At 56.1% G+C, this 56,560-nt stretch carries 54 protein-coding genes, 1 pseudogene and 1 riboswitch (2 of these 56 only partly in view); of the genes and pseudogenes, 26 read left to right on the top strand and 29 right to left on the bottom strand.

Features of this window, described 5'->3' with window-relative positions; translation table 11 throughout:
* Window positions 1-48: the final stretch of a 6-phosphogluconolactonase gene (gene pgl, locus LZP96_RS03310; protein WP_064325385.1), read on the top strand. The gene continues 948 nt to the left of window position 1, outside the view; 48 of the gene's 996 nt are visible here — the last part of the coding sequence; the start codon falls outside the window, past its left edge; it ends in the stop codon at window positions 46-48.
* A gap of 56 nt (window positions 49-104) precedes the next feature.
* Here the strand turns inward: pgl and LZP96_RS03305 are convergent, their stop codons facing one another.
* The gene (locus LZP96_RS03305; protein WP_374230076.1) at window positions 105-1,382 is read right to left on the bottom strand and encodes a putative acyl-CoA thioester hydrolase; all 1,278 of its coding nucleotides are present in this window, start codon (window positions 1,380-1,382) and stop codon (window positions 105-107) included.
* 228 nt (window positions 1,383-1,610) lie between these two features.
* On the opposite strand from LZP96_RS03305, the gene hutI reads away from it, so the two are divergent.
* The 5 genes from hutI to hutH all read left to right on the top strand — a co-directional run bounded on the left by hutI (window position 1,611) and on the right by hutH (window position 7,852).
* Window positions 1,611-2,831, top strand: a complete 1,221-nt coding sequence (gene hutI, locus LZP96_RS03300; RefSeq protein ID WP_064325387.1) for an imidazolonepropionase — start codon at window positions 1,611-1,613, stop codon at window positions 2,829-2,831.
* A complete protein-coding gene (gene hutG / locus LZP96_RS03295; protein ID WP_064325388.1) occupies window positions 2,828-3,766 on the top strand; it encodes a formimidoylglutamase in 939 nt (312 codons plus the stop codon). Before hutI ends, hutG begins: the two co-directional genes overlap by 4 nt.
* Window positions 3,767-3,784: 18 nt before the next feature.
* A complete protein-coding gene (locus tag LZP96_RS03290; RefSeq protein WP_064325389.1) occupies window positions 3,785-4,519 on the top strand; it encodes a histidine utilization repressor in 735 nt (244 codons plus the stop codon).
* Between the two features lie 127 nt (window positions 4,520-4,646).
* Window positions 4,647-6,335 (top strand): urocanate hydratase, encoded by a 1,689-nt coding sequence (gene hutU, locus LZP96_RS03285; RefSeq protein ID WP_064325390.1) that lies wholly within the window; start codon window positions 4,647-4,649, stop codon window positions 6,333-6,335.
* Window positions 6,332-7,852, top strand: a complete 1,521-nt coding sequence (gene hutH, locus LZP96_RS03280; RefSeq protein ID WP_064325391.1) for a histidine ammonia-lyase — start codon at window positions 6,332-6,334, stop codon at window positions 7,850-7,852. Before hutU ends, hutH begins: the two co-directional genes overlap by 4 nt.
* 90 nt (window positions 7,853-7,942) lie before the next feature.
* Here the strand turns inward: hutH and LZP96_RS03275 are convergent, their stop codons facing one another.
* Window positions 7,943-8,419, bottom strand: a complete 477-nt coding sequence (locus LZP96_RS03275) for a kinase inhibitor (protein ID WP_064325392.1) — start codon at window positions 8,417-8,419, stop codon at window positions 7,943-7,945.
* 70 nt (window positions 8,420-8,489) lie between these two features.
* Window positions 8,490-9,779, bottom strand: coding sequence for an adenosylmethionine--8-amino-7-oxononanoate transaminase (gene bioA, locus LZP96_RS03270; RefSeq protein ID WP_445297872.1), 1,290 nt, complete (start codon window positions 9,777-9,779; stop codon window positions 8,490-8,492).
* An 86-nt stretch (window positions 9,780-9,865) separates the two neighbouring features.
* Between bioA and bioB the strand changes: the two genes are divergently transcribed.
* The 4 genes from bioB to bioD are packed head-to-tail and all read left to right on the top strand — an operon-like array spanning window position 9,866 to window position 13,493.
* On the top strand, window positions 9,866-10,906 hold the full coding sequence (gene bioB, locus LZP96_RS03265) for a biotin synthase BioB (RefSeq protein WP_064325394.1): 1,041 nt from the start codon (window positions 9,866-9,868) through the stop codon (window positions 10,904-10,906).
* Window positions 10,903-12,060 carry an 8-amino-7-oxononanoate synthase gene (gene bioF / locus LZP96_RS03260; RefSeq protein WP_064325395.1) on the top strand — a complete coding sequence of 386 codons (1,158 nt, stop codon included), beginning with the start codon at window positions 10,903-10,905 and terminating at the stop codon, window positions 12,058-12,060. Before bioB ends, bioF begins: the two co-directional genes overlap by 4 nt.
* Window positions 12,044-12,799 (top strand): malonyl-ACP O-methyltransferase BioC, encoded by a 756-nt coding sequence (bioC, locus tag LZP96_RS03255; RefSeq protein WP_064325396.1) that lies wholly within the window; start codon window positions 12,044-12,046, stop codon window positions 12,797-12,799. Before bioF ends, bioC begins: the two co-directional genes overlap by 17 nt.
* Window positions 12,792-13,493 (top strand): dethiobiotin synthase, encoded by a 702-nt coding sequence (gene bioD / locus LZP96_RS03250; protein ID WP_064325397.1) that lies wholly within the window; start codon window positions 12,792-12,794, stop codon window positions 13,491-13,493. The genes bioC and bioD overlap by 8 nt, the downstream gene beginning before the upstream one ends.
* Here the strand turns inward: bioD and LZP96_RS03245 are convergent.
* The gene (locus tag LZP96_RS03245) at window positions 13,456-14,169 is read right to left on the bottom strand and encodes an ABC transporter ATP-binding protein (RefSeq protein WP_064325398.1); all 714 of its coding nucleotides are present in this window, start codon (window positions 14,167-14,169) and stop codon (window positions 13,456-13,458) included. The genes bioD and LZP96_RS03245 overlap by 38 nt on opposite strands.
* Before the next feature lie 726 nt (window positions 14,170-14,895).
* Between LZP96_RS03245 and uvrB the strand changes: the two genes are divergently transcribed.
* The gene (uvrB, locus tag LZP96_RS03240) at window positions 14,896-16,911 is read left to right on the top strand and encodes an excinuclease ABC subunit UvrB (protein WP_064325399.1); all 2,016 of its coding nucleotides are present in this window, start codon (window positions 14,896-14,898) and stop codon (window positions 16,909-16,911) included.
* Window positions 16,912-17,285: 374 nt separating this feature from the next.
* Here uvrB and yvcK read toward each other — a convergent pair whose 3' ends face one another.
* The gene (yvcK, locus tag LZP96_RS03235) at window positions 17,286-18,194 is read right to left on the bottom strand and encodes a uridine diphosphate-N-acetylglucosamine-binding protein YvcK (protein ID WP_064325400.1); all 909 of its coding nucleotides are present in this window, start codon (window positions 18,192-18,194) and stop codon (window positions 17,286-17,288) included.
* A gap of 226 nt (window positions 18,195-18,420) precedes the next feature.
* A riboswitch (molybdenum cofactor riboswitch) is annotated at window positions 18,421-18,556 on the top strand.
* Between yvcK and moaA the strand changes: the two genes are divergently transcribed.
* From moaA to LZP96_RS03205, 6 genes are all read left to right on the top strand, one after another.
* Complete coding sequence (gene moaA / locus LZP96_RS03230; RefSeq protein WP_064325401.1) at window positions 18,544-19,533, top strand: GTP 3',8-cyclase MoaA; 990 nt, start codon at window positions 18,544-18,546, stop codon at window positions 19,531-19,533. Its footprint overlaps the riboswitch before it by 13 nt.
* A gap of 24 nt (window positions 19,534-19,557) precedes the next feature.
* Window positions 19,558-20,070 (top strand): molybdenum cofactor biosynthesis protein B, encoded by a 513-nt coding sequence (moaB, locus tag LZP96_RS03225; protein WP_064325402.1) that lies wholly within the window; start codon window positions 19,558-19,560, stop codon window positions 20,068-20,070.
* A gap of 3 nt (window positions 20,071-20,073) precedes the next feature.
* Entirely contained in the window at window positions 20,074-20,559 is a 486-nt protein-coding gene (moaC, locus tag LZP96_RS03220) for a cyclic pyranopterin monophosphate synthase MoaC (protein ID WP_064325403.1), read from the top strand.
* Window positions 20,552-20,797, top strand: a complete 246-nt coding sequence (gene moaD, locus LZP96_RS03215) for a molybdopterin synthase sulfur carrier subunit (RefSeq protein WP_064325404.1) — start codon at window positions 20,552-20,554, stop codon at window positions 20,795-20,797. The genes moaC and moaD overlap by 8 nt, the downstream gene beginning before the upstream one ends.
* A 2-nt stretch (window positions 20,798-20,799) precedes the next feature.
* Window positions 20,800-21,252, top strand: coding sequence for a molybdopterin synthase catalytic subunit MoaE (gene moaE, locus LZP96_RS03210; protein ID WP_064325405.1), 453 nt, complete (start codon window positions 20,800-20,802; stop codon window positions 21,250-21,252).
* A 59-nt stretch (window positions 21,253-21,311) separates the two neighbouring features.
* Window positions 21,312-22,016 (top strand): Bax inhibitor-1/YccA family protein, encoded by a 705-nt coding sequence (locus LZP96_RS03205; RefSeq protein WP_064325406.1) that lies wholly within the window; start codon window positions 21,312-21,314, stop codon window positions 22,014-22,016.
* Between the two features lie 267 nt (window positions 22,017-22,283).
* Here LZP96_RS03205 and LZP96_RS03200 read toward each other — a convergent pair whose 3' ends face one another.
* Genes LZP96_RS03200 through LZP96_RS03190 form a run of 3 tightly spaced genes read right to left on the bottom strand, consistent with a single transcriptional unit; the run spans window position 22,284 to window position 25,245 of the window.
* On the bottom strand, window positions 22,284-23,246 hold the full coding sequence (locus LZP96_RS03200) for a lysylphosphatidylglycerol synthase domain-containing protein (protein ID WP_064325407.1): 963 nt from the start codon (window positions 23,244-23,246) through the stop codon (window positions 22,284-22,286).
* Window positions 23,246-24,487, bottom strand: a complete 1,242-nt coding sequence (gene clsB / locus LZP96_RS03195; protein ID WP_064325408.1) for a cardiolipin synthase ClsB — start codon at window positions 24,485-24,487, stop codon at window positions 23,246-23,248. The genes LZP96_RS03200 and clsB overlap by 1 nt, the downstream gene beginning before the upstream one ends.
* Entirely contained in the window at window positions 24,484-25,245 is a 762-nt protein-coding gene (locus LZP96_RS03190; protein WP_258925689.1) for an endonuclease/exonuclease/phosphatase family protein, read from the bottom strand. The genes clsB and LZP96_RS03190 overlap by 4 nt, the downstream gene beginning before the upstream one ends.
* A gap of 133 nt (window positions 25,246-25,378) precedes the next feature.
* On the opposite strand from LZP96_RS03190, the gene LZP96_RS03185 reads away from it, so the two are divergent.
* Complete coding sequence (locus tag LZP96_RS03185; protein WP_064325410.1) at window positions 25,379-25,789, top strand: YbhQ family protein; 411 nt, start codon at window positions 25,379-25,381, stop codon at window positions 25,787-25,789.
* Here the strand turns inward: LZP96_RS03185 and LZP96_RS03180 are convergent.
* From LZP96_RS03180 to cecR, 5 genes and pseudogenes are all read right to left on the bottom strand, one after another.
* Window positions 25,751-26,857 carry an ABC transporter permease gene (locus LZP96_RS03180; protein ID WP_258925688.1) on the bottom strand — a complete coding sequence of 369 codons (1,107 nt, stop codon included), beginning with the start codon at window positions 26,855-26,857 and terminating at the stop codon, window positions 25,751-25,753. The genes LZP96_RS03185 and LZP96_RS03180 overlap by 39 nt on opposite strands.
* Before the next feature lie 9 nt (window positions 26,858-26,866).
* Window positions 26,867-28,000, bottom strand: coding sequence for an ABC transporter permease (locus LZP96_RS03175; protein WP_064325412.1), 1,134 nt, complete (start codon window positions 27,998-28,000; stop codon window positions 26,867-26,869).
* Window positions 27,990-29,729: an ATP-binding cassette domain-containing protein gene (locus LZP96_RS03170; protein ID WP_258925687.1), complete on the bottom strand. Its 1,740-nt coding sequence runs from the start codon at window positions 29,727-29,729 to the stop codon at window positions 27,990-27,992. Before LZP96_RS03170 ends, LZP96_RS03175 begins: the two co-directional genes overlap by 11 nt.
* Entirely contained in the window at window positions 29,722-30,717 is a 996-nt protein-coding gene (hlyD, locus tag LZP96_RS03165) for a secretion protein HlyD (protein WP_064325414.1), read from the bottom strand. The genes LZP96_RS03170 and hlyD overlap by 8 nt, the downstream gene beginning before the upstream one ends.
* A pseudogene (gene cecR, locus LZP96_RS03160) lies at window positions 30,714-31,387 on the bottom strand (transcriptional regulator CecR). The gene hlyD and the pseudogene cecR overlap by 4 nt, the downstream one beginning before the upstream one ends.
* A gap of 248 nt (window positions 31,388-31,635) precedes the next feature.
* Between cecR and rhlE the strand changes: the two are divergent.
* A complete protein-coding gene (gene rhlE, locus LZP96_RS03155; RefSeq protein WP_064325416.1) occupies window positions 31,636-33,030 on the top strand; it encodes an ATP-dependent RNA helicase RhlE in 1,395 nt (464 codons plus the stop codon).
* A gap of 105 nt (window positions 33,031-33,135) precedes the next feature.
* Complete coding sequence (dinG, locus tag LZP96_RS03150) at window positions 33,136-35,313, top strand: ATP-dependent DNA helicase DinG (protein WP_064325417.1); 2,178 nt, start codon at window positions 33,136-33,138, stop codon at window positions 35,311-35,313.
* Here dinG and LZP96_RS03145 read toward each other — a convergent pair.
* The 5 genes from LZP96_RS03145 to LZP96_RS03125 form a co-directional block, all read right to left on the bottom strand.
* Window positions 35,300-35,803, bottom strand: a complete 504-nt coding sequence (locus tag LZP96_RS03145) for a fimbrial protein (protein WP_064328089.1) — start codon at window positions 35,801-35,803, stop codon at window positions 35,300-35,302. The genes dinG and LZP96_RS03145 overlap by 14 nt on opposite strands.
* 5 nt (window positions 35,804-35,808) lie before the next feature.
* Window positions 35,809-36,798 carry a fimbrial protein gene (locus LZP96_RS03140; RefSeq protein WP_064325418.1) on the bottom strand — a complete coding sequence of 330 codons (990 nt, stop codon included), beginning with the start codon at window positions 36,796-36,798 and terminating at the stop codon, window positions 35,809-35,811.
* A 22-nt stretch (window positions 36,799-36,820) separates the two neighbouring features.
* On the bottom strand, window positions 36,821-39,361 hold the full coding sequence (locus tag LZP96_RS03135) for a fimbria/pilus outer membrane usher protein (protein WP_082904918.1): 2,541 nt from the start codon (window positions 39,359-39,361) through the stop codon (window positions 36,821-36,823).
* Between the two features lie 4 nt (window positions 39,362-39,365).
* On the bottom strand, window positions 39,366-40,040 hold the full coding sequence (locus LZP96_RS03130; RefSeq protein WP_064325419.1) for a fimbrial biogenesis chaperone: 675 nt from the start codon (window positions 40,038-40,040) through the stop codon (window positions 39,366-39,368).
* Between the two features lie 67 nt (window positions 40,041-40,107).
* The gene (locus LZP96_RS03125) at window positions 40,108-40,644 is read right to left on the bottom strand and encodes a fimbrial protein (protein ID WP_064325420.1); all 537 of its coding nucleotides are present in this window, start codon (window positions 40,642-40,644) and stop codon (window positions 40,108-40,110) included.
* A gap of 252 nt (window positions 40,645-40,896) precedes the next feature.
* On the opposite strand from LZP96_RS03125, the gene ybiB reads away from it, so the two are divergent.
* Entirely contained in the window at window positions 40,897-41,859 is a 963-nt protein-coding gene (gene ybiB, locus LZP96_RS03120) for a DNA-binding protein YbiB (RefSeq protein ID WP_064325421.1), read from the top strand.
* Window positions 41,860-41,976: 117 nt separating this feature from the next.
* On the opposite strand, the gene ybiJ is transcribed toward ybiB, so the two are convergent.
* The 3 genes from ybiJ to mcbA all read right to left on the bottom strand — a co-directional run bounded on the left by ybiJ (window position 41,977) and on the right by mcbA (window position 43,162).
* A complete protein-coding gene (ybiJ, locus tag LZP96_RS03115; protein ID WP_064325422.1) occupies window positions 41,977-42,237 on the bottom strand; it encodes a DUF1471 family protein YbiJ in 261 nt (86 codons plus the stop codon).
* A 285-nt stretch (window positions 42,238-42,522) separates the two neighbouring features.
* On the bottom strand, window positions 42,523-42,789 hold the full coding sequence (locus LZP96_RS03110; RefSeq protein ID WP_064325423.1) for a DksA/TraR family C4-type zinc finger protein: 267 nt from the start codon (window positions 42,787-42,789) through the stop codon (window positions 42,523-42,525).
* A gap of 109 nt (window positions 42,790-42,898) precedes the next feature.
* Window positions 42,899-43,162 (bottom strand): DUF1471 family periplasmic protein McbA, encoded by a 264-nt coding sequence (mcbA, locus tag LZP96_RS03105; RefSeq protein ID WP_064325424.1) that lies wholly within the window; start codon window positions 43,160-43,162, stop codon window positions 42,899-42,901.
* Window positions 43,163-43,404: 242 nt separating this feature from the next.
* Here mcbA and rlmF point away from each other — a divergent pair, with 242 nt between their 5' ends.
* The gene (rlmF, locus tag LZP96_RS03100) at window positions 43,405-44,316 is read left to right on the top strand and encodes a 23S rRNA (adenine(1618)-N(6))-methyltransferase RlmF (RefSeq protein ID WP_064325426.1); all 912 of its coding nucleotides are present in this window, start codon (window positions 43,405-43,407) and stop codon (window positions 44,314-44,316) included.
* Window positions 44,317-44,361: 45 nt separating this feature from the next.
* Here rlmF and ybiO read toward each other — a convergent pair whose 3' ends face one another.
* The 6 genes from ybiO to rhtA form a co-directional block, all read right to left on the bottom strand.
* Window positions 44,362-46,581 (bottom strand): mechanosensitive channel protein, encoded by a 2,220-nt coding sequence (gene ybiO / locus LZP96_RS03095; protein WP_064325427.1) that lies wholly within the window; start codon window positions 46,579-46,581, stop codon window positions 44,362-44,364.
* A 138-nt stretch (window positions 46,582-46,719) separates the two neighbouring features.
* Window positions 46,720-47,442, bottom strand: coding sequence for a glutamine ABC transporter ATP-binding protein GlnQ (glnQ, locus tag LZP96_RS03090; protein WP_064325428.1), 723 nt, complete (start codon window positions 47,440-47,442; stop codon window positions 46,720-46,722).
* A complete protein-coding gene (gene glnP / locus LZP96_RS03085; RefSeq protein ID WP_064325429.1) occupies window positions 47,439-48,098 on the bottom strand; it encodes a glutamine ABC transporter permease GlnP in 660 nt (219 codons plus the stop codon). The genes glnQ and glnP overlap by 4 nt, the downstream gene beginning before the upstream one ends.
* Window positions 48,099-48,214: 116 nt before the next feature.
* The gene (glnH, locus tag LZP96_RS03080) at window positions 48,215-48,958 is read right to left on the bottom strand and encodes a glutamine ABC transporter substrate-binding protein GlnH (RefSeq protein WP_064325430.1); all 744 of its coding nucleotides are present in this window, start codon (window positions 48,956-48,958) and stop codon (window positions 48,215-48,217) included.
* Window positions 48,959-49,320: 362 nt separating this feature from the next.
* Complete coding sequence (gene dps / locus LZP96_RS03075; RefSeq protein WP_064325431.1) at window positions 49,321-49,824, bottom strand: DNA starvation/stationary phase protection protein Dps; 504 nt, start codon at window positions 49,822-49,824, stop codon at window positions 49,321-49,323.
* A gap of 301 nt (window positions 49,825-50,125) precedes the next feature.
* Window positions 50,126-51,013: a threonine/homoserine exporter RhtA gene (gene rhtA / locus LZP96_RS03070; RefSeq protein ID WP_064325432.1), complete on the bottom strand. Its 888-nt coding sequence runs from the start codon at window positions 51,011-51,013 to the stop codon at window positions 50,126-50,128.
* Between the two features lie 353 nt (window positions 51,014-51,366).
* Between rhtA and ompX the strand changes: the two genes are divergently transcribed.
* Window positions 51,367-51,885, top strand: a complete 519-nt coding sequence (ompX, locus tag LZP96_RS03065; protein ID WP_064325433.1) for an outer membrane protein OmpX — start codon at window positions 51,367-51,369, stop codon at window positions 51,883-51,885.
* 66 nt (window positions 51,886-51,951) lie between these two features.
* Here the strand turns inward: ompX and LZP96_RS03060 are convergent, their stop codons facing one another.
* Together LZP96_RS03060 and mntS are read right to left on the bottom strand one after the other, a co-directional pair.
* The gene (locus LZP96_RS03060; protein WP_064325434.1) at window positions 51,952-53,535 is read right to left on the bottom strand and encodes a phosphoethanolamine transferase; all 1,584 of its coding nucleotides are present in this window, start codon (window positions 53,533-53,535) and stop codon (window positions 51,952-51,954) included.
* A 279-nt stretch (window positions 53,536-53,814) separates the two neighbouring features.
* The gene (gene mntS / locus LZP96_RS03055) at window positions 53,815-53,943 is read right to left on the bottom strand and encodes a manganase accumulation protein MntS (protein WP_064325435.1); all 129 of its coding nucleotides are present in this window, start codon (window positions 53,941-53,943) and stop codon (window positions 53,815-53,817) included.
* Window positions 53,944-54,126: 183 nt separating this feature from the next.
* On the opposite strand from mntS, the gene mntR reads away from it, so the two are divergent.
* From mntR to LZP96_RS03040, 3 genes are all read left to right on the top strand, one after another.
* Window positions 54,127-54,600, top strand: a complete 474-nt coding sequence (gene mntR / locus LZP96_RS03050) for a manganese-binding transcriptional regulator MntR (protein ID WP_064325436.1) — start codon at window positions 54,127-54,129, stop codon at window positions 54,598-54,600.
* Entirely contained in the window at window positions 54,597-55,706 is a 1,110-nt protein-coding gene (locus LZP96_RS03045) for an SLC13 family permease (RefSeq protein ID WP_064325437.1), read from the top strand. Before mntR ends, LZP96_RS03045 begins: the two co-directional genes overlap by 4 nt.
* A gap of 100 nt (window positions 55,707-55,806) precedes the next feature.
* Window positions 55,807-56,560, top strand: partial view of an HlyD family secretion protein gene (locus LZP96_RS03040; RefSeq protein ID WP_064325438.1) — the 5' portion only. It continues 344 nt past the right edge of the window; only the first 754 of its 1,098 coding nucleotides appear in the window; its start codon is at window positions 55,807-55,809; its stop codon lies off the right edge, out of view.

The following is a 56,560-nucleotide window of genomic DNA, read 5'->3' as shown; positions in this document are numbered from 1 at the left end:
TATGCGGTAGGACAAGGCCCAATGTGGGTGGTCGTCAACGCACACTAATGAGCCGCAATAAAAAACCTCGCAGATGCGAGGTTTTTTTATGTCCGAAAACGGAATTACTGTTTTGGCTCAGCAACCACTTTGCTACCCAGACCTCGGTTGTTGTATTCCCACATGCGGTTGAAGTTAGCGTCGTTCAGGTTACGCTGCACGTTACCTTTGTCATCCAGGGTGCCGGTATTGCCAGCGTAAGGACGTTTAGAGATAGCGGCATCGGCCCAGGGTTTCGCCATATTGAAACCTTCGTTGATCACGCTATCGCGGATCACTACCTGGCCGTTAGTGGCAGAGTCGGCATCCAGCGAGCGGCCCAGCTGTGCAACATTGTCACCGGAAGCGGTAAAGCGGCTGTTGACCGCCAGGAAACCATAGAACAGGTTGGACAGGGTCGCCGGCGCGAAGACATAACCTTCCTGCTGGGTGCGGGAATTCACCACGCGGAAATCGGTGTTATCAAATACCACTGCGCCACGGCCAGAGACAATATCCACATCGCCTTCGATGTAGCTGTTTGTCACCAGGGTGCGGGTCAGACGGTTATTTTGCAACGTGTTCTGCAAACCGCTGTTGGTCACAAAGAAGGTGTTCTGACGGCCCAGAATGTTCACTTTGTTGATTTGTACCTTGTCGCCATCGGAACGCAGGGCAACGGCCTGGTGATTACCGGCATCCACGCTGTCGCCAACGGTGTTCTGAATGGTCAGGTTCTGCAGCTGCAAGCCATTATTCTGCGACCAGAATACGGCTGAGCACATCACGCCAATGGTCGCGCTGCGCTTGTTCTGGCAGTTATCGAACATATACCACGCCGGTTTGCCCGGCATATATTTACCGGCCGGGTTCACCAGATGGCGCCAGGTCGTGCTGTCGATCTCAGAATCGATGGCCTGACCGATTTTCACATCTGACGCTTTTTCACCGGTTCCGTAAATGGTGATGCTGCCTGGCGCGGCAGGCACGTAGACCGTCCCTTCGTATTCACCCGGCATAATAGCGATGTACTGGCGAGAGGCGCTGTGACGAGTAATGGCAGCATCAACGGCAGCCTGAATAGAAGTATGCGTCACGCCCGGCGTGCCGGCTGGGCCGACAATAAAGTTTGGTTTTTCAGGCAGACGGATAGAAGACGGGGTCCACGGTGCCGCGTTCGCGTCCATCGACGAGAAGTAGTGCGCCTGGCTAAAGTTTTTCGCTTCATCAGCCGACAGAATCGGGCGAGAGGCCGTACCCGGAGCAGCCTGCTCAGAAGGTCGTTGGTCCGGTGGCGTTGAGCTACACGCGGACAGTGTCACGCCAAAAGCGAGGGCCATTGCCAGACGGGAAATCCTGGACATATTCAAGGGAAAGCTCCTGAGTTCACGAATCAAAGGGATAGTCGAAATAGCCTGCTTTTTTATACTAAGTTGAGCGAAACGGGAAGATGAATCCGGTAAAAAGTTGCATTTTCTCCCCCGACTCCCGGGAAAGTTAACCCTATGACGTCACACTTTCGTGCAAGGCGGTTGACAGAGGCGACGGAATCAAAATAAATGTCTATACAACCCATGACAAGCGGAAGCCCCATGCAGCAGCTTCTTCCTGACGATGTTATCTGGCGCAATGCGCGATTGGCCACGCTGGACCCGTCCCGTTCTGAACCCTACGGCATGCTCGATAATCATGCGCTCATCGTTCGCGATGGCACGATTGTGGCGCGAGTGCCGGTGTCTGAACTGCCCGCTCATCAAAACAGTATCGATCTTCAGGGGCGGCTGGTCACGCCGGGGCTGATTGATTGTCATACCCATGTGATCTTCGGCGGTAACCGGGCAGCAGAATGGGAGCAGCGGCTCAACGGCGTCTCTTACCAGACCCTTAGCGCGCAGGGTGGGGGGATCAATTCCACCGTCGCGGCAACCCGCGCCAGCTCGCCGGAAACATTGGCAGCACTTGCTGAACAGCGGCTGCGTCGTCTGATGAATGAGGGGGTGACCACGATTGAAATCAAATCGGGTTATGGCCTGAACCTCGAGGCAGAAGAGAAAATGCTGCGGGTGGCGCAGACTCTCGCCCGTCAGCATGCCATAGAGGTTAGCCCAACCCTGCTGGCGGCGCATGCGGTGCCGGTTGAGTTCCGCGGGGATCCCGATCGCTATCTCACGCTGGTGTGTGAACAGATTATGCCCTCACTCTGGCAGCAGGGCCTTTTTGAGGCGGTTGATGTCTTTTGTGAAAACGTCGGGTTCAGCCCGTCGCAAACCGAACGCGTCTTCCAGGCGGCAACTGCGCTCGGCATTCCCGTTAAGGGCCACGTCGAGCAGCTCTCCCGTCTGGGCGGCGCAGCCCTGGTCAGCCGCTTTAAGGGCTTGTCTGCCGATCATATTGAGTATCTTGATGACGCCGGTGTGGCTGCCATGGCGCAGCAGGGCACGGTTGCGGTATTGCTCCCCGGGGCGTTTTACTTTCTTCAGGAGCGCCAGCGCCCGCCGGTTGAAGAACTGCGTAAGCAAGGCGTGCCAATGGCCGTGGCGACCGACTACAACCCCGGCACCAGCCCGTTTGCCAGCCTGCATCTGGCGATGAACATGGCCTGCGTTCAGTTCGGGCTGACGCCAGAGGAGGCCTGGGCTGGGGTAACGCGCCATGCCGCGCACGCGCTGGGACGCGGCGCTACCCATGGCCAGCTCACCGCCGGGTTTGTGGCTGATTTTATCGTCTGGGATGCAGATCATCCGGTTGAGATGGTCTACGAGCCGGGGCGCAATCCTCTCTTTCAACGTATATTCCGCGGGAAGATCGCATGAAACAGTGGCAACCTACGCCCTGCACTGTCTGGCAGGGCCGTGACGATAGGACAGAGTCCCCCAACGCCCTGCGTATTTTCCAGACGATAGCCCTCGATGACGCGCAACCCCCGGTCCGCGACGGCATCGCGCTCCTCGGTTTTGCCAGCGATGAGGGGGTAAAGCGCAATCAGGGCAGGCCAGGGGCGGCGGACTCGCCCGACCTGATCCGTCAGGCGCTGGCGAATATGGCGAGCCATTCTGGTCATGAGCGGTTGCAGGATCGAGGCACTTTTCTGGTCGCAGGCGACCAGCTTGAGGCCGCCCAGCAGGCGCTCAGCGACGAGGTGCAGCGTTGCCAGCAGGCGGGGATGCGCACGCTGGTTTTAGGTGGCGGGCACGAAACCGCCTGGGCGCACGGGCGCGGGGTTCTGGATGCCTTTCCGGACGCGCGCGTGGCCATTATTAATCTGGACGCCCATCTCGATTTACGTCAGGCGGCGCGGGCCACTTCCGGCACCCCCTTCCTGCAGCTTGCGCGTCATTGCCAGTCCCGGGGCCGGGCATTCCAGTATGCCTGTCTGGGCGTGAGCCGGGCGGGGAATACCCAGGCGCTTTGGGATGAAGCCCATCGCCTGGGGGTGACCGTCGTCGAGGATATTCATTTTCGCCGTGATGCGGCCGACGCGCTGGAGCGGGTTCTGGCAGAGGCCGACAGGGTGTATTTAACCCTGGATCTGGATGTGCTGCCCGCAGGCGAGATGCCTGCGGTCTCGGCACCGGCGGCATTAGGCATTCCGGCGCTGGATCTGTTACCCCTTATCGAACGCCTTTGCCGCAGCGGGAAACTGCAGGCTGCCGATCTGGTAGAATTCAATCCGCACTACGACAGAGACGGTCAGGGTGCGCGCCTGGCCGCGCGGCTGGCCTGGCAAATCGCTCACTGGTGGGCATAACCATATTAAGGAGTCAGCATGTTTTCACGCTCACCGGGTCAGCTTTCCGGCACCCCCGCCCCTTTTTATGAAAAGGTGAAGCAGGCGATCAGCGAGAAAATCGCGACAGGGCACTGGCGTGCGCACGATCGCATCCCCTCAGAGGCCGAACTGGTGGCACAGTTTGGTTTTAGCCGGATGACCATCAATCGCGCCTTACGTGAGCTCACGGATGAAGGGCTTCTGGTGCGTTTGCAGGGCGTGGGGACCTTCGTTGCTGAGCCAAAAGGTCAGTCTGCCCTGTTTGAAATTCGCAGCATCGCCGATGAGATTGCCGCACGACAGCACCATCACCGCTGCGAGGTTTTAAAACTTGACGCCGTTCAGGCCAGTGTCGAGCAGGCGGCAGAGTTGAACGTCGCGGAAGGGACCTCGATTTACCATTCGGTGATGGTCCATTTCGAAAACGATATTCCGGTTCAGATTGAAGATCGCTGCGTAAACGCGCTGCGCGTACCGGACTATCTGCTGCAGGATTACACCCTGACTACCCCGCACGCCTACCTTTCGCAGGTCGCCCCGTTAACCGAAGGGGAGCATATCGTGGAGGCGGTGCGCGCCACGCCGCAGGAGTGCGCGTGGCTAAGAATCAAAGAGCAGGATCCTTGCCTGCTGATTCGCCGGCGAACCTGGTCCGCGTCGCAGATTGTCTCCCAGGCGAAGCTGCTATTTCCCGGCGCCCGATACCGTCTGCAGGGGCATTTTATGTCCTGATGGCGCAAAGCGTGATAGCTAACGCAATATCATAAAATTGTATCTTTTTTGTTAAATCCTTCCTTGTGCGTGGTTGTCTATACAAGTATATCTATGTGTATCTTTCATCCCGTATGAGGTCTACACAATGTCGTCAGATCGCTACCGCGAGCAGGATATCCGCGCCCCACGTGGAACCACGCTGACCGCCAAAAGCTGGCTTACCGAAGCGCCCCTGCGCATGTTGATGAACAATCTTGATCCGGACGTCGCTGAAAATCCCCATGCCCTGGTGGTTTATGGCGGTATCGGGCGCGCGGCGCGCAACTGGGAATGCTACGACGCGATTGTGAAATCCCTGATTGATCTCAACGATGATGAAACGCTGCTGGTGCAGTCCGGTAAGCCAGTAGGCGTGTTTAAGACCCATCAGAATGCACCTCGCGTGTTAATCGCCAATTCCAACCTGGTGCCGCACTGGGCTACGTGGGAACACTTTAATGAGCTGGATGCCAGAGGGCTGGCGATGTATGGCCAGATGACGGCTGGCAGCTGGATCTATATTGGCAGTCAGGGCATCGTGCAGGGAACGTACGAAACCTTCGTGGAGGCCGGACGGCAGCATTATGGCGGCTCGCTGAAGGGGCGTTGGGTGCTGACGGCAGGGTTAGGCGGAATGGGCGGTGCCCAGCCGCTGGCAGCCACGCTGGCGGGCGCCTGCTCTCTGAACATTGAATGCCAGCAAAGCCGCATTGATTTCCGCCTGCGTACCCGTTACGTGGATGAGCAGGCGGATAACCTGGTTGACGCGCTGGCGCGCATTCAAAAATACACCGCTGCAGGCAAAGCAGTGTCGATTGCGCTCTGCGGCAACGCGGCCGAACTGGTGCCTGACATAGTCGCGCGCGGCGTGCGGCCTGATTTGGTCACCGATCAGACCAGCGCGCACGATCCGCTGCACGGTTATCTGCCCAAAGGCTGGACGTGGGAAGAGTATCAGCATAACGCGCAACGCGATCCGCAAGGTACCGTGCAGGCGGCGAAACGCGCGATGGCGGAACACGTGACGGCCATGCTGGCCTTTCACGCGATGGGCGTCCCTACGTTCGACTATGGCAACAACATCCGCCAGATGGCAAAAGAGATGGGCGTTGAAAACGCCTTTGATTTCCCGGGGTTTGTTCCGGCCTATATTCGTCCCCTTTTCTGTCGCGGGATCGGCCCGTTCCGCTGGGTAGCCCTGTCCGGCGATCCGCAGGATATCTACCGCACCGATGCGAAGGTAAAAGAGATTGTCGCCGACGACGAACACCTGCACCACTGGCTGGACATGGCCCGCGAACGCATTCATTTCCAGGGGCTGCCGGCACGTATCTGCTGGGTCGGGCTTGAGTGGCGGCAAAAGCTCGGGCTGGCCTTTAACGAAATGGTCCGCAATGGTGAAGTTTCTGCGCCCATCGTTATTGGTCGCGACCATCTTGATTCCGGCTCGGTTGCCAGCCCCAATCGCGAAACGGAAGCCATGCGTGACGGTTCCGATGCGGTGTCCGACTGGCCGCTGCTTAACGCGTTGTTAAACACCGCGAGCGGGGCGACATGGGTTTCGTTGCACCACGGCGGGGGCGTAGGCATGGGCTTTTCCCAGCATGCGGGCATGGTGATTGTGTGTGACGGCACCGATGAAGCCGCTGCCCGTATCGCTCGGGTACTGCATAACGATCCGGCAACCGGCGTGATGCGTCATGCGGATGCCGGCTACGACATAGCTATAGACTGTGCGAAAGAGCAGGGGCTGAACCTGCCGATGATCCCTGCCACTCAAGGAAAACACCCATGAATACGTTAACCCTGATTCCCGGCTCCCTGACCTTACAGCAGCTTCGCCAGGTCTGGCGGCAACCCGTGAAGCTAACGCTGGACGAGCGTGCCCACGACGGGATTAATGCCAGCGTCGCCTGCGTTGAAGCCATCGTGGCTGAAGACAGAACGGCGTACGGTATCAACACCGGTTTTGGCCTGCTGGCGCAAACGCGTATTGCTGCTCACGACCTTGAAAACTTACAGCGCTCGCTGGTGCTTTCGCACGCGGCAGGCATCGGTGAACCGCTGGATGACGCCATGGTGCGTCTGATGATGGTCCTGAAGATTAACAGCCTGGCGCGGGGCTTTTCCGGCATCCGCCTGAGCGTGATCCAGTCGCTGATTGCGCTGGTGAATGCCGAAGTGTACCCCTGCATTCCGGCTAAAGGCTCCGTTGGGGCCTCGGGCGATCTGGCGCCGCTGGCCCATATGTCCTTGCTGCTGCTGGGCGAAGGTCAGGCCCGCTGGCGGGGCGAATGGCTGCCTGCCGCCGAGGCGCTGAGCAAAGCGGGGCTACAGCCGATCACCCTGGCGGCAAAGGAGGGGCTGGCACTTTTAAACGGGACGCAGGCCTCCACCGCTTTTGCCCTACGCGGACTGTTCGAAGCGGAAGATCTGTATGCTTCCGCGACGGTGTGCGGGGCGCTGACCACCGAAGCGGTGCTGGGCTCCCGTCGTCCCTTTGATGCGCGCATTCACGCGGTGCGGGGCCAGCGCGGCCAAATCGATGCCGCCGCGATGTATCGCCATCTGCTGACAGACACCAGCGAAATTGCCGAGTCTCATCACAACTGCGAAAAAGTGCAGGACCCTTACTCGCTGCGCTGCCAGCCGCAGGTTATGGGGGCCTGTCTGACGCAGCTTCGCCATGTGGCGGATGTCCTGCTGACAGAAGCCAACGCGGTTTCGGACAATCCACTGGTCTTTGCCGAAGAAAACGAGGTGATCTCCGGGGGGAACTTCCACGCCGAGCCGGTGGCAATGGCGGCGGACAATCTGGCGCTGGCTATCGCCGAGATCGGTGCCTTATCCGAACGCCGTATCGCGCTGATGATGGATAAACATATGTCCCAGCTGCCGCCATTCCTGGTGCGCAACGGCGGCGTAAATTCCGGGTTTATGATTGCTCAGGTAACGGCAGCCGCGCTGGCGAGTGAGAACAAGGCCTTATCGCACCCTCACAGCGTTGACAGCCTGCCGACCTCGGCGAATCAGGAAGACCACGTTTCGATGGCGCCTGCCGCAGGGCGGCGGCTATGGGAGATGGCGGCAAATACCCGCGGTGTGGTGGCGGTCGAATGGCTGGCGGCATGTCAGGGGATTGATCTACGAGAAGGGCTAACGTCAAGTCCGTTGCTGGAACAGGCGCGTCACATTCTGCGGGAGCAGGTTGCGCATTATGACGACGATCGATTCTTCGCGCCGGATATTGAAAAAGCGATGGCGCTGCTAAACGAAGGCAGGCTGGTGGGACTTTTGCCAAAAATAGTCTGAAGCCGGGTAGGGAGGATTGTTCGTTGTCACATCCCCTCTCCGTGTAAGGAGAGGGGAAACACGCGGATTATAGCCAGACAAAAGGGGCGGCTAACTGTACATCGCCGTAATCGATGCGCTGCCCAGCGTATGGAAATGAACGTTAAAGCCCACCATCGCCCCGCTGGCGCCTTCATCAACGTCTATCTTCTCCACGTCCAGCGCATGTACCGTGAAAATATACCGGTGCGTCTCGCCTTTTGGCGGCGCTGCGCCACCATAGCCCGCCTGACCAAAATCGGTGCGGGTCTGGACAGCGCCTTCCGGCAGGGCCGTCAGATCCGAACCCGAACCTTGCGGCAACACGCGGGTATCAGCGGGCAGATTCGCCACGACCCAGTGCCACCAGCCGGAGCCTGTCGGGGCATCGGGATCGTAGCAGGTCACCACAAAGCTTTTCGTGCCCGGCGGAACCTCATCCCAGGCAAGATGCGGAGAAATGTTATCCCCCTGATACCCCATGCCGTTAAATACGTGACGCTCCGGAAGTTTCTCCCCGTCGCGCAAATCTTTACTGACAAGCTTCATGCGAATTCTCCTTACGATGCACTGCTCAAAGTGTAATGCATCGTAAGCGTAGTGGATTTGCCGTGCTGGGTTAAATCACAAAATGTGCGGGAATGTTAACGGCGTCGACCACCGCTGAGGTGAGCCTGGTCAGCTGTTCCTGCGTAATGATGTACGGGGGCATCAGATAGATCAGCTTACCAAACGGCCGCACCCAGACGCCCCGTTCGACAAAGAACTTCTGCAATACCGCCTGGTTTACCGGGTGGTGCGTCTCCACCACGCCAATCGCGCCTAAGACGCGAACGTCAGCCACGTTTTCAGAGGCCGCAGCATCCTTGAGTTCACGTTTTAGCTGCCCCTCGATGGCGGCCACCTGGCCCTGCCAGTCGCCGCTTTGCAGAATCGCCAGGCTTTCGTTAGCTACCGCACAGGCCAGAGGATTCCCCATAAACGTGGGGCCGTGCATAAAGCATCCCGCTTCGCCATCGCTGATGGTGTCGGCAATCTCGCGGGTGGCCAGCGTGGCGGAGAGCGTCATTGTACCGCCGGTCAGGGCCTTGCCGAGGCACAGAATATCCGGTGAAATGTCCGCATGTTCGCAGGCAAACAGCTTGCCGGTGCGTCCGAAGCCGGTGGCAATTTCATCGGCAATCAGCAGGATACCCTCCCGGTCACACATCTTACGAATGCGCTTCAGCCACTCAGGATGGTACATGCGCATCCCGCCCGCGCCCTGAACCACAGGCTCCAGGATTACCGCCGCAATCTCGTGACGATGGGCTGCCATCATACGGGCGAAGCCCACCATGTCGGCCTCGTCCCATTCGCCGTCAAACCGGCTTTGTGGCGCAGGGGCAAAGAGATTCTCTGCCAGATACCCCTTCCACAGGCTGTGCATGGAGTTATCCGGATCGCACACCGACATCGCGCCAAAGGTATCGCCGTGATAGCCGTTGCGGAAGGTCAGAAAGCGCTGGCGCGGTTCACCCTTCGCATGCCAGTACTGCAACGCCATTTTCATCGCCACTTCTACGGCAACCGAACCGGTATCGGCAAGAAACACGCACTCCAGGGGAGCCGGGGTCATTGCCACCAGCTTGCGGCAGAGGTCAACGGCAGGCTGATGGGTGATCCCGCCAAACATGACGTGCGACATCTGATCGATTTGCGTTTTCATCGCCGCATTCAGGCGGGGATGGTTGTACCCATGCAGGGTCGCCCACCAGGACGACATTCCCTCCACCAGCGTCTCTCCCGTGGAAAGCTGCAGTTCACACCCGCTCGCCGAGGCCACCGGGTAAACCGGAAGAGGGCGGGTCATGGAGGTGTAAGGGTGCCAGATATGGCGCTGATCGAAGGCGAGATCGTCCTGGGTCATAATCGACTTGTAAACCATTTTGAAATATTTTAGGTTTACAAGTATAAACCGAACCGACAATTAACAAAACCCTTTGGAGAAGCCCAATGGCTCACCACGCACGCTGGACGATGTCGCAAGTCACCGAGTTATTTGAAAAACCTTTTCTGGAGCTGATGTTTGAGGCCCAGCAGATCCACCGTCAGCACTTCGACCCGCGCCATGTCCAGGTCAGTACGTTGCTGTCGATCAAAACAGGCGCCTGTCCGGAAGACTGTAAATATTGCCCGCAGAGTGCCCGCTATAAAACCGGGCTTGAGGCGGAGCGGTTGATGGAAGTTGAGCAGGTGCTCGATTCGGCGCGCAAAGCGAAAAATGCCGGTTCGACCCGTTTTTGCATGGGGGCCGCCTGGAAAAACCCTCACGATCGCGATATGCCGTATCTGGAGCAGATGGTGCAGGGCGTAAAAGCGATGGGGCTGGAAGCCTGCATGACGCTGGGGACGCTGGATGAAAGCCAGGCCCAGCGCCTGTCGGCGGCAGGTCTGGATTACTATAACCACAACCTGGACACCTCCCCGGAATTTTACGGCAATATCATCACGACCCGTACCTATCAGGAGCGTCTGGATACGCTGGATAAGGTGCGCGAGGCGGGCATTAAAGTCTGCTCTGGCGGGATCGTCGGGCTGGGCGAAACGGTGAAGGATCGCGCGGGTTTACTGCTCCAGCTCGCCAACCTGCCGACGCCACCGGAAAGCGTCCCTATCAACATGCTGGTGAAGGTGAAAGGCACGCCGATGGCGGATAACGAGGATGTGGATGCCTTTGATTTTATCCGCACGATTGCGGTGGCGCGAATCATGATGCCCACCTCGTTTGTGCGCCTCTCCGCAGGCCGTGAGCAGATGAGCGAGCAGACGCAGGCGATGTGCTTTATGGCGGGCGCGAACTCTATTTTCTACGGCTGCAAGCTGCTGACCACGCCTAATCCCGAAGAGGATAAAGACGTTCAGCTGTTCCGCAAACTGGGGCTGAATCCGCATCAGACCGAGGTACTTACGGGCGACAACGAGCAGCAGCAACAGCTTGAGCAGCAGTTGTTCAATGCCGATACCGACCAGTATTACAACGCGGCGACGGTATGACCTGGCAGCAACGCATCGACACCGCGCTCGACGCCCGTCGGGCGACGGACACCTTACGCTCGCGCACCGTCGTGGACGGAGGCGCAGGCCGGTTTTTGACCCGCGACCAGCGTCGGTTTTGCAATTTCTCCAGCAATGATTACCTGGGGCTGAGCCAGCATCCGGCGATTATCCGTGCCTGGCAGCAGGGTGCCGACGTCTATGGCGTGGGCAGCGGCGGCTCCGGGCACGTCAGCGGCTACACCCGGGCGCATCATGCGCTGGAAGCCGAACTGGCCGACTGGTTGGGTTATCCGCGGGCGTTACTGTTTATTTCGGGTTTTGCCGCGAATCAGGCGCTGATTGCGGCCCTGATGGATAAAGACGATCGGATTGTCGCCGATCGCCTGAGCCACGCCTCGCTGCTGGAAGCGGCCAGCCTGAGCCCCGCTCAGCTTCGCCGATTTGTCCATAACGACGTCAGTCAGTTGTCCGCGCTGCTGGGGAAACCCTGCGCCGGACAGCAGCTGGTGGTCACCGAAGGGGTGTTTAGCATGGACGGCGACAGCGCCCCGCTGGACGAACTGGGCGCGGCAGCGCGCCAGCATCACGCCTGGACGCTGGTGGATGACGCACACGGTATCGGGGTGCTGGGCGCGGAAGGGCGCGGGAGCACTGCGGCGCTGGACGCTCGCCCCGATCTGCTGGTGGTCACCTTTGGAAAGGGCTTTGGCGTTAGCGGTGCAGCCGTTTTGTGCAGCGCGTCAGTGGCCGATTATCTGCTGCAGTGTGCCCGACATCTCATCTACAGCACCAGCATGCCACCGGCACAGGCGGTGGCGCTGAGGGCGGCGCTCGAGGTGATCCGCAGCGATGACGGGGCACAGCGGCGTCACACTCTGGCCGATCGCGTGCATCGTTTCCGTGAGGGCGTTACCCGTCTGCCGTATCAGATGACCCCTTCGCAGAGCGCCATCCAGCCGCTGATCGTCGGTGATAACCGCCAGGCGATGCAGTTGGCTGAGCGCCTGCGCGAACGCAGCATATGGACCACGGCGATACGCCCGCCCACGGTACCGGTGGGGACCGCGCGACTGCGTCTGACGCTGACGGCTGCCCATGAGCCGGACGACATTGATGCGCTACTGGAGGCACTCCATGCAGCCGGTCAATAAACAGGCCATTGCCTCGGCCTTTGGGCGTGCTGCACAGAGCTATTCCCGCCACGATGAATTGCAGCGCCTGAGCGCGCAGGGCCTGCGGGCGATGCTGGATAACCGAACGTTTGACCGCGTGCTCGATGCCGGGTGCGGGCCGGGCACTCACAGCCGGGCCTGGCGCGATGCGGGAAGCCGGGTGACGGCGCTCGATCTTTCGGCGGCCATGCTGGCGCAAGCGCGTGCGGTGCAGGCCGCGGATGAATATGTGGTGGGGGACATCGAGGCGATGCCTCTCCCCGATGCCCGGTTTGATCTGGTCTGGAGCCATCTGGCGGTGCAGTGGTGCACCAGCTTGCCGCAGGCGTTACGGCAGCTCTGCCGCGTGACGCGACCGGGTGGAACCGTGGCCTTTACCACCCTGCTGGACGACTCGCTGCCGGAATTGCATCAGGCGTGGCGGGCGGTCGATGCGCAACCGCATGCGAACCGTTTTTTGCCGCCGGGCGAGGTAATGGCTGCAATGCAGGGCTTACGTTTTCGCTACACAACGCAGACCGTGACGCTGACCTTCGACGATGCGCTCAGTGCCATGCGCTCCCTCAAGGGCATTGGCGCAACCCATCTGCATGCCGGACGCTCGCGAAAACCGCTCACGCGGGGCGAGCTCAGGCTGCTTGAGGATGCCTGGCCGCACACGGCGGGCGGGTTCCCGCTCTCCTATCAACTATTTCACGGGATAATTGAACGTGACTGAACGCTATTTTGTTACCGGAACGGACACGGAAGTGGGTAAAACCGTGGCCAGTTCCGCCTTGTTACAGGCCGCGCGCCTGCAGGGATTCATCACCGCCGGATACAAGCCGGTGGCATCAGGCAGCGACATGACGCCGGAGGGTTTGCGTAACACGGATGCCCTGGCCCTGCAGCGCCACAGCAGCCTGACGCTCTCTTATCAGGCGGTAAACCCTTATACCTTTGCCGAGCCGACCTCTCCGCATATTGTCAGTGCGGACGAGCAACGTCCGATTGATTTTGCGGTAATATCCGCGGGGTTAAACGCGCTCGAAAAATCGGCAGAGTGGGTGCTGGTGGAAGGGGCAGGGGGCTGGTTTACGCCGCTTTCTGAGACCCACACCTTTGCTGACTGGGTCGGACTGGAACGCCTTCCCGTGATTCTGGTGGTGGGGGTTAAACTGGGCTGCATCAATCATGCCATGCTGACGGCTCAGGCAGTTGAGCAGGCAGGTTTGCCGCTGGCAGGCTGGATTGCTAACGACGTGGTCCCGCCTGGCCGACGTCATCAGGAGTACCTTGCCACCTTAAAACGCCTCTTGCCCGCGCCGTGTCTGGGGGAAATTCCCTGGCTGGCAGAAGGGGCTGAGCACGCCTCGACAGGACAGTATCTGGATCTTAGCCTTTTGCCTCATGCGTCAGCCAGTGGGCAATAAGCTGCTCGTCCAGGGCGTCAACGTGGCCCTGCGCCACGTTACGTCCACGATAGAGCACGCAGAAACGGTCGGCGACCCGGCGTATAAACGACAGATGCTGCTCGGCCAGTAACACCGTCATCCCCAGTTCACGGTTCAGGCGCACCAACAGATGCCCCAGCTTGCGGGCATAGGTGTGCCCTGCGCCCAGCGTGGGTTCATCCAGAATCAGCAGGCGCGGACCATTCACCAGCGCATTGGCAAGCGCCAGCTCGTACTGTGCTTCCTCCCTGAGCGACGTCGCGCGCGTCTGGCGTTGTCCCCAGAGCTGGGGAAAAAGGTCGTATACCCTCTCCTGTGCAGCGCCGTCAACACGGCCCTGTGCGCGCTGAGCAATATGCAGATTCTCCTCCACCGTTAACTGCGAGAAAATCCGCCTCTCCTGCGCCACGTAACCAATGTTCAGCGGACGTCGCTGGGCATCCAGTAAATTCTGCGGCGGCGCGCCAGCTTCATGCCAGATGATGGTGCCGCTTTCGACCGGAAGCTGACCGGTGATGCAATTTATCAGGGTGGTTTTTCCCATACCCGGTAATCCCACGACACCCATGCAGGTGCCAGGAGGTAAATCCAGATCGACATTCCACAGCGTATGTTGGCTTCCGTAAAACTGATTGACGGCACGCAGGCTCAGCATGTTGTTCTCCTGAAGTACAGTAGGGTAAGGCCTAGAGGATGTTCTGCAAAAGCCCTGCCATAACCGACAAAATGATTAAACAGGCCCATTTTTTCGGAATGTATCGCATCATCGGGACGCGTTAAGAGCAGAACTGCACGATGACGGTGCCAGCGAAGATGAGTGATGGTGCAGAAGCCTCATCGACAGTTTTCCGCTGCGACCCGGGCTTAATATCAGCAAAAAAAAGCGATAAATATTTTTTGTTGGGACGCATTCGGGAAAAACCGGGAATTAGCGGAGTGGCTGTCCATGTGGGCTGGAGGCAGTTATCCACTATTCCTGTGGATAAGGTTGTGCATTAGAGTTAGAAAACCTGAGGTAAGCGAGAGAATACGCGGCTTGCGACCAGATTGGTGCGAAACGCGGCTCTGGAAAATATCGCTTAAGAATGAGCGAGTTATATAAAATCAATCATCGTCATGAAAGTGTCACCGGCTGCCATAAAACTTTCATGACCTGTCTTGACAAATGTTAAAAAGGAACTCCATCTGGGGATAACCGAAAAAGCCCGACGTTTTGTTTTGCCGCAGATTAAATTTCAGCCATTTTTCGCTCATCCTTTCAGCAGACTGTTGCTTGTTCTGCCACGTCACTGGTTGTTCATCCAGTATTAATAACTGGCAAAATTATCAGCGACGAGTAAAATTACTCACCTGCCGCTTATTCGTCATCAGGTTGTTGCCCATGAGTAAACCGTTCAAACTGAATTCTGCCTTCCGTCCTTCTGGCGACCAGCCAGAGGCCATTCGTCGCCTGAAAGAGGGGCTGGAAGATGGGCTGGCGCATCAAACGCTGCTAGGCGTAACGGGGTCAGGTAAAACCTTTACGGTGGCGAACGTGATTGCGGATCTCCAGCGTCCCACCATGGTGCTGGCGCCAAATAAAACGCTGGCGGCACAGCTGTACGGCGAGATGAAGGAGTTTTTCCCGGACAACGCGGTGGAATACTTCGTCTCCTATTACGATTATTACCAGCCTGAGGCGTATGTCCCTAGCTCCGACACCTTTATCGAAAAAGATGCCTCGGTGAACGAGCATATCGAACAGATGCGACTGTCGGCGACCAAAGCGCTCCTGGAGCGGCGGGACGTTGTCGTGGTGGCGTCCGTTTCGGCGATCTACGGTCTGGGCGATCCCGATCTGTACCTGAAGATGATGCTGCACCTTACTCAGGGGATGATCATCGATCAGCGGGCGATTTTACGCCGTCTGACCGAGCTGCAGTACACCCGCAACGATCAGGCGTTCCAGCGGGGGACGTTCCGCGTGCGGGGCGAAGTGATCGACATCTTCCCGGCCGAGTCGGACGACATGGCGCTGCGCGTTGAGCTGTTTGACGAAGAGGTCGAACGTCTGTCGTTATTCGATCCGTTGACCGGACACGTTGAATCCACCATTCAGCGCTTTACCGTCTATCCAAAAACCCACTATGTCACCCCGCGCGAGCGTATCGTGCAGGCGATGGAAGACATTAAGGTCGAGCTGGCCGAGCGTCGTAAAGTGCTGCTTGAGAATAACAAATTGCTCGAAGAGCAACGACTGAGCCAGCGCACCCAGTTCGATTTAGAGATGATGAACGAGCTGGGCTACTGCTCAGGCATTGAGAACTACTCGCGTTATCTGTCCGGGCGCGGGCCAGGCGAAGCGCCGCCTACGCTGTTTGACTATTTGCCTGCTGACGGACTGCTTGTTGTGGACGAATCCCACGTCACCATCCCGCAGATCGGCGGGATGTATCGCGGTGACCGGGCGCGTAAAGAGACTCTGGTTGAATACGGTTTCCGCCTGCCGTCGGCGCTGGATAACCGCCCGATGAAGTTTGAAGAGTTTGAGGCGCTTGCCCCGCAAACCATTTACGTTTCTGCCACGCCGGGGAACTACGAACTGGAGAAATCCGGGGATGAGATCATCGATCAGGTGGTGCGTCCGACCGGCCTGCTGGATCCATTAATTGAGGTCCGTCCGGTGGCCACCCAGGTTGACGATCTGCTTTCTGAGATTCGTGCCCGAGTTTCCATTAACGAGCGCGTGCTGGTGACCACACTCACCAAACGTATGGCGGAAGATCTCACCGAATATCTTGAAGAGCATGGCGAGCGCGTGCGCTATCTGCACTCCGATATTGATACGGTCGAGCGTATGGAAATCATCCGCGATTTACGCCTTGGCGAGTTCGATGTGCTGGTGGGGATCAACCTGTTGCGAGAAGGGCTGGATATGCCGGAGGTCTCTCTGGTGGCGATCCTTGACGCGGATAAAGAGGGCTTCCTGCGTTCCGAGCGTTCGCTGATTCAGACCATTGGTCGTGCCGCGCGTAACATCAACGGCAAAGCGATTCTCTACGGCGACAAAATCACCGCCTCGATGGCCAAAGCCATCAGCGAAACCGAGCGTCGTCGTGAGAAGCAGCAGCAGTACAACGAAGAACACGGTATCACGCCGCAGGGGCTGAACAAGAAAGTGGTGGATATTCTCGCGCTGGGTCAGAATATTGCGAAGACCAAGACGAAAGGCCGCGGTAAGTCTCGTTCACCGGTTGAGGCCGATACCGTTGTTCTGACGCCAAAAGCGCTCCAGCAGAAAATCCACGAACTGGAAGGGCAGATGATGCAACACGCGCAGAACCTTGAGTTTGAAGAGGCCGCGCAGATCCGCGACCAGCTGCATCAACTGCGGGATCTGTTTATCGCCGCATCTTAACTAAAAGCAAAATGACAGCCCAAGGCTGTCATTTTTAGTGTGTGCTCCCTCTCCCGTGAGAGAGGGCCGGGGTGAGGGCATCAAACCGCATAGGCTAAGCTCCCTCTCCCGTGGGAGAGGGCCGGGGTGAGGGCATCAGACCGCAGAGGCCTAAGCTCCCTCTCCCGTTGGAGAGGGCCGGGGTGAGGGCATCAGACCGCAGAGGCCTAAGCTCCCTCTCCCGTGGGAGAGGGCTGGGGTGAGGGCATCAAACCGCAGCGGCTTAAGCTCCCTCACCCGTGGGAAAGTGCCGGGGTGAGGGCATCAGGCCGCAGAGGCTAAGCTCCCTCTCCCGTGGGAGAGGGCGGGGGTGAGGGCATCAAACCGCAGAGGACCTACCCCAGCGCCTGAATCGCTTTCTCCAGCGCCTTACGAAGCAGGTGTCGGTCATGGCGATACTGAATATCGCTCGCTTCCAGAGGCTCCTGAACCACCACGCGCCCCTCCATGCCGGTGACATCCACCTTCGGGCCCACCACCACGCCATCGATGATTTTCTTGCCGACGTAGTGCTCCATCAACCCCAGCTTATCGGCCAGCGACAGGCTGGCAGCGGCCGGGCTTAATTCGCGTCCCAGATTGCCTATGTACACCATCGGTGCAGGCGTCCTGCGTAGCGCTTGCGCCAGCTCCTTCACCAGTAATATAGGCATCAGGCTGGTATAAAAACTGCCCGGCCCAATCAGAATCAAATCCGCTTCGCTAATCGCCTCCACCGCTTCCCGCGTGGCGGGCACGCTCGGATAGGTGAGCAACTCTTTCGGGGGGATGACCAGCTGATCGATATTCACTTCGCCATACACTTCATGGCCTTCCGCATCGATTGCCATCAGGTCAACGGGATGTTCCGACATCGGAATCAAAAACGCGTCAACCTTGAGCAAATTACGGATTAAGTTGATCGCTTCCAGCGGCCTTACGCTGAGGTGATCCAGAGCCTTTAACATTAAATTGCCAAGGTTATGGCCAGAAAGCTCTCCATTGCCGCCAAAACGATACTCAAACATCGCGGAGGCGACGCTTTGCTCAGTAATTAACTGATTCAGACAGTTACGCATATCGCCCCAGGCAATGCCGCCTTCGGCGCGGCGGATGCGTCCGGTTGAGCCCCCATTGTCAGTGGTGGTCACAATTCCGGTCAGCCTTGAGCCGAGTGACGAGAGCGACGACATGACGCGTCCCAGGCCGTGCCCTCCCCCGAGAGCGACCACACGGTCAAGATCCGCAAAAGTGCGATTGCGCATACAGATTCCTTATCCTCTTTGATCGGCTAACAGTAACCTAACTACCTCTAAAAGACGATGCCCGACCCGACTCAAAATGACGTATATCAATGCGAAACATTGATACAGGCGTATTCTGTAGCGAAAATGCACGAAAGGATCGCTATGTACGTGATTATATAGCGAAAGGAGGGAATGGCGAAGCTGCTCTTTCCGCGCTACTATCGGCATTACCACGTTTTCTTTTTTAGAAAACATACACTCTAGCCCTGGCGCCTGTGTCACATGATATGGCGCCCCGGCCGTGGCGGTAAACGCCACCAGGGTACAGGAAGAAATGACTGTGCCTCCCTTATCTGGAAAGGTGTACATGGCTTCACAACTTACCGATGCTTTCGCGCGTAAGTTTTACTACTTACGTCTGTCGATTACCGATGTGTGCAACTTCCGTTGCACCTACTGCCTGCCCAATGGTTATAAACCTGGCAGCGTCACCAATAACGGATTTCTCTCCGTGGAAGAGGTGCGTCGCGTCACGCGAGCTTTTTCTGAACTCGGCACCGAAAAGGTCCGTCTGACCGGCGGAGAACCCTCTCTGCGTCGCGATTTCCCTGACATCATTGCCGCCATCCGTGAAAACGACAGCATTCGTCAGATTGCGGTGACCACCAATGGCTACCGCATGGCGCGTGATGTTGCGACCTGGCGCGAGGCAGGGCTGACGGCGATTAACGTCAGCGTCGACAGCCTCGATGCGCGTCAGTTTCACGCCATCACCGGGCAGGATAAATTCCAGCAGGTGATGGACGGGATTGATGCCGCCTTCACCGCGGGTTTCGGGAAGGTGAAAGTCAATACGGTACTGATGCGCGATGTGAACCATCATCAGCTGGACACCTTCCTGGCGTGGATAAAGCCACGACGCATTCAATTACGGTTTATTGAGCTGATGGAAACGGGCGAGGGCAGTGACCTGTTCCGCCGCCATCATATTTCCGGCATGGTCCTGCGCGACGCGCTCCTGAGACGCGGCTGGATCCACCAAATTAGCCAACGCAGCGATGGCCCGGCCCAGGTCTTTTGTCACCCCGATTATGAAGGGGAAATTGGGCTTATCATGCCCTATGAAAAAGACTTCTGCGCCAGCTGTAACCGCCTGCGCGTCTCCTCCGTTGGCAAGCTGCACCTGTGCTTGTTTGGCGACGGCGGCGTGGATCTGCGCGATCTGCTGGAAGATGATGCTCAACAAAACGCCCTCGAAGCGCGGATCTCCGCGGCATTGATGCATAAAAAACAGACCCACTTCCTGCATCAGGGCAACACCGGCATTACTCAAAACCTGTCCTATATCGGCGGGTAATCAGGCTTAAGAAGGAATCATAAGATGAGTCAGGTCAGTGCAGACTTTATTCCGGCACGAATTGCTATTCTTACCGTTTCTGAACGCCGTGGTGAAGAGGATGATACCTCGGGCCACTGGCTGCGCGACGCCGCGCATGAAGCAGGGCATCAGGTCGTCGATAAGGCCATTGTGAAGGAGAACCGCTACGCCATCCGCGCGCAGGTTTCGCAGTGGATTGCCAGCGAAGAGGTGCAGGTCGTGCTGATTACCGGCGGCACCGGTTTTACCGCAGGCGATCAGGTTCCGGAAGCGCTGCTGCCGCTGTTTGACCGTGAAGTCGAAGGGTTCGGTGAAGTGTTCCGTATGCTCTCCTTTGAAGAGATTGGCACCTCAACGCTGCAGTCGCGCGCCGTTGCCGGTCTGGCAAACAAGACGCTGATATTTGCCATGCCCGGCTCGACCAAAGCCTGCCGGACAGCGTGGGAAAACATTATTGCCCCGCAGCTTGATGCCCGTACCCGCCCGTGTAACTTTCATCCCCATTTAAAGAAATAAGCTATGTCACAACTGACTCATATTAACGCTGCGGGCGAAGCCCATATGGTGGACGTTTCCACCAAGGCCGAAACGGTGCGTGAAGCCCGTGCCGAGGCCTTTATCACCATGCAAGCTGAAACGCTGGCGATGATTATCGACGGCAGCCATCACAAGGGCGACGTCTTTGCCACCGCGCGAATTGCCGGGATTCAGGCGGCCAAACGGACGTGGGATCTCATCCCGCTGTGCCATCCGCTGATGCTCAGTAAAGTGGAGGTGAATTTGCAGGCGCAGCCGGAACACCACCGGGTGCGCGTTGAAGCGCTGTGTCGTTTAACCGGCAAGACGGGCGTCGAGATGGAAGCCCTCACCGCGGCGTCCGTGGCGGCGCTGACCATTTATGACATGTGTAAAGCCGTGCAGAAAGATATGGTGATTGGTCCGGTTCGTCTGCTGACGAAAAGCGGCGGTAAATCGGGCGATTTTAAGGCGGACAGTCATGATTAAAGTGCTCTTCTTTGCCCAGGTGCGCGAACTGGTCAGCACTGACAGCCTGACTCTGGACGGTGCGTTTGACAACGTAGAAGCGCTGCGTGCGCATCTGGCCGCACAAAACGATCGCTGGGCGCTCGCCCTGGAGGAGGGCAAGTTACTGGCCGCCGTCAACCAGACGCTGGTCGACTTTGAGCATCCGGTAAAAGCGGGTGACGAAGTGGCCTTTTTCCCACCGGTAACAGGGGGTTAAGCATGGCTGAGACGCGTATTGTCGTCGGACCTGAACGTTTCAACGTCGGGAGCGAATACACCTGGCTTGCCGAGCGTGATGAAGACGGTGCCGTGGTGACGTTTACCGGCAAAGTCCGTAATCACAATCTGGGGGAGAGCGTCAAAGCGTTAACCCTGGAGCATTATCCCGGTATGACCGAACGTTCGCTTGCGCAGATTGTGGAGGAGGCGCGTGGCCGCTGGCCGCTGGGCCGCGTCACGGTCATTCACCGCATCGGTGAGATGTGGCCAGGGGAAGAGATCGTGTTTGTCGGCGTGACCAGTGCCCATCGCGGCAGTGCCTTCGATGCCGGTGAATTTATTATGGATTATCTCAAGACCCGCGCACCGTTCTGGAAACGTGAAGCGACGCCGGAAGGTGAACGCTGGGTTGAGTCGCGGGATAGCGACAAAGAGGCCGCCCAACGCTGGTAATCGTTCTGGCGGGAATGTGTTAATCTTACAGGGTATTCCCCCTTAACTCAGGAGTTATCATGGACCGATTTCCGCGTTCCGATTCTATCGTGCAATCCCGTAGCGGATTGCAGACCTATATGGCTCAGGTGTATGGCTGGATGACGGTGGGCCTGCTGCTTACCGCGTTTATTGCCTGGTATGCGGCGAACACGCCTGACCTGATGATGTTTATCTTTTCCAGCAAAATCACCTTCTTCGGGCTGATTATTGCGCAGCTGGCGCTGGTATTTGTGCTCTCAGGCCTGGTACATAAGCTGAGTGCAGGGATGGCGACAACGCTCTTTATGCTCTACTCGGCGCTCACCGGACTGACGCTATCCAGCATTTTCATCGTCTATACCTACTCGTCAATCGCCAGCACCTTTGTGGTCGCCGGTGGGATGTTTGGGGCGATGAGTTTGTACGGCTACACCACGAAACGTGACCTGAGCGGTATGGGCAGCATGCTGTTTATGGCGCTTATTGGTATCGTGCTGGCGTCGCTGGTGAACATGTGGCTGAAGAGCGAAGCGCTGATGTGGGCCGTGACCTATATCGGGGTGATTGTCTTCGTGGGTTTGACGGCTTATGACACACAAAAGCTGAAAAACATTGGCGAGCAGATTGACGTGAGTGATACGTCCACGCTGCGTAAATACTCCATTCTTGGTGCGTTAACGCTGTATCTGGACTTCATCAACCTGTTCCTGATGCTGTTACGCATTATGGGTAACCGCCGTTAAGCCTGTTTTGACGGGTAAACGCATCAGAACGCACCCAACCAGTTCCCTCTCCCCGTGGGAGAGGGTTAGGGTGAGGGCAGCAGACCGCACCCATCCAGTTCCCTCTCCCCGTGGGAGAGGGTTAGGGTGAGGGCAGCAGACCGCACCCATCCAGTTCCCTCTCACCGTAGGAGAGGGTCAGGATAAGGGCATCAAACCGCACCCATCCAGTTCCCTCTCCCCGTGGGAGAGGGTTAGGGTGAGGGCATCAAACCGCACCCAGGCCAACTATTTCGCCAGCACCTTTTCATTTTTCGCCCGCAGCTTCTTCGCCCGACTTTCCAGAATCAGATAGCCCACCGTCGCCAGCGCCAGAGGCAGGAAGTAGTACAGCATGCGATAGGCAAGCAGGGCGGCGATAATCGTCCCCTGGGAAACATGCTCACCCGCAAGCAGCGCGATAAACACCGCTTCCAGCACCCCAATCCCCGCAGGAATATGAACAATTACCCCGACAATACTGCTCACCAGCAGTACGCCCAGCACGAAGAAATAATTCACATCCTCGCCAATCAACAGCCAGACTATTGCCCCCATTACCATCCAGTTAGCGCTCGAAATCGCCATCTGAAGCAGAGCAAACTTCCACGTCGGCAATACCAGCTTTTGCCCTTTGATCGTCATATGACGACGTTTGGCAAAGGCGCACGCCCAGAGATAGGCTGCAATCATCAGCAGCAGAACAATCCCCAGTATGCGCAGCGTGGACTCATCGATATACCAGTGTGCCGGTAACTGCACCACGCCGAGGGTGAAAATCACCCCGCCCAGCAGGATATAACCCAGCCAGTTCGTGGTGATACTGAGTGAAAAAATGCGCGTAATGGTACTGCCCGGCAACCCAAGACGGGAATACAGTCTGTAACGCATGCCAATGCCGCCAACCCAGGTACTGAGCGTCAGGTTGAAGGCGTAGCAAATAAACGACACCAGCATCACCTGGCGTTTCGCCAGCTTATGTCCGCAATAGGCCCGACCCAGCAAATCATAACAGCCATAAATGAGATAGCTCAGAACCACCAGCCCGACCGCGCTCAGGAGCGCAAGACGGTCATAGTTGCGGATAACTTTCCATACCTCTTCCCAGTCAATTTTCTGTGCGTAAACCACCAACAGCACGGCGACCGCAATGAAAAAGACCCAGGTGAGGATTTTTTTAATCAACCGCCAGCGCGGATGTGAATGACTCATCAGGGTTTTGCTCCTGTGCTTCCGGCCTCAACGCGATCCTGGGTCTCCATCTCGGGCTGCACCGGGGCAGGCACCTGCGCCAGTTTCGGCGTATGGGCCGGCAACCAGCCGACCAGAGCGGGGAAGTGACGCAGGAAATGGAATACCACAATACTTTTACCCAGATTCCACCAGGTACGTTTAGGGACCATCGAGTCATCCACACGCACGCAGTCATTGGCGATGATGGTGTTCAGATTGTCGCGTAACGTCTGGTTAAATGCGCGGTCATGGATGATCAGATTGGCCTCCAGATTCAGCGACAGACTCAGCGGATCCAGGTTACTTGAGCCGACCGTGGTCCAGTGATCGTCCATCAGCGCCACTTTGCCGTGCAGCGGCCGACGCCGGTATTCGTAGATTTGCACACCGCCTTTGACCAGATAATCGTACAGCAGGCGGGCCCCGACGGTGACAATCGGCATGTCCGGCTCTCCCTGAACAATCAGCTTCACCCGCACGCCGCGACGTGCGGCGTTGCGCATGGCATGCAACAATCGATACCCCGGGAAGAAATAGGCGTTAGCGATAATCACTTCGCGCTTCGCATTCGCCAGCATCTTAAGATAGTGGCGTTCAATATCATCCCGGTGCTCTTCGTTGTCACGCCAGACAAACAGTGCCTGCGCTTCGCCGGGCTTACGGTTCTCCTCCGGACGGTGGCGGCGTTTCCACCAGCGACGCGCCGAAGCATGGCCCGGCAGGTTTTCCAGTTCAAACTGGAGAATGTCCAGCACCACCGGGCCTTCAACCTGAACGGCATAATCCTGTTTGGCCTCGGGACCGTAGTCGGACATATGCTCAGCGGAATAGTTAATCCCCCCGACAAACGCAATCGTATCGTCGATCACCACGATTTTTCGGTGCATCCGACGAAACACGTTAGTCCGCATTCCCATCAGACGCGGACGCGGATCGTAATAACGGAATACCACCCCTGCTGCGGTCAGCTCGTTGACAAAATCATCGCTAAGATCCGGCGAGCCATAGCCATCGAGCAACGCTTCAATTTTGACGCCACGCTGGGCGGCGCGCAGCAGCGTTGCATGCAGTTTTTTGCCGACGTCATCCTCAAACCAGATAAACGTTTCGAGGATGATTCTGCTTTGCGCACGGTCGATGGCGGCAAACACGGCCGGGTAAAAGTTATCGCCGTTTTCCAGCAGCGTTATTCGATTCCCTTCTTGCCATGAACATTTCATAAGTGAATCTCCGCACTTAACGGGGCATGGTCAGACAAATGGCGCCAGTTACGCAGCGCCAGCGCCGTGGGGCTGCTGGCGTGTGCGTTTTTCACATAAATGCGATCAAGGCGAAGCAGGGGGAGGCTCACCGGAAAGGTGCGCGCTGGCCTGCCGTGGGCGCGTGTGAAAATTTCCTCTAAGCCTGCCTGGGATTTTAGCGTGTGGTTGGCACGTTGCCGCCAGTCGTTAAAATCCCCGGCCAGCACCACCGGTTCACCCTCTGGCAAGGCGTTCGCCCAGTTTGCCATCATATGCAGCTGGGCCTCGCGATGCGCTTCACGCAGGCCCAGGTGAACGCAGCCGATGTGTATCGGGAAGGCCAGATCGGACGGGCGGACGCGACAGTAAAGCAGCCCGCGCTTTTCGCTCTCCCCGACAGATACATCATGGTTCTCATAATGTTCAATAGGGAAGCGCGACAGCACCGCGTTGCCATGATGTCCTTCCGGATAGACGGCATTGCGCCCGTAGGCGTAGTCGCTCCACATGGTATCGGCCAGAAATTCGTAATGCGTCTGATCGGGCCAGTTTTCAACATGCATCGGATGCACTTCGTGGGCGCCCATCACCTCTTGCAGGCAGACGATATCCGCGCTGACGGTGCGTACCGCGTCACGCAATTCGGGTAAAATGAAGCGGCGATTAAACGCCGTAAAGCCTTTGTGTGTGTTAATGGTCAGCACTTTAAGCGAGAAATGCCGATTTTTTTGAGTCATAAGTTCCTTCCCGCATCACTATCCTGATGAAAATAAAGTGTAGTCGTCGTCACAAAAAGGTGCGGTGTTACGGAATTTTCCGTAAAGTGCGGTAGTCTGAACTAGCAGAGAAATATCCTTCAGGAGAGAAGCCATGAAGTGGCAACAACGTGTTCGTGTCGCAACCGGTTTAAGTTGCTGGCAGATTATGTTGCATTTACTGGTCGTGGCCATACTGGTGATGGGCTGGATGAGCGGGGCGCTGGTGCGTGTCGGTCTGGGTTTATGCGTCCTGTACGGTGTCACCGTACTGTCGATGCTCTTTTTGCAGCGTCACCATGAGGAACGCTGGCGTGAGGTGGGTGACGTGCTCGAAGAGCTGACCACCACCTGGTACTTTGGGGCGGCCATGATTGTGCTGTGGTTGCTGTCGCGTGTATTACAAAACAACATTTTGCTGGCCCTGGCGGGTCTGGCCATCCTTGCAGGGCCAGCGGTGGTCTCATTACTGACCAAAGAGAAAAAGCTACGCAATATTGCGTCTAAACATCGCGTACGCCACTGACCCTGTCGTGGCCGCTATCACCAGTAGCGGCCACAAACTTCCCCAGACAATATCCAGACTCGCATCCTTCAGATAAATTTGCTTGGTGATATCGGTGAAGTGCCGTATCGGATTCACCCAGGTCAGATTCTGCAACCAGACGGGCATATTCTCCACCGGCGACACATAGCCGGAGAGTAAAATCGCCGGCATCATAAAGACAAACACCCCAATGAACGCCTGCTGCTGCGTTGAGCACAGGGCCGAAATCAGCAGGCCGAATCCGACCAGCGACAGCCCGTATATCACCATGGTGAAGTAGAACAGCACCAGCGATCCGGCAAACGGAATGTGGTAAGCCCAGATGCCAATCCCCAGAACCAGGGTGGCCTGGAACGTCGCCACAATAAGTGCGGGCACGGCTTTACCGACGAAAATCTGCCAGGTCGCCAGCGGCGAGACTAACAGCTGATCCAGCGTTCCCTGTTCCCGTTCACGGGCCACCGACAGGGAGGTGACAATCATCACCCCAATGGTGGTGATCATGGCGATAAGCGAAGGCACCACGAACCATTTGTAGTCCAGATTCGGGTTGTACCAGTTGCGCACCACCAGCATGCTGTTGTTCGGTTTTGGCTGGCCCTGAATCAGCTCCTGCTGATAATCCTTCACGACCTGTTGTAAGTAGTTCGCCGCAATCTGCGCGCTGTTGGAGTTACGCCCATCCAGAATAAGCTGCATGGGCGCGGTGCGGGCGGTATCCAGGTTTCGCGAGAAGTCGGCAGGGAAGCGCACCAGCAGCAGCGCTTTCTGCGTATCAATGGTGGGCTGAATCTCCTGCGGGCTTTTCAGCAGCAACACATGGGTAAAAGCTTTGGCGCGGGCAAAACGCTGGGTCAACTCGACCGAATGTTTGCCATTATCTTCGTTGTAAATAGCGATGGTGGCGTTGGTCACCTCCAGCGTGGCGGCAAACGGAAAGAGCAGCACCTGGATCAGCACCGGTAAAATCAGGATGGCGCGGGTCTGCGGCTCGCGCAGCAGCGACTGCAGCTCTTTACGAATCAATGTCCATAAGCGATAAAACATACCCTCTCCTTAATCCAGCCGCCTTTTGGTTTTCATCCAGGTCAGGCCGATAAACATCACCGCCGACGCCATCAGGAACAAAATATTCACGATCAGGACAACCGGAATATTGCCTGCCAGAAACAGGCTTTGCAGCGTACTGACAAAATAGCGGGCCGGAATAATGTACGTCACCGCACGGATAACGGCCGGCATACTGTCTATCTGGAAGATAAAGCCAGATAGCATAATCGACGGCAGGAAAGCCGCATTCAGCGCTACCTGTGCCGCATTAAACTGGTTGCGGGTGATGGTCGAGATCAGTAATCCCATTCCCAGCGTGCTGAGTAAAAACAGGCTGGTAATCAGGAAGAGAAGCAGCAAGGAGCCGCGATAAGGCACCCCCAGAATAAACACCGACACCAGCATACACAGCAGCATCGCCAGCATCCCGAGGAAGTAATAGGGGATCAGTTTGCACAGCAGTAACTCCACGCGGGTGACCTCGGTGGAGAGCAGGGCCTCCATGGTGCCGCGCTCCCACTCGCGGGCGATCACCAGCGAGGTCAGGATCGCGCCGATCACCGTCATGATGATGGTTACCGCGCCGGGTATAATAAAATGCTGGCTGATCGCAGCCGGGTTAAACCAGTAACGCGTTTGCACGTCAATTAAAGGGGTAAAGGTTTCGCCCCGATCCTCGGCGCGCTGCATTTGCCATAGCTGCCAGATCCCTTCGACATATCCCTGTACAAAGTTGGCTGTGTTCGGCTCGCTGCCGTCCGTGATCACCTGGATGGGCGCTTCGGTTTGCGGACGGGCCATATTCGCCGCGAAATCCACCGGGATAACCACCATTCCGCGGATCTTTCCGGCTTGCATCTTCTGGATCAACGCCTGACGGTCATCGCTGATGGTGGCGTCTATGTAGGGCGAACCGGTCATGGCATGGGTAAAGTCGAGCGCTTCTTCGCTCTGCTGTTCCAGTAAAATGCCGACGCGCAGTTTGCTGGAGTCGAGGTTAATGCCATACCCAAAAATGAACAGCAAAAGCAGAGGGATGACCACCGCAATCAGCCAGCTACTCGGATCGCGGACAATCTGCCGCGTCTCTTTCACGCAAAGGGCGCGCACGCGGCGCCAGGAGAGCGCCTTAATGTGCATCAGCATGCTCCTTATCCCAGGTGTTAATCAGGGTAATGAACGCCTGCTCCATCGTGGGATCGGGCTGTTCCTCATTGGCGGCCTGCGCTTTTAAATCGTCCGGCGTTCCGTGGGCGATAAGCTTTCCACGATAGACCAGCCCTATGCGGTCGCAGTATTCCGCTTCATCCATAAAGTGGGTGGTCACCATCACCGTCACGCCTTTCTCCACCATGCTGTTGATATGCAGCCAGAATTCCCGGCGGGTGAGGGGGTCAACGCCGGAGGTGGGTTCATCAAGAAACAGAATATCGGGTTCATGCATCAGCGAGCAGGCCAGCGCCAGACGCTGCTTAAAGCCCAGCGGAAGTTCATCCGTGGCGTGCGAGGCGATAGGCGTCAGGCCAAAGGCTTCGCTCATGCGGCCGATTTTTTCACGCTGCGCCTGACCACGCAGACCGTACACGCCAGAGAAAAAGCGCAGGTTCTGCTCCACGGTGAGATTCCCGTACAGCGAAAATTTTTGCGCCATATAGCCCAGATGCTGGCGCGCCTTCCCGGAACTCACTTTAAGGTCCATGTTCAGCACCAGCGCGCTGCCCGAGGTGGGAACCAGAAGGCCACACATCATCTTGAAGGTGGTCGATTTTCCGGCCCCGTTCGGGCCAAGCAGGCCAAAGATCTCGCCGCGCTTCACCGCAAAGTCGACGTTATCCGTTGCCACAAAGTCACCGAATTTCCTGGTCAGCGATTTCGCCTCAATGACCGTCTCCCCCGGCTTGCCTTCCACGGTATGCAGAATGGCCCCCAGCGGGGATTCCGACGTGCCCGCGCCGCCCAGCAGATCGATAAAGGCGTCTTCAAAACGGGGGGCCGTCTCGATGATGTCGACCTGCGGCATGCCCGGGGCGCGGCGAATATCGTCCTGAGTCGCCTCTTTTTTAAGGATCACGCGGATCGAGCGACCCTGAATCATGCCATCGCTTACCTGGGATAATTTCAGCACCCGTTGCAGCAGCTTACGGTTAGATTCGTCCGGGCTGGTGAGCAGAAGACTGCGTCCGGCCATGGTCTGAGTCAGCCGGGTGGGTTCGCCCTGATAAAGCAGTTCGCCCTCATTCATTAACAGTACATCCCGACACTGTTCCGCTTCGTCCAGGTAAGAGGTACTCCAGAGGATCAGCATGCCGTCGCCCGCCAGCTCATGCACCATCTGCCACAGTTCACGACGGGAGATGGGGTCGACGCCCACGCCCGGCTCATCAAGCAGCAGGACCTTCGGTTCACCAACCAGCGTGCAGGCCAGCCCCAGCTTTTGTTTCATCCCGCCCGACAGCTTGCCTGCCAGACGGTCGGTAAAAGGCCCAAGCGAGGTGAATTCCAGCAGGCGCGCGAAGGTTTGCTGTCGGGTTTCGCCCGTTACGCTGCGCAAATCGGCGTACAGGTTAAGGTTCTCCATGACCGTTAAATCTTCGTATAAGCCGAATTTTTGCGGCATATAGCCCAGCATGGCGTGCAGGGCGCTGTCGTCTTTAATCGGGTCCAGACCGAGCACGCTCGCGCTTCCGCCGTCCGGTTTCAGCAGCCCGGCGAGCATACGCATCAGCGTGGTTTTGCCTGCGCCATCCGGGCCGACCAGGCCCGTCACGTAGCCTTTGTGGATGGTACAGTTCAGCGGGGCCACGGCGGGCTTCTCCATGCCCGAAAAGCGTTTTACCAGATCGTGAAGCTGGATAACCGCATCATTCATGTCGTTGCCCGTCGTCAAAGGCCACGGTAACCGGCATCCCCTGGCGTAAGGCATCGTCGGCGTCGGTCACAATTATGCGCAGGCGATACACGAGGTCGGTTCGCAGATCCGGCGTCTCAACGGTTTTAGGGGTGAATTCAGCCGTAGGCGAAACGAAGCCAACCTTGCCATGATAAGGTTTATCCGGACGGCCATCGGTGTACAGCAGCAGTTCGCGACCCGGCTGCGCCTGGTGCAAATTGGGTTCGTCAATGTAGGCGCGCACCCAGACCGGACGGGTGAGGGAGAGCGTCAGCACCGTGCTGCCCGCATTAAGCATACTGCCAGGCTCCACGGCCCGGGTCATCAGCGTGCCGTCGGACGGCGCAACCAGCGTGGTATCACGCAGATCCAGTTCCGCCTGCGCCAGCTGAGCCTGTGCCTGTTCAAGGCTCGCTTTCGCCTGTGCGATATCCTGAGGACGGTTACCCGTCTGGTACTGGCTCAGTTTGTCCTGCGCCGATTTCAGGGTTGCCTGCGCCTGATCGCGGGACGAACGGGCGTTTTCCAGATCGTTTGCTGAGATAGTCCGGCTTTTCCACAGCCCCTGCTGGCGGGCATAGAAGTTCTGCGCGTAGTCATAGGCCGCTTTCGCCTGTTTCACTGCTGCGGCGGCCTGGGCAATTTCTTCATCACGGTAGCCCGCAACCACAAGGTCATACTGCGCCTGGGCTACGGAAACGCCGGCTTTCGCCTGCATCAGGGCATTTTCATAGGGGGCTTTATCCAGCACTCCCAGCACCTGCCCGGCTTTAATGGCATCGCCCTCATCCACCGTAAGCGATGCCAGGCGTCCTCCCACGCGGAAACTCATGTTGACCGTTCGAATATCGACGTTGCCATACAGCGTTAGCCCGCGATCCTGATGACTCTGATACCACAGCCAGCCGCCGACGCAAGCTGCAATTAAAACAACCACCGCCAGTATGGCGACGACAGGTTTTTTCATGACTCCAGGCTCCTTAGCGTTAAACCTTGCAGAACGAAATCCAGATGACAGGTGATGATTCGACTAATCTGCGCGGCTTTATCCTCATCAAACGCAGTCCAGCCCGTGCGGAGTAAGATGGTTTCTCGTCCCAGTCGAAAGGCGAGGATTTCACCCAGCAGGGCATGGGTATGCAAAATAGTGTCGGTATCGTCGGCATCGCGTCCGGTGTAAGCGGCGATCAACCGGGTCAGGTGCGTATGCATAGGGGCGATAACCTGATCGTGCACCCGCTGATAGGCCGCCGTGGGGGCAAGCTGTTCGAGATAAACTTGCTGAGATTCAGCGTATCGTCATGCGTCAGCAGGCGAATCATATTGTGGCAGGCCTCCAGAATCAGCGTGCGGATCGCCGCGCGATCGGGGGCTGGCTGGGCAAGCAACGCCGTGGCCGATTCCACCTGGGTGCGAAAATGTCCGCCTATAAAGTCCGCGATCCACTGGGCGCAGGCCAGATACAAATCTTCCTTGGAGCCAAAATAGTAGGTGATGGCGGCAATGTTCTGCCCCGCCTGTGCCGCGATATCACGGGTGGTGGCGTGCAGACCATACTCCCCGAACTGGGCGAGTCCCGCGGCAATAAGCTGATTTTTGGCGTGTTCACCTTTCACGGTCGTCGGGATAGTATTCATGGCGTTTAAAAAAATTAGTCAATCGATTGATTAAGATTATGACTGTTTTTTCGCCTTGTCCAGTTCCGGCGGCTCACTTCCTGACGGGAAAATATTTTGGCGAAAGCACCTGACGGGATATTTTATGCGCCACGTCACAAAATCTGCTACACTCGGCAGCTTCGTGACATTGTGGTTTTTGTCCTACTCTTTTCGTCTTATCTCCCTGAAAACTACACCTGTGACGGTCGGGGCGGTTCGGAGTTTTTATGTCTTTTGATACCCTTGGCCTGAACCCGGAAATTCTGCGCGCCGTCGCAGAGCAGGGCTACCTCGAGCCTACCCCTATTCAGCAGCAGGCGATCCCTGCGGTGCTGGAAGGCCGTGACCTGATGGCGAGTGCTCAGACCGGCACCGGTAAAACCGCAGGCTTCACCTTGCCGCTCCTTCAGCGTCTGGTGCAGAAAGAGCCGCATGCGAAAGGTCGCCGCCCGGTGCGCGCCCTGATCCTGACGCCTACCCGCGAACTGGCCGCCCAGATTGGCGAAAACGTGCGTGAATACAGCCGTTACCTTGATATCCGTTCGCTGGTGGTGTTTGGCGGCGTGAGCATTAATCCGCAAATGATGAAACTGCGCAGCGGCGTCGACGTCTTAGTCGCCACGCCAGGCCGTTTGCTGGATCTGGAACACCAGAATGCCGTCAAGCTGGACCAGGTTGAGATCTTAGTGCTGGATGAAGCAGACCGCATGCTCGATATGGGCTTTATCCATGACATTCGTCGCGTGCTGGCAAAACTGCCTGCACGCCGCCAGAACCTGCTGTTCTCCGCGACCTTCTCAGATGAGATCAAAGGTCTGGCAGAGAAGCTGCTCCACAACCCGCTGGAAATCGAAGTCGCGCGTCGTAACACCGCCTCTGAGCAGGTCACGCAGCACGTGCACTTCGTGGATAAGAAACGCAAGCGGGAACTGCTGTCCCAGATGATCGGTGAAGGAAACTGGCAACAGGTGCTGGTCTTTACCCGTACCAAACACGGCGCGAACCATCTGGCGGAACAGCTGAACAAAGACGGTATTCGCAGCGCCGCTATCCACGGTAACAAGAGCCAGGGTGCGCGTACTCGCGCCTTAGCCGACTTTAAATCCGGCGACATTCGTGTGCTGGTGGCGACCGATATCGCCGCCCGAGGTCTGGATATTGAAGAGCTGCCGCACGTGGTGAACTATGAGTTGCCTAACGTGCCGGAAGATTACGTTCACCGTATCGGCCGTACTGGTCGTGCTGCGGCGACGGGTGAAGCCCTGTCGCTGGTGTGCGTTGATGAACACAAACTGTTGCACGACATTGAGCGTCTGCTGAAGAAAGAGATCCCGCGCATTGCGCTTGCGGGTTACGAAGTGGACCAGTCTATCAAAGCCGATCCTATCCAGAACGGCCGTCAGCAGCGTGGCGGCGGTGGTGGTCGTGGACAAGGCGCCGGTGGCCGTGGCCAGCAACCCCGTCGTACCGACGGCGGCGCGCCTAAAACATCGGGCAAACCTCCGCGTCGTACGGGCGAGGCGAAACCCGCCGGGGAAAACCCATGGCGCAGCGGTGATGCCAAACCCGCAGGTGAAGGCCAACGCCGACGCCGTCCGCGTAAACCTGCCAGCGCGCAGTAATGCAGTAATCTGGAAGCCCGGCCGTAAAGCCGGGTTTTTCTTTTTGCGGCAAAGAAAATTAAGTGCCACAATAGTGGCTGTTTATACAGTATTTCAGGTTCCCCGATGGCTTTAACCGCTGCGCTCAAAGCGCAAATTGCCGCCTGGTATAAGGCGCTGCAACAACAGATCCCCGACTTTATCCCCCGCGCGCCCCAACGGCAGATGATTGCCGATGTGGCGAAAACGCTGGCCGGGGATGAAGGGCGGCATCTGGCGATTGAAGCCCCCACCGGCGTCGGGAAAACCCTCTCGTATCTGATACCCGGCATTGCGATTGCCCGCGAAGAACAAAAAACGCTGGTTATCAGCACCGCTAACGTGGCGCTCCAGGATCAGATCTACAGTAAAGATTTACCGCTGCTACGCAAAATCATCCCTGAACTGCGGTTTACCGCGGCCTTTGGCCGTGGGCGTTATGTCTGCCCGCGTAACCTGGCCGGTCTTGCCAGCAGCGAGGCGACGCAGCAGGATCTGCTCGCGTTTCTTGATGACGATCTTACGCCAAACAACAAAGCGGAGCAGGAGCTGTGCGCCACACTGAAGGTGGACCTCGACGGCTACAAATGGGATGGTCTGCGCGATCATACCGATAAGCCGATCGGTGACGATTTGTGGCGGCGTCTGAGTACCGATAAAGCCAGCTGCCTGAACCGTAATTGTCACTACTATCGTGAATGCCCTTTCTTCGTCGCCCGACGGGAGATACAGGAAGCCGAAGTGGTGGTGGCGAATCACGCCCTGGTGATGGCGGCGCTGGAGAGCGAATCGGTCCTGCCAGAGCCTAAAAATTTATTGCTGGTGCTGGATGAGGGACATCACCTCCCGGACGTGGCGCGGGATGCGCTGGAAATGAGCGCGGAGATCACCGCGCCCTGGTTTCGTCTGCAGCTCGATCTCTTTTGCAAACTCATTGCCACCTGCATGGAGCAGTTTCGGCCCAAAACGACACCGCCGCTGGCCGTGCCGGAACGCCTTAGCGAGCATTGCGAAGAAGTCTATGCGCTCGTTGCCTCTCTTAACGCCATCCTCGATCTCTATCTGCCCCCGACGCAGGAGGCAGAACACCGCTTTGCGATGGGAGAGCTGCCGGATGAGATCATGGACATCTGCAAGCAGCTGGCAAAGCATCTCGAAAAGCTGCGCGGCCTGGCGGAGATGTTTCTCAACGACCTGAGCGAAAAAACCGGCACCCACGATGTGGTGCGCGTGCATCGGGTGTTGCTGCAAATGAACCGCGCCTTAAGCATGTTTGAAAGCCAGAGCAAACTCTGGCGGCTCGCTTCTCTGGCCCAGGCCTCCGGCGCGCCGGTGACCAAATGGGCGACACGGGACGTAAAAGACGGTCAGGTTCATCTTTTCTTCCACTGCGTGGGCATCCGCGTCAGCGATCAGCTTGAAAAACTGATCTGGCGCAGCGTGCCGCACGTGGTGGTGACCTCGGCGACGCTTCGCTCGCTGAACAGTTTCTCCCGTTTGCAGGAGATGAGCGGCCTGAAAGAGAAGGCGGGTGACCGCTTCGTTTCGCTGGACTCACCGTTCAATCACTGTGAACAGGGGAAACTGGTGATCCCCAACATGCAGCACGAGCCGCTGATGGAGCATGAAGAACAGCACATTGCGGAGATGGCTGCCTATTTCCGTGAGCAGGTCGAGAGCAAAAAACATTCCGGCATGCTGGTCCTCTTCGCCAGCGGTCGCGCGATGCAGCTGTTTTTAACCTATGTCACGGATTTGCGACTGTTACTGCTGGTTCAGGGAGATCAACCCCGTTACCGGCTGGTGGAGACGCACCGCAAGCGCATTGATAACGGTGAACGTAGCGTGCTGGTGGGGCTGCAATCCTTTGCGGAAGGCCTGGATTTGAAAGGGGATTACCTGACCCAGGTCCATATTCACAAAATAGCTTTCCCGCCTATCGACAGCCCGGTAGTGGTCACCGAAGGGGAGTGGCTGAAGAGCCTGAATCGTTACCCGTTCGAGGTGCAAAGCCTGCCTGCGGCTTCGTTTAATCTGATTCAACAGGTCGGGCGCCTGATTCGTAGCCACGGCTGCTGGGGCGAAGTGGTTATTTACGACAAACGACTACTGACCAAAAATTACGGCCAACGCTTACTCAATGCGTTACCGGTGTTCCCGATAGAAAGACCGGACGTGCCGGCGGTAAAAAAACGCCCGGCAACGGTAACCGCCGGGCGTAAAAAAAGCGTCCATGCTAAGAGGCGCGGTCCTACTGGTAAGTAAATGTCACTTGCACCACGCTGCTGAATGTCCCGGCGCTGATGGGCATTGAGGTGGCGTAATAGCGGGCCGAGAGCGGGAAGGTGGCCGTATGATCGTTCTGGTTCACCAGCACGTTGAAGCTGGCCTGCGGGGCGATAAGAATATTGTCCTGACGATCGGCAAGCTCCAGCGCCAGGCCCTTCGCGCTGCCGGTATTGGCAAATTTGGTCGGGTGCGCGCTGTCTGCCTGGCCATAAAAGAACGCATTCGCCAGCGTGACGGTGCGCGGACAATGCGTCACCGTCAGGGAAAAGGTCTTCCACTCCCCGGTATCCCCCACATCTTTGAACTGACTGGACGCCGCCTGGCCCAAATCGACGGTGAGGTTTTTGCTGGCGCTGTCGACGATGCAGGTATTGGCGTAGATATTGCCGGTCATCTGCACCTGGATATCATCGGCATACGCCTGCGATATCAGACTCAGGGCTACGCATAAAAACAGTTTTTTCATGGCGATCACTTGTAGGCAAGGGTAATGGTGGCGACGGTATTCGCCGGTCCCGGGGTAACTTCGTCGCTAATTTGCTCGTATCGCACCTCAAAGGGGATATCCAGCGTCTCGTTGGCCTCGGCCTGGCGTTGGGTGGGAACATAGTTATCGAAGGTGGCGATATTGCCGTCAAACAGCATTCTTACGCCCACGCCAGTTGCCATGCCGGTTTGCGGCGTGAGCTTAATGACCCCTTCAAACGCGGGTTCGTAACCATTGGCGCTGCTGATCTTAACCTCGGGTTGGACGGTGGTGTTGCAGTTGACGGTGACGTTAAAATCCTGCGCCGTCGAAGAGAGCATCCCAACGCCGATAAAATCACTGACCGGGAAGTCCCCCAGATTAACCGTCAGGTTTCGGGGTAAAACGGAGCAGGTAACGATTTGCACATCAACGTTACCGGCGTAGGAGATATTGTTCGGTGACCCGATCCCTTCATGGGCAAAGACGCCAATCCCAAACTCGGTCTGGGCCTGAATCAGGGTGCCGGATTTAACCTCATTACTGGTTTTCACCAGCTCCAGCGTGACGTTAAAGTTAAACGATAACTGCCCGTCGCTGGAGACATAGCCAATCGGTGTGCCGCGCGAATCGCACTGAACCCCACCCGCACCGCTGATCCGCTGGCCTTGCTCGTTCATCAGCGCCACGCCCACGCCCGGCACGCCAGAGTCATAGACCCCTTTCAGTCCCGGAATTTCAGACCCTGTTCCGTAATAGCAGGAGACGATCATCAGGCCATTGTCGTTGCTGTCATCGCAGTGACCGGCCACATGAACGGTCTGTTCCGTTCCCGGGATCGTGCTGCCCACGGCCAGCGTGGTCGGCACGGAAATGGAGGCAACGTTAATCAGTTTAGGCATATCGGGCGTGGTGCATGTCGCTTTTGCATGCGGCATAAAGAGCGCCGCCGTGCCCAGAACCAGTAAGAAAACAGCGTGTTTGATCATTTGCATCATGATGAGCCTGTACGTGGAATTAATGACACTGCGCCGCAGCGTTAATAATGTTTGTTTTGCTTTTCTCATCCGTTAGCCTGTATTCAGCGATACAGTGATTGCCGGCCCCCTGGCCCCACGAGACGGCGAGCGTGCCGTGCTGTGGTAAACCTGAAAGGTAGGTCTGGCCGTCACTGCCGACGATAAATTCGCTGTCCTTATCGTCGGTGGTTACCGTGGCCCCAAAGGGTAAAGGCTTCCCGTTTTGCGTGAGCGTCATTAAGACTCTGTTGCCCACGCGGGTGTTGAAGCTGGCGCGCACCACTGCCCCCCGCGTCGGGGTGACGATCTGCGCGGCGTGGGTGACGTCGGCATCGTCCGGCAGTGTTTCGGTATCCAGCGCAATCGTATTGTGGCGATAGGCGGAGACGAACGGCACCACGGTGTAGCCGCGGAAATCGGTTTCGACCCCGGTCTGGCTGGTAATGTGTGTGCCGTGCGTGCCCGGCGCTTTCACCAGGGCGATGGTTTCACCCAGCGGCTGTGACAGGGTGATGCCATTGGCATGGGCTACAATGCCCCCCTGCAGACCGACGTTGAGGGTATGCTGATACTTATCCTGACTGACGCCCGCGCTGGCCTCACCGTAGGTACCTTTGTAATCGGCGTTCAGGCTGGTGGAGTTGCCGGTGCCGGTATTGCTCAACCCTTCCTGAATGTTCCAGTTCAGGTTCTCCTCCCTGAGAGCAGTGCCGTTAAGACCCATGTTGTGCGTCGTGCCCTCTTTGGTGTTGTTCATGTTGTACGTCGCCCAGGTGTTATGCATCCAGCGATCGAGCGGAACGGAGACGCTCAGCGCAAACTGGTTGTCGTTCGAAACGGATTCACCGTCATCGTTACTGTCCTGGGTATTTTTGTTCATGCTATAACTCAGGCTGTAGCTGACGCCGTGCCAGTTATTGTTATAACTGACGCTCAGGGAGGTCATGTTCTGGCTCTGACTCCAGTACGTCTCTTTCACCAGGCTCAAGGTGAACGAGCCCCAGCCGTCGCCCAGCGTCTGATCAACGGTGGCTTCCGTGCGTGCGCGGCGCTGCTGTGGCGCCGACCAGTCACTGGCGCGGGTGTAAGACTCCATCGTGTCTTCCAGGGTGTAGAAGCCTTTGCTGTTGTAGCGATAGCCCGCCAGCGAGAAATTGGTTCCTGTTCTGGCGAAATCTTTGCTGTAACGCACCCGCCAGGACTGGCCTTTACTGGCCTGTTGCTTTTTCAGCAGCGCCTTCGCGCGGGTTACGTCGATGGAAAAGGCGCCCAAATCGCCAAAGTTTTTCCCGGTGCCCAGCGCCTGTGACTGATAATGGCTGCTTTGTTGCACCCCGCCGTAGGCGGTAAAACCGTAAGGCAAGCCGTAGATGGCGCTGCCCTGCGCAAAGGGGGTTTTCTCTACGTCTTTGTCGTACGAGCGATAACGACCCGCCGTCACGGTGTATTTCAGATGCTTTTCACGTTGCAGTACGGGAACCGAGGCGTAAGGCACCACAAAATGGCGTTCGCTGCCGTCGGTCTCTTTGACGGTGACCTGTAAATCGCCGCTGCTGCCGGTGGGGTAAAGGTCGTTAATTTCGAAGGCACCGGGCGCGACGTTATTTTGATAAATCACATAGCCATTCTGGCGAACCACCACCAGCGCGTTGCTGTGCGCGGTGCCGCGAATAATCGGCGCGTAGCCTTTTTCACTGTCCGGCAGCATGTCGCTGTCGGAATTCAGCTGTGCCCCGGTGTAAGGCACGCTGTCGAAAACGTCCGCAGGGGAGCTGCTTTGCCCCACGGTCAAATCGCTTTTCATCGCCACGATATCGCGCTGGGCATAGGTATAAACCGAGGAGAATTTCTGTTGCTCCTCATCGCCGGTGGTGCTGCGATTCCAGGTGGAGTAGTTGCGAACCCGCCATGCGCCAATATTGAAGCCGGGCCGCAGGTTGACGTACTGGCTGCTGTTGTCCTGGTAACCCGCCTGACGCGCATGGCTTTGGCTGGCGGTCGCGCTGTAGTTAAGCAAGCCGGCCGTGATCCCCTCGTCGAACGCCTTTGGGTCAATGTAGCCACGGGGGACCTGGCCTAAAAAGGTTTGCGGGATGCTCAGAAGGAGTTGCTGGTTACTCACCTTAAAGGTGGCGGAGGCCGCCGGTATGTTGCTGAGATCAACGCATTGCCCCTCACCTTGCTGACGGGTCAACGTATCCGTTTTAATGCCCAGGCTTTTTAAATCGGCCAGGCTAAAACAGGGCTGTAATGCGCTTTGTCCGTCACGCTGTTTTTTCAGAATAAAGGTGACGTCGCGGGAATCAATTTTATTATTATTAATAAAAAGGGTGACCTGATATTTCCCAGGGGCCTGCCCGGGGCCTCTTTCATACACCGTGAGATCGGTTTTCGCCTGTTGGGGATTATCCACATCCAGCAGCGCCGGATTAAAATAATCATCAGCCCTGGCTTGTGCAGAAAAGCACGCCGCGGCCAGGCTCAGAAAAATAGCCAGCAGCGCGAACAGTCGCAGAATAAAGGGCTTTTGATTATACATAGTCTTAATGAACGCTTTTGGTCCAGGTCTGGCTGATGCTGCCGTAGTCGCTAATGACTGACCAGCTCACCTGTGTACCGCCCGTATGGGCAGGCAGCGCAAAATGAGTGTCGGTTTTAGGCACTGCCCAGGTTGCTTTCGCTATTTTGTGTCCATTCAGCGTGACGTTCTGGAAATTCATATAAAACGGCGTGGGGTTATTGACGACCAGATCGTTTCCGTCAATACGCCATTCCAGCTTATCGCCCTGCTCATCGGGTTTACCTGTAACCGTTTCAGGGCGATACATTAATTTAATGCGCGTGTTAATCGCGATTTGCAGGGTATTAACACCCTCTACGTGTTTGGACGAGGGAATCGCCTTAATATTCAGCCAGAACAGCGATTCGCGATCTTCTGGCAGATGTCCGCCGGTACGCACCACGCGCAGGACGTTATCTTGTTTTGAATCCAGACGGAATAACGGTGGGGTAATCAGAAAGGGCGCTTTTTGAAATTGCTTACCGCCCGCATCGACCCAGGATTGCACCAGGTAATCGGTGTCGTCCGGGTTTGAAATACCGATAGATGACTCTTTTTTTCCTCCCTGATAGACGAGACGCGTACCATTAATGATAACGCCCGCATGGGCTGTGGCGGCTACCAGTAAAAGTGTGCTCAGTAAATAACCGTGTCGCATAAATATTTCTCAACATAAGAAGAGATATTCCCTCTGTGACAGAGGGAATATCTCATGATTGATAATATCAGTTGTAAATAACGGTGAATGTGGAAACGGAATTCGCCAGGCCGGCAGTGACTGCGGCCTCAGTCTGGATATAGCGGGCACCAAATTCCAGGTCATTGACCGTACTTCCGGCAGTTAAAGGATACTGCTGGGAAGGGGTATACAAGCTGACGGGGTGTTGGGCTGAATCAAGCAGCTGGATGGCAACGCCTGTTGCTGCCTCTGCGTCCGGCGTTAAGGCCAGCGTGGTATTATTGTTGGCATCGGGAGTGCCGCCGAAATTAATCGCCGCTGAGGTGACCGTTTCCGGGCAATCTTTTAATTCAATATCGAATTTGGTCATGGTGCTGGTGGAGCCGGCACCGGTAAAGACGGTTTTCGAAATCTTACCCAACGGGACATTTAGCGGATTCCCTAAGCCATTAACCACCTGACAGGCTGAATCAATGATTTCGCCCGTGAAGTTAATTTGGCCCTCGCCATTTGTTGCCGCAAACGCAGATGCAGAACATCCGACCGTTGCCGCGATGAAAAACCCTAACGCAACCTTGTTCATAATGAATCCTGCTTATTTCTCCTGAAAAACCCTGCCCGGGTTCGACGTATCGCACGCCACTCTTTGTCGGTTGTTATTTAATCAGAATGCGTTGGGTTAAGAATCTTCTGCAGGCATTAGAATTAATTGAATTATCGCTTGAGCTTTTTGTTCTGTTGCGATAACAGGCACCCGTCAGGCGATGACAAAAAACTATCGGCCAGCACTTCTTCAGGGCTATATTGTTAATAAGATGTCTTCAGGAGAAATGTCGTGGATTATCGCAAAATTATCAAAGAGGTAGGGCGCGGGAAGAATCATGCGCGCGATCTGGACCAGGAAACGGCACGGGCCTTATACAGCCATATGCTGAACGGCGATGTCCCTGAACTGGAGATGGGCGGCATCCTGATTGCGCTGCGCATCAAAGGGGAAGGGGAAGCAGAAATGCGCGGCTTCTATGAGGCCATGCAGGCGAAGACTATGCGTCTCACACCGCCTGAAGGCCGCCCTATGCCGATCGTCATCCCCACCTATAACGGGGCGCGTAAGCAGGCCAACCTGACCCCGCTGCTGGCGTTATTACTCAGCAAGCTGGGTTTTCCGGTGGTGGTCCATGGGGTGAGCGCGGATCCGACGCGCGTGCTGACCGGGACCATCTTCGAGCTGCTGGGAATTGCGCCCACGCTGCATGAAGGGCAGGCGCAGGCAAAACTGGACGGCGACCGTCCCGTCTTTATTCCGGTGGGGGCGCTCTGCCCGCCGCTGGAAAATCAGCTGGACATGCGCTGGCGAATGGGCGTGCGTAACAGCGCCCACACCCTGGCGAAGCTGGCGACGCCGTTTGGCGAAGCGTCTGCTCTGCGGCTTTCCAGCGTTTCGCATCCGGAGTATGTCACGCGTGTCGCGGCCTTCTTTGCCGAAATTGGCGGCAAAGGGCTGTTGATGCACGGCACGGAGGGGGAGGCATACGCTAACCCGCAGCGTTGTCCGCAGATGACGCTGATTGACGAACAGGGGACGCGTGTGTTGCTGGAACGCGGTGAAGAGAGCGTTGATATCGCCCTGCCAGAGGCGAAAGATGCAGAAACCACGGCTCGCTGGATCGCGCGCTGCCTGGCGGGAAATGAACCCATTCCGCACTCCTTAAAGCAGCAACTGGCCTGTTGTCTGGTGGCGACCGGTGAGGCGGCGTCCCTGGACGCGGCGCTTGCGCGCATTGCACAGACATTTTAGGCAAAAAAAAGCCCGTCCAGTGGCGGACGGGCAAACAAAGGGTAATAACAACAGGGTCAATGAGGGTGGAGCCACTCGCAGAGGGTCACGCGAGCGTGGAGCAGAATTTCGTTTGGGTTATTTATAGATAACCGCAGTACCACTCAGTTTGTTATTGGTGTTCGCAGAGGTAATGGTGTAACCGCTTGCGCCAGCAGCAGACGCTTTCTCAGCCAGCTGGGCTTCCAGACCATCCAGCGTCGTTGCACCTTCTGCGCTTACCACACCGATTTTGTTCATGTTATGTGCCTGAGCTGAAGTCACAGACTGTGCCGCAAAAGCACCGAAAGAGAGCGTGGTCAGAGCAAGGGCAGCAACAGCATATTTGATGGTTTTCATAGTGAATCTCTCGCAGGTTATTCTGTTAAGGGGACGATGTTCCGTCGATGTGATAAGTATCACGTTTTTTTGCGAAAGATAAAATCGAATAGAATTGACGTCGTTACTCAAAAAAATTGAATGATAAATAAGTTATTGAATATTAATAAAATCGAAGCGGCGCTTTACAGTTCTTGCCGCTTCGCTTTACAGAACCTGCTGACAGGGCACAATTTGCTACGCGGCATATAAAAAAACGTGAGCGTAAAGTAATCCCTTTTCACAGGGTAAAAAGGTAAAGAAGAGTCAGCGCAACTGGCTATCCTTAGATCCTCTGCGATTATATCCTGCATATTTCGTATTATGTGAATCTTTATTCTGCTGGCACGCCAGGCATAGCCGCACGCCCGGTACGGCCTTACGCCGGGCTTCGGGAATGGGTTCGCCACATTCTTCACATTCTGTCAGGCTTTCGCCTGTCGATAATTCGCCTCTTACGCGCGCAACAGCATCTTCAATCGTACTGTTGATCTGTTCATTTACCGCGTCGTCATTTGCCCATCCGGATGCCATGGTGCCTCCTACAAGGAAGTGATAGGTTAGAATAGATATGGGGTCAGAAAACGTACTGTCAAGTCAGGGGGAGCACTGCACCTGAAGACAGATGCAGTTGAGTGGAGGGTTATTTATAGATGGTGGCCGTCCCGAACATACGGTTTTCACCGCTTGCCGAATTCACCACAAACCCTTTTGCGCCTTCTTCCCGCGCTTTTTCCGCCAGTTTGGCCTGAAGGTCGTCAAGATTCGCCGCGCCAGTGGCAGAGACCGTACCGGCAGGGCGGAGCTGGCCGGTGTCCGTGCTTTGCGTTAATGACTGAACAGACCATGCAGAGAAGGAGAGGGTTGCCAGCGCGCCAGCAGCAATGAGCGTCAGATATTTTTTCATAATCACATTCCTCTGAGAGACAACGGGTGATTCAACCTAAGTTTAGAAGGTTGCGCAGTGTGATTTAGCGCAAATATTTGATGATGATCTGCTTATTTTTTGAACGACATTCTTTGACAAAGTGCTGACAGATCATAGATATACAGGTGACTGATTTCTGTAAGAATAAGGTGCGCTGAAGAGAGTTATTTACCGTCGCGCCGTCAGAGGGTATCTTACGCCGCTGTTTAAAGGAGAAAGCCATGACTGCCCAAAAGCCGGGATTGCACCCGCGTAACCGCCACCGCAGCCGCTATGACATGAATGCGTTGTGTCAAAGTCACCCCGAACTGCAACACTATATTGTGCAAACCCCTGCGGGCGAGCCTTCGGTCAATTTTGCCGATCCCCTGGCAGTCAAAGCGCTGAACAAAGCGCTTCTGGCCCATTTTTACGGTGTCGCGCAGTGGGACATTCCGGACGGTTTTCTCTGTCCCCCGGTGCCTGGGCGCGCCGACTATGTTCACCACCTTGCTGATCTGTTAGCAGAAGATCGCGAAGGCGTGCTGCCTGAGAACGCGACCGTGCTGGATATTGGTACCGGTGCCAACCTGATCTATCCGCTGATTGGGGTAGCCGAATACGGCTGGCGCTTCACCGGAAGTGAAATTGGTTCAGAAGCCTTCTCAAGCGCTCAGGCGATTATCAACGGTAATGCCGGATTGACCCGCGCCATTCGCTTGCGCAGGCAAAAAGAGGCCTCTGCGATCTTTACCGGCGTTATCCATAAAAACGAATTTTACGATGCCACCATGTGTAATCCTCCGTTCCACGATTCGGCAGACGCTGCACGGGCAGGGAGCGAGCGCAAGCGACGCAACCTGGGTCAGGCGGAAGATGGCGCGCTGAACTTTGGCGGCCAGCAGCACGAGCTATGGTGCGAGGGCGGCGAAGTGGCGTTCATTGAAAAAATGATCGAAGAGAGCCCCCAGTTTGGTCGTCAGGTGAAGTGGTTCACTACGCTGGTTTCCCGCGGTGATAACCTGCCGCCGCTGTACCGGGCGTTAACGCGCGTGGGCGCGGTAAAAGTTGTCAAAAAAGAGATGGCGCAGGGGCAAAAGCAGAGCCGCTTTATTGGCTGGACCTTTATGGACGACGCCAAACGGCGTAAATGACCGACGGCCGGGTCAGGCATCCTGCTTGCCCGGCACGAGAATTCCCTACAGCGTCGGCTCCTCTGGAGTTGGCGGCGTGCCTGACGCAGGCGCAGGCAAAAGCTGATACGTTTGTACCGGCGCACGCACGTCGGCGAGATCAAAGTGTTTTTTCACCATGCTGTCGAGGGCAAACCGCACCGTCCACTGTTTAAGCGGCTGGGTGGTGAACGACACGCGCAGGGTAAAAGCGGTGTTCGTCAGCCCCACAATGCCCGCAAACGACGGTTCGCCAATCACCAGCCCCCGGATATCCTCCATCTCCATCAGCTCCTCCACGGCGGCTCTTAGCGCCTGTTTCGCTTTCTCTGCATCCTCATGACGGTCGACATCGTAGTTTGCTACCACCGAGCCGATGCCTCGAACAAAGTTCGCGAAGGTGGTGATCGAGGACCAGGGAATAATGTGATACGCGCCGGTATCCTGGCGCACGCCAACGGATCGAATCGACATACGCTCAACCGTGCCGGTTAACGGCCCAATGGTCACCAGGTCGCCCGTGTTCATCCCGTTCTCGAACTGAATAAAGACGCCGGTAATAATATCCTTCACCAGCGTTTGCGACCCGAATGAAATGGCCAGCCCCAACGCGCCCGCCCCGGCGAGCAGAGGCGCAATATTCACCCCAATTTCAGACAGCAGGATCATAATCGTGATGGTGCTGATAATCACCGCAAGGGCGTTGCGGCACAGGGTTAGCAGCGTTCGCGCACGGGCGCTGGGCAAAGGTCGCCCATGGACATCGGATACCAGTCTGTTTTCAATCAGGCTGGCAAGCAGAGTCCAGCCGATGGCGGAGAAGAACAGAATCAGCGCAATACGAATCAGGACATCCACCGTTTTCTCGCCTGCACCGTTGTGCAGCCAGTTCCAGAAATCAAATAATCCCCACGCATTCAGCAGCAGCATAATAGCCACACACACCGTCAGAATACGGGCGACCTTCAGCGAGACGGAGATCCAGCCATTCACCCGCTTTTGTAGCTCCGGGTAATTACGCTGAACGTGTGGGGAAAGGGTGATGGTTTTCGAGAGCCAGCGTGACAGCAAACCGGAGACAAACGCCGCGATGCCGATGATGGCCAGACTGCGGAAGGTGGCGCCCATCATAAACTTCAGGCTGTTGCCCGGATCGAACAGCGAAAAGAAGCAGAGCACAATGAAGTAGGCGCTCGCCAGCCAGTGCCACACCAGGGCAAAGGCGCGGATAAACAGGCTAAAGAAGGTGAGCGAGCGGTCAGCAAGATGCAGCAGGCTTTCGGTGATCGCTCTTTTATTATGGAAAATGAGGTACAAGGCCCAGACGGTAATACAGATCATAATCAGCACGTTGGCCAGGGCGCCAATCTGCACGTTGACCTGATTTGAGATAATCGGCACGGCGACCATAAGACCATAGCCGATGAGACCGCTGAGAATACTCAGGCGTACGGCCCAGTATTTAGCGCTCTCATCCTGAATCGTGAAGGGGCGAAGATCCGGCACGCGTGGGCAGAATATCAACCGTAGCAGCGCCTTAAAGAACTCAATCAACGCAAAGGCATTAAGGAACAGCCCTTGCTGGAAGGCGATCGTTTTGCTTCCGGTATGAAGAGTTTCGATCAGCACCTGGCCGACAAACAGGGTCAGCGCCAGAAGCAGTAAATCAATAACAAACGCGGCGGAAATCATCAGCGGCAGATGCAGCCAGCTGCTTTTCTCGCGATTCTTCTTCCGTCCCCAGCGGCCCATTTTAAGGTAGAGCGGCCATGCGCACAGGCGTAACAGCCAGTAAAGGGTAAATACGCTGGCTGCCAGAATAAGAAAGTGGCTGGCGGCGTTAGAGAAGGTTTGAGGATTGAAGGCTTTGTGCGGGGAGCCGATCAGGTTGCGGTAGAGCTGGGCAAACCGAGAGGAGAGAGCCTCTCCGTAGTGGCGGCCCACGTCGGTGATGTTTTCCAGCACCGTTTTTTGATCTTCCACTTCCGGTGGGGTGATAACCGGCACCTGCTCCTTAGGCGGCGTGTCGGCCACTTTACGAAGCTGTTCGATCAGCTCCTGACGCGACGTGTCGTTTTCCAGTACGTCTGCCAGCGCACGGTAGGCGGCTTTTTTCTGTTCAACGTCGGGTTCAGGAGGCGGTGCCTTTTCCTGAGATGCTGACGCGCCGGTTGTGACGCCGGGAATCGTTACCGCCTGCGCCGGAGCGCAAAAGAGACAGAACAGGAACACTAGGATCCACGGCACGGCGTCCTCCGGTGACATTAAAATACTGAATAAAATGATAAGTATAGAAGGCGGGGGAGGAATGTATTTTTTTGGGAGGAATCTGGCGTAAAAAAAGCCGGGTTGCTTGCGCGTCCCGGCTCATGAACGTTATGGCTTTCAGGAGACGTGCTGCAGAAACTCCTGCAAACGCGGGCTAGGCGGGTTCGCAATCAGTTCCTGTGGGTTGCCGTCTTCGGCAATACGCCCTTTATCGATGAAAATCAGCCGCGATGCCACTTTCTCGGCGAAGCCAATCTCGTGCGTCACAATGACCATGGTCATCCCTTCTTCCGCCAGGTCCTGCATGACTTTCAATACTTCATGGCGTAATTCAGGATCCAGCGCAGAGGTTGGCTCATCAAACAGCATCATTTTAGGTTTTACCGCCAGCGCACGGGCAATCGCCACGCGCTGCTGCTGTCCACCGGAAAGCTCAGAAGGGTAGTGGTGCGCACGCTCGGCCAGACCGACCTTCGCCAGCAGATCTTTTGCCAGTTTTTCGGCTTCCGCTTTGCTGGCGCCGCGCACGCGCAGCGGTCCAAACATCACGTTTTCCAGCGCCGTCAGGTGCGGGAAGAGATAAAACTGCTGGAACACCATGCCCGCTTCCTGACGAATCAGGCGGTCATCGACTTTCGGGTCGTTAACTTTTAACCCGTCAACGATCAAATCGCCGCTGGTGATATCTTCCAGCTTGTTGATGCAGCGCAGCAGGGTGGATTTACCGGAGCCAGACGGCCCGATGATCACCACCACTTCACCCTGTTTGATGTTTAAATCGATATTGTGCAGCACCTGGGTAGGACCAAAGTGCTTGGAGACATTTTTAAATTCAATCACAGGATTTTCATCCTTCTTTCCAGACGACGCAGAACAAAGCTCAGCAGCAGCGTGATAATCAGATAGACCACCGCAACGGCACTCCAGATTTCCAGTGCGCGGAAGTTACCGGCAATGATCTCCTGTCCCTGACGGGTCAGCTCAGCCACGCCGATCACGATAAACAGAGAGGTATCTTTAATGCTGATAATCCACTGGTTGCCCAGCGGCGGGAGCATACGACGCAACGCCAGCGGCAAAATCACGTGGCGGATCGTTTCGCGACGAGACAGACCCAGCGCTAAACCTGCTTCGCTGAAGCCTTTATGAATCGATAACACGGCACCACGGGTGATCTCCGCAATGTAGGCGCCAGAGTTAATCATAATGGTCACTACCGCCGCGCTAAAGGGATCAATGCGCAGGTCATTGAAGGCCATCGGCAGGGCGAAGTAGATAAACATGACCTGTACGACAATAGGCGTACCGCGGATCACTTCGATGAAAACCAGTGCGATGTGGTTAGCAATCCAGCCACCGTAGCTGCGGGCGAAACCGGCGATAAGACCGATAACTAACCCGCCAGCCAGACCGAGGACCGAAATCCACAGGGTCATTTTGGCGCCTTCAAGCAAGAGTGGAATGGCAGGCCAGATGGCGCTCCAGTCAAACTGCATGATAATTTCCTGTATACCGTGGTGAAAACAACACTGAGTCACCGCATCGATGACTCAAAAGTAGGCCCGGCCAGCGTATCCGCCGCCGGGCGTTACAAACCTGCAATCAGGCTGAATTATTTAGGTTCGGTACCGAACCATTTTTTGTAGATTTCGTTGTAAGTGCCGTTCTCTTTCAGGGTTTTCAGCGCACCGTTCACTTTATTACGCAGCTCGTCGCTGCCTTTCGGGAAGGCGATACCGTATTGTTGTGCTTCCAGAGACTCACCCACGGCTTTAAACTTGCCGCTGCCTGCCGTTTTGATGAAGTAAAGAATGTTCGGGGTATCGTGCAGAACCGCGTCAGCGCGGTTTGTACCCAGTTCCATATAGGCATTATCGATATTCGGGAACTGACGCAGGTCTTTGGTTTTGATGTTGGCTTTCGCGTAGTCAACAGAACCGGTTCCGCTCTTCACGGCGACCACTTTGCCGTCGAGGTCTTTCACGCTTTTAACGTCGTTGTTGTCCGCTTTCACCATCACCAGCAGGCCGCTTTTGTAGTAGCCGTCAGAGAAGTCGATCGCTTTTTTACGTTCTTCGGTGATCGTGATCCCTGCCAGTGCCAGGTCAATGTTTTTCGTTTGCAGAGCCGGGATGATGCCGCTGAAATCCATTGGTTTCAGGGTGTAATCCAGCTTCAGTTCTTTGGCGACCGCTGCCCACAAATCCACGTCAAAACCAACGTATTTGTCACCTTGCTTAAATTCAAACGGAACGAAAGCAGTATCCGTTGCGACAACGAGTTTGTCCGCGGCGTGTGAAGAAACCGCAAAAGCCAGGGTAAGTGCAGCCAGTGAAACTTTTAATACAGACTTCATAGCATTTCCTTTTATATCCACGGGGCGATCCCCTGCGGGAGCGAACGATAACATGAAAAAATCGTGCCAACTTTACAACTTATTGTTTTGCAAAGGGGATGATGTCATGTATTGCACAATGAGCGATGCATCGTCGTCGGTTTGCACCAACACGGAGCACCGTTTTGGTGCGCGCCGGGAGTGGCGCAGGCCGAGTCACCATTAAGCGTAAAATCAGGCGAGAAAACAATCTTCCGTTAACGATTGCGTGAGGTGATTATTACATTTCGTTTACTTAAGCGGGGATAAAGGCGGAAGTGGTGCACCATAAACGTGCAAAACCCCTGCCGGGCGGCAAGGGTTTGATAGTTATTCCGTATGGATTATTCGATATTAGATTCGATAAACCACAGGAACTGATCCAGATCGCGAGAGGCGGCAGTGAAGATATCAGCGGTGTCTTCATCTTTCGCTTCGCCAATGGCTTTACGTACATCGTTCGCTACGACGGCATAACGGTCAGCCAGCTCTTTCAGGTGATCCTGAACGCTATGAATATCCAGCGGGTAGCTTTTTAACGCCGTCTTGCTGTTGATCACCTGCGTGGTACCCAGCGCAACACCGCCCAGCTGAACGGCACGCTCAGCCATGGTATCCAGGTGAGTGACCAGCGCAGTACGGAAGCCATCCAGCATCTCATGGACGGCGATGAAGTTTGCGCCGCGCATGTTCCAGTGAGCCTGTTTAGTGATTAAAGAGAGATCAATGAACTGGATCACCTGGCGATTCAGCAACTCAATCGTCGCTTTCTTATCGCTGTCTGGTACATCGTTACGGGTATAAAGCAGATTAGACGCTTTCGTTTTAACCAGTTTAGCGGTACTCATAATCTCATATCCTCTTGATGATTTGTGTCCCAGGTAATTACTGGAATTCAGTATAGCACCTGATCTGAAAGCTGCCGCTTGGCTGTGCCTATCAGTTTAATAGCAAGAGGAAGGTGGATTTTATTAAATCATTGATATTTATGGCTTTGCTATATTGTGTTGCGGATGTGTCTTAATTACATCGCTTATTTCGTTCGTTGTGAAAATATTTCCTGACAAAACTAAAGTGTGTCAGGAAATAAATACAGACCCATCAGGACCGCTATTCTGCATCGCGCATGCGGTTATGCAGAACGCTGCCTTATTTAATGTCGATTTCCTTGATTTTGCTTTCCTGACGCATCGTGAGCGTCGACCCCATCGAAGCGGCAATGATTGAGCACAGCGCCAGCGTCTGGATACCTGTCAGCGTTTCGCCAAGGAAGACCATGCCTGACATGGCGGCAAGCGCGGGCTCCATGCTCATCAGCGTGCCGAAAATGCGCGTCGGCAATCGGGTCAGGGCGATCATCTCCAGAGAGTAGGGGAGCGCCGTGGACAGCACGGCGACGGCCAGGCCAACGGGGAGGATTGACCACTGCCAGATAGACTCGGTTGCTTGCGCCATCCCAAGAGGAACGAAAATAATCGCGGCAATCAGTGAGCCCAGCGCGACCGTAGCAGGGCCGTGTTCTTCCCCCGCACGTTGACCCGTAAGGATGTAAACCGCCCAGCAGGCTCCCGCGCCCAGTGCCAGCGCAGCGCCGGTCAGGTCAACGTGTGAGATGTCCTGCCCGAGAGGAAGTAAGAACCATAAGCCCAGCACGGCCAATACCACCCAGACGAAATCGACCGGACGGCGTGAGGAGAACAGCGCAACGGCCAGCGGGCCAGTGAACTCGAGGGCCACGGCAATGCCCAGCGGCACGGTCTGAATAGAGAGATAGAAAAGATAGTTCATTGCCCCCAGCGACAAGCCGTAAAACAGCAGCGGCAGGCGTTGTTCTTTTTTAAAGCGGAGCCGCCAGGGTTTAAATATCACCACCAGGATGATGGTCCCCAGCGCAATACGCAATGCCGTCACACCGGGCGCGCCGACCAGCGGGAAAAGCGATTTTGCGAGAGATGCGCCACTCTGAATAGAGAGCATGGCAATCAGTATCACAACGATGGGCAACCAGACCGGCGCTTTGCGAGACAACCCAGGCATCCTTTCTCCTGTCAATTTTTGTCAAAGGAAGTAAAAGAGGCAGTGTAATGGAATTAAACCGAAGCCGTTGAGACTTTGTTGAAAAAAAAAGCCGCCGAAATCCGTAAAATGAGCCATGATTGTTGGATTATTAAGCGTTTAATTTAGGAATAATCTGGATGAATGTCTTATCCATGACGCGCAAAATCCGCTTAATAGTCTAAAATTTTTTGTGATTTGAAAGAGATAACCCCGCCTGGAAACGTTCTGTTACATCAAAGGTTGGGTTAGACATCGCGAATGACAAAGAGTTTCACAAGATTTTTTGATATATTTAAAACTTACGGATTACTTGAAGCACATTTGAGGTGGTTATGAAAAAAATTGCATGTCTTTCAGCTTTGGCCGCAGTTCTGGCTGTCTCCGCAGGTACTGCTGTAGCTGCTACTTCTACCGTTACCGGTGGTTACGCTCAGTCCGATATGCAGGGCGTAATGAACAAAACCAACGGTTTCAACCTGAAGTATCGTTACGAGCAGGATAACAACCCGCTGGGCGTAATCGGTTCTTTCACTTACACCGAGAAAGATCGTTTTGAAGACGGCGCTTACAACAAAGGCCAGTACTACGGCATCACCGCTGGTCCAGCTTACCGCCTGAACGACTGGGCAAGCATCTACGGTGTTGTAGGTGTTGGCTACGGTAAATTCCAGCAGACTGAAAACGAAAGTCTGAACCGCTCTGCAACCAACAGCGACTATGGTTTCTCCTATGGCGCAGGTATGCAGTTCAACCCAATCGAAAATGTTGCACTGGACTTCTCTTACGAGCAGAGCCGTATCCGCAACGTTGACGTTGGCACCTGGATCGCAGGCGTAGGTTACCGTTTCTAATCACTTCGGTAAGCTAATAAAAAATCCGCCCAACGTGGCGGATTTTTTTTATCTCAATTCTCTCTTCTAGCGGCTTTTGGTCGCGAAAATATCCGTGCCCAGATGCGCGTATTCAACCTTCTGCAGCTTGAAGTTAGTGACGTAGACCGGCGGCGCTTTTTTGCTGGATACAAAGGGATACTGATTAGCAATTTCTTTTGCAGAGATCCCCGTCCACTGAGAGAAGAAGCTCAGGAAATCGTTCGCCGAACGACGCGCCTTGATGATGCGATGCGTTTTATCGTCACTGGAGATCACCATAAAGGGCACCTGGAAATTCTGCTGGAACTTGTCGTCATGGGCGAGATACTGCACCGCTTTCCCGCGCTCCTTAAACGCCAGCCCATGATCGGAAAAGTAGACCATCGAGAAGCTATCGCCCGAATTTCTGAGCTGATTGTATAACTGGCTCAGAAGCTCGTCGGTCTGCGTCATGGTATAGAGGTAACACGAGGTCTCCTTCGACTGCACGAATTCCGCGTATTTCCCCCCCGTACGATCGCAGGCCTGAGGATGTGACCCCATCAGATGCAGAACGATCAACTGCGGCTGCGTACGTTGCGTGGCGAATACCTGCGCGGTCATTTTTAACAGCGCGTCATCTTTGGTGTTTTTATCCGCCTCGAAGTCGCCGCTTTTCAGGAACTGCACTTCATCGGCTCGTTTAGCAATACTGGCGATGGCCGTATCGTACTCACCAATTTGCCCCTGGTTTGAAAACCACCAGCTCTGGAAACCGGCACGGTTAGCCAGCGTGACGAAGTTGTCCTGATACTGCGGCTTGCCGTCGACGACGCGGTTTAAGGTTAACCCGAGCGACTTTTGCGTCGATCCGCTGGCGGCGACGTAATCGGTAAATAAGGTCCCGTTAACGGAACTGGCGAATGGCGTGTTATTCCAGTGTCCGCCAAAGGCCCCCAGTGCGTCACGGCGCGCGCTTTCACCTATCACCACCACATAGGTATGGTATTTCGGTTTCACCGCCAGCACGTTCCAGGTGTCTTTCATATTGGACAGCGCGGTCATTCGCGCCTGTTCATCGATAACTTCTTTATTATTCACCACCACGTCTTTAACGAAGCGAAAAACGGGGTAGCCGGTATCTTTCAGCTTAAAGACGCCGCCCCAGGCCAGGTTTTGTAGTGGAGCAACAAAAAAGACGGCCACGCTGAAGGCAAGGCACAGGCTATCGATCATGTTCCAGCTTTTATCCCCGGTCACTTTGCGACGCAGTGCAATCACGCCAAGGGCAAAGATGAACAGACCGATGACATAGCTATACCATGGGAAGATCGTCAGGATTTCCGTGGACTCTTCCATATTGGTGGAGTGGAGCGCCAGCACCGTATTGAAGTTGGGCGAACCATAAGCCTGACCAAAGGGATAATACATGGCCGCAATCAGGGAGCACATGCCAACCAGCGCTTTTTGCACGCGCGGCATGCTGCGCCAGAGGAGATGCAAAATGCAGGTGAACGCGACGGCATAAAGCAGGCTAAACGGGTAGCCAAGCGCAAGGTTAATCAGCAAGGATTGTAAAAAATAGAATCCCGTCCACGGGTTTAAGGCCCGACTGCGGGAAATAAGCGTTTCTTTTAAGGTTAAATTCATAGGTCACTATCATGAAAACGCCATGCGCTCACCCTGGCGTCGAGGGTCAAAGCCTGCCTGACAGTGCGTGTAGAGGGAATGAGGGTCCGCTTCAGCGAGCCGCAACGGGTGCAGGGCTGCAAGAAGATAGAGCCAGTCAGTCTTCAGGTCAACAGTTGTTAACGGTTGTTTTGGGAGAGGGATTACAAATCGGCGAAAAAGATCGGCAATGAGGCGGCCAGAGGCCAGTTTACCGGTGAAATATGACAGGAAAAAGAAGCGGCGTGCCGCGACGCCGCGTTAGCGTGAAGGTTTATCGTTCTGCTGCGGTTTGCCGTTGAACATATCGCACAACATATTGATCAGCATTAAACGCACGGTAAAGGGAGAATGGGTAAACACGTGGAGACACCTCTTAAATTCGTTCATATGACCTCCTGATTTCTGATCCCTTCGATCCGTGAAGGGTGACTGCATTACATACAGATATAGCATAGGCTATATTACTTAGCTACGGCTATTTCGTTATATTTTTGTGCTTGTAGAGGGATGGTTTACACTATGCGCTCTCGTCCTATGACGACGGACGCGCCACCACACTGAGGAAGCTGAATGAACAGTCGCGCAGGTAAGCCCACTACAAAAAAAAAGACGCAACTGGTTAATGTTGAAGAGCACGTTGAAGGGTTTCGCCAGGTACGCGAAGCGCACCGCCGCGAACTGATTGATGACTACGTTGAGCTGATTTCGGATCTCTTCCGGGAAGTCGGCGAGGCCCGGCAGGTGGATATGGCTGCCCGTCTGGGCGTATCGCAACCTACCGTAGCCAAAATGTTAAAACGTCTCGCCTCCGTCGGGCTGATCGAAATGATCCCCTGGCGCGGCGTGTTCCTGACGCCAGAAGGCGAAAAACTGGCGCAGGAAAGTCGTGAACGCCATCAGATAGTGGAAAACTTTTTACGCGTGCTGGGCGTCAGCGAAGAGACTGCCCGTCGCGACTCAGAAGGGATCGAACACCACGTCAGCGCCGAGACGCTGGAAAAGTTTCGTGAATTCACGCTCAAGTACGATACGCCTTCTGAATGAACATCCCCGGAGTGCAGGCTCTCGCCCGCGATCGCTTCTTCCATCTTTTAATCGTCATTGGCGTCGGGCTGAGCGTCTTTGTTCCCTTTGCGCCACGGGCCTGGCCTGACGCCATCGACTGGCACACCATCATTACCCTGAGCGGGCTGATGATGTTGACCAAAGGCGTCGAACTGAGCGGTTATTTTGATGTGCTGGGCCGCAAAATGGTGCGCCGTTTTGCCACCGAGCGGAAACTGGCGCTTTTTATGGTGCTGGCCGCAGCGCTGCTTTCGACGTTTTTAACCAACGATGTGGCGTTATTTATCGTGGTGCCGCTGACCCTGACGCTGCGCCGGCTTTGTGAGATCCCGGTGACCCGCCTCATTATCTTCGAAGCCCTGGCGGTCAATGCCGGATCGATGCTGACGCCGATTGGTAACCCGCAAAATATTCTGCTCTGGGGCCGCTCCGGGCTGTCGTTTGCCGCCTTCACCTGGCAGATGATGCCGCTGGCGCTGATGATGATGCTCTCCCTGCTTGTCGTGTGCGGATTCGCTTTCCCCAATAAAGCCCTTCATTATCACAGCGGGTCACCCACGCCGGCGTGGAAGCCGCGTCTGGTATGGGGCGCCTTGCTGCTCTATATCGTCTTCCTGACGGCGCTGGAACTGAAGTTTGAGCGGTTGGGCGTTCTGCTGGTCGCCCTGGGTTTTCTGCTGCTGGCGCGTCGGGTGCTTATCAGCGTCGACTGGACCCTGCTGCTGGTGTTTATGGCGATGTTTATTGACGTGCATCTGTTGATTCAACTGCCAGTCTTGCAGGCGACCCTGCACAGCGTCAGCGGTCTGCCGCCGTTTGGTCTGTGGCTGACGGCGATTGGTCTGTCTCAGTTTATCAGCAACGTGCCCGCCACCATTTTGCTTATCAACTATGTGCCGCCTGGGGCACTGCTGGCCTGGGCGGTGAACGTCGGGGGCTTCGGCCTGCTGCCGGGGTCGCTGGCGAATATCATCGCCCTGAGAATGGCCAACGATCGGCGCATCTGGTGGCGTTTCCATCTGTGGTCCTTGCCGATGTTGATCTGGGCCGCGGCCATTGGTTTCGGAATTATCCTTCTCATATAGTGCGTTCTTTGTCAGTTTTTCCTGGCAAATGTATAGCAACGTCCTAATTTTAGTGAACGGCATAGCGTGATGCCTTTTACTGACAGGACTGTTGTTACCTATGGCAGAAGATAACGAAAAACAAGCGGCTGACAAGCCGGAAAAGAACACCAACGAACGTAAACGACCCGGGAAGAAACCGTTAATCATCCTCGGTATCGTGGTTGTGGTGATGGTCATTGTTGCGCTGGTTTGGTGGTTTTTGACGCGCAATGAAGAGACCACTGACGACGCCTTTACCGACGGGGATGTGGTCACCATCGCGCCGAAGGCGGCGGGCTATGTCACTGAACTGCGGGTCCGTGACAACCAGCGCGTTAAAAAAGGCGACGTGCTGGTGGTGATCGACCCGCGCGATAACACCGCTCAGCGCGATCAGGCCCAGGCGCAGCTTGGCCTGGCGATGGCGCAACTGCATCAGGCGCAGGCCCAGCTGGCCCTGTCTAAAGTGCAATACCCCGCGCAGCGCGATGAAGCCAAAGCGCAGGTCATTAAGGCTCAGGCCGATCTGGCGAATGCGCAGGCGGAATACCGTCGTCAACGCGGCGTTGATCCTCGCGCGACAACCCAGCAAAGCATTGATACCGCGAACGCACAGCTCAGAAGCGCCCAGGCGGGGCTGGCCAGCGCCCAGGCTCAGCTGGAAGTCGCCCAGCAGGTGCAGCTGCAAATCCGCCAGCAGGAGACAAACGTTGAGGCCCGCGAACGTCAGGTGGATCAGGCGAAAGCGCAGCTCGAAACGGCGGAGCTAAACCTCTCCTATACCGAAGTGACCGCGCCATTTGACGGATTCGTCACCAAACGTAACGTCCAGA

It is taken from the genome of Huaxiibacter chinensis, assembly GCF_022171985.1.
In the GTDB taxonomy this organism is placed as follows: domain Bacteria; phylum Pseudomonadota; class Gammaproteobacteria; order Enterobacterales; family Enterobacteriaceae; genus Enterobacter; species Enterobacter chinensis_A.
The sequence above is the reverse complement of the archived record's forward strand: the minus strand, read 5'-3'. Positions and strand labels throughout refer to the sequence as shown.

Excerpts from the sequence above, each read along its gene's own strand:
- bioB (WP_064325394.1), top strand. The coding sequence starts at position 9,866 with ATGGCTCACCACGCACGCTGGACGATGTCGCAAGTCACCGAGTTATTT.
- LZP96_RS03145 (WP_064328089.1), bottom strand. The coding sequence starts at position 35,803 with ATGAAAAAACTGTTTTTATGCGTAGCCCTGAGTCTGATATCGCAGGCG.
- rhtA (WP_064325432.1), bottom strand. The coding sequence starts at position 51,013 with ATGCCTGGGTTGTCTCGCAAAGCGCCGGTCTGGTTGCCCATCGTTGTG.
- LZP96_RS03305 (WP_374230076.1), bottom strand. The coding sequence starts at position 1,382 with ATGTCCAGGATTTCCCGTCTGGCAATGGCCCTCGCTTTTGGCGTGACA.
- LZP96_RS03205 (WP_064325406.1), top strand. The coding sequence starts at position 21,312 with ATGGACCGATTTCCGCGTTCCGATTCTATCGTGCAATCCCGTAGCGGA.
- moaB (WP_064325402.1), top strand. The coding sequence starts at position 19,558 with ATGAGTCAGGTCAGTGCAGACTTTATTCCGGCACGAATTGCTATTCTT.
- bioC (WP_064325396.1), top strand. The coding sequence starts at position 12,044 with ATGCAGCCGGTCAATAAACAGGCCATTGCCTCGGCCTTTGGGCGTGCT.
- LZP96_RS03125 (WP_064325420.1), bottom strand. The coding sequence starts at position 40,644 with ATGAACAAGGTTGCGTTAGGGTTTTTCATCGCGGCAACGGTCGGATGT.
- rlmF (WP_064325426.1), top strand. The coding sequence starts at position 43,405 with ATGACTGCCCAAAAGCCGGGATTGCACCCGCGTAACCGCCACCGCAGC.
- LZP96_RS03185 (WP_064325410.1), top strand. The coding sequence starts at position 25,379 with ATGAAGTGGCAACAACGTGTTCGTGTCGCAACCGGTTTAAGTTGCTGG.
- uvrB (WP_064325399.1), top strand. The coding sequence starts at position 14,896 with ATGAGTAAACCGTTCAAACTGAATTCTGCCTTCCGTCCTTCTGGCGAC.
- moaE (WP_064325405.1), top strand. The coding sequence starts at position 20,800 with ATGGCTGAGACGCGTATTGTCGTCGGACCTGAACGTTTCAACGTCGGG.
- LZP96_RS03140 (WP_064325418.1), bottom strand. The coding sequence starts at position 36,798 with ATGCAAATGATCAAACACGCTGTTTTCTTACTGGTTCTGGGCACGGCG.
- bioF (WP_064325395.1), top strand. The coding sequence starts at position 10,903 with ATGACCTGGCAGCAACGCATCGACACCGCGCTCGACGCCCGTCGGGCG.
- LZP96_RS03130 (WP_064325419.1), bottom strand. The coding sequence starts at position 40,040 with ATGCGACACGGTTATTTACTGAGCACACTTTTACTGGTAGCCGCCACA.
- LZP96_RS03190 (WP_258925689.1), bottom strand. The coding sequence starts at position 25,245 with ATGACTCAAAAAAATCGGCATTTCTCGCTTAAAGTGCTGACCATTAAC.
- ybiJ (WP_064325422.1), bottom strand. The coding sequence starts at position 42,237 with ATGAAAACCATCAAATATGCTGTTGCTGCCCTTGCTCTGACCACGCTC.
- hutI (WP_064325387.1), top strand. The coding sequence starts at position 1,611 with ATGCAGCAGCTTCTTCCTGACGATGTTATCTGGCGCAATGCGCGATTG.
- LZP96_RS03200 (WP_064325407.1), bottom strand. The coding sequence starts at position 23,246 with ATGAGTCATTCACATCCGCGCTGGCGGTTGATTAAAAAAATCCTCACC.
- LZP96_RS03135 (WP_082904918.1), bottom strand. The coding sequence starts at position 39,361 with ATGTATAATCAAAAGCCCTTTATTCTGCGACTGTTCGCGCTGCTGGCT.
- rhlE (WP_064325416.1), top strand. The coding sequence starts at position 31,636 with ATGTCTTTTGATACCCTTGGCCTGAACCCGGAAATTCTGCGCGCCGTC.
- LZP96_RS03275 (WP_064325392.1), bottom strand. The coding sequence starts at position 8,419 with ATGAAGCTTGTCAGTAAAGATTTGCGCGACGGGGAGAAACTTCCGGAG.
- moaD (WP_064325404.1), top strand. The coding sequence starts at position 20,552 with ATGATTAAAGTGCTCTTCTTTGCCCAGGTGCGCGAACTGGTCAGCACT.
- LZP96_RS03060 (WP_064325434.1), bottom strand. The coding sequence starts at position 53,535 with ATGAATTTAACCTTAAAAGAAACGCTTATTTCCCGCAGTCGGGCCTTA.
- dinG (WP_064325417.1), top strand. The coding sequence starts at position 33,136 with ATGGCTTTAACCGCTGCGCTCAAAGCGCAAATTGCCGCCTGGTATAAG.
- LZP96_RS03245 (WP_064325398.1), bottom strand. The coding sequence starts at position 14,169 with ATGCTGAGCCTGCGTGCCGTCAATCAGTTTTACGGAAGCCAACATACG.
- LZP96_RS03180 (WP_258925688.1), bottom strand. The coding sequence starts at position 26,857 with ATGTTTTATCGCTTATGGACATTGATTCGTAAAGAGCTGCAGTCGCTG.
- clsB (WP_064325408.1), bottom strand. The coding sequence starts at position 24,487 with ATGAAATGTTCATGGCAAGAAGGGAATCGAATAACGCTGCTGGAAAAC.
- moaC (WP_064325403.1), top strand. The coding sequence starts at position 20,074 with ATGTCACAACTGACTCATATTAACGCTGCGGGCGAAGCCCATATGGTG.
- mcbA (WP_064325424.1), bottom strand. The coding sequence starts at position 43,162 with ATGAAAAAATATCTGACGCTCATTGCTGCTGGCGCGCTGGCAACCCTC.
- dps (WP_064325431.1), bottom strand. The coding sequence starts at position 49,824 with ATGAGTACCGCTAAACTGGTTAAAACGAAAGCGTCTAATCTGCTTTAT.
- ompX (WP_064325433.1), top strand. The coding sequence starts at position 51,367 with ATGAAAAAAATTGCATGTCTTTCAGCTTTGGCCGCAGTTCTGGCTGTC.
- LZP96_RS03110 (WP_064325423.1), bottom strand. The coding sequence starts at position 42,789 with ATGGCATCCGGATGGGCAAATGACGACGCGGTAAATGAACAGATCAAC.
- hutU (WP_064325390.1), top strand. The coding sequence starts at position 4,647 with ATGTCGTCAGATCGCTACCGCGAGCAGGATATCCGCGCCCCACGTGGA.
- bioA (WP_445297872.1), bottom strand. The coding sequence starts at position 9,779 with ATGACCCAGGACGATCTCGCCTTCGATCAGCGCCATATCTGGCACCCT.
- moaA (WP_064325401.1), top strand. The coding sequence starts at position 18,544 with ATGGCTTCACAACTTACCGATGCTTTCGCGCGTAAGTTTTACTACTTA.
- hutH (WP_064325391.1), top strand. The coding sequence starts at position 6,332 with ATGAATACGTTAACCCTGATTCCCGGCTCCCTGACCTTACAGCAGCTT.
- LZP96_RS03175 (WP_064325412.1), bottom strand. The coding sequence starts at position 28,000 with ATGCACATTAAGGCGCTCTCCTGGCGCCGCGTGCGCGCCCTTTGCGTG.
- mntR (WP_064325436.1), top strand. The coding sequence starts at position 54,127 with ATGAACAGTCGCGCAGGTAAGCCCACTACAAAAAAAAAGACGCAACTG.
- LZP96_RS03170 (WP_258925687.1), bottom strand. The coding sequence starts at position 29,729 with ATGAATGATGCGGTTATCCAGCTTCACGATCTGGTAAAACGCTTTTCG.
- glnH (WP_064325430.1), bottom strand. The coding sequence starts at position 48,958 with ATGAAGTCTGTATTAAAAGTTTCACTGGCTGCACTTACCCTGGCTTTT.
- hutG (WP_064325388.1), top strand. The coding sequence starts at position 2,828 with ATGAAACAGTGGCAACCTACGCCCTGCACTGTCTGGCAGGGCCGTGAC.
- LZP96_RS03045 (WP_064325437.1), top strand. The coding sequence starts at position 54,597 with ATGAACATCCCCGGAGTGCAGGCTCTCGCCCGCGATCGCTTCTTCCAT.
- yvcK (WP_064325400.1), bottom strand. The coding sequence starts at position 18,194 with ATGCGCAATCGCACTTTTGCGGATCTTGACCGTGTGGTCGCTCTCGGG.
- LZP96_RS03290 (WP_064325389.1), top strand. The coding sequence starts at position 3,785 with ATGTTTTCACGCTCACCGGGTCAGCTTTCCGGCACCCCCGCCCCTTTT.
- hlyD (WP_064325414.1), bottom strand. The coding sequence starts at position 30,717 with ATGAAAAAACCTGTCGTCGCCATACTGGCGGTGGTTGTTTTAATTGCA.
- mntS (WP_064325435.1), bottom strand. The coding sequence starts at position 53,943 with ATGAACGAATTTAAGAGGTGTCTCCACGTGTTTACCCATTCTCCCTTT.
- glnP (WP_064325429.1), bottom strand. The coding sequence starts at position 48,098 with ATGCAGTTTGACTGGAGCGCCATCTGGCCTGCCATTCCACTCTTGCTT.